General features: G+C 50.1%; 49 protein-coding genes. 38 read left to right on the top strand and 11 right to left on the bottom strand.

Annotation, left to right across the window (positions count from 1 at the left end; translation table 11 throughout):
• Positions 1-761 precede the first annotated feature (761 nt).
• Positions 762-1,373 carry a 4Fe-4S binding protein gene (locus KTH89_RS10995; RefSeq protein WP_238721706.1) on the top strand — a complete coding sequence of 204 codons (612 nt, stop codon included), beginning with the start codon at positions 762-764 and terminating at the stop codon, positions 1,371-1,373.
• 530 nt (positions 1,374-1,903) lie between these two features.
• Here KTH89_RS10995 and KTH89_RS10990 read toward each other — a convergent pair.
• The 3 genes from KTH89_RS10990 to KTH89_RS10980 form a co-directional block, all read right to left on the bottom strand.
• Positions 1,904-3,124, bottom strand: coding sequence for an amidohydrolase family protein (locus tag KTH89_RS10990; RefSeq protein ID WP_158342377.1), 1,221 nt, complete (start codon positions 3,122-3,124; stop codon positions 1,904-1,906).
• Between the two features lie 35 nt (positions 3,125-3,159).
• Complete coding sequence (locus KTH89_RS10985) at positions 3,160-4,374, bottom strand: MFS transporter (protein ID WP_238721704.1); 1,215 nt, start codon at positions 4,372-4,374, stop codon at positions 3,160-3,162.
• Positions 4,375-4,739: 365 nt separating this feature from the next.
• Positions 4,740-6,263: a BCCT family transporter gene (locus KTH89_RS10980; protein ID WP_238721702.1), complete on the bottom strand. Its 1,524-nt coding sequence runs from the start codon at positions 6,261-6,263 to the stop codon at positions 4,740-4,742.
• Between the two features lie 180 nt (positions 6,264-6,443).
• Between KTH89_RS10980 and KTH89_RS10975 the strand changes: the two genes are divergently transcribed.
• From KTH89_RS10975 to KTH89_RS10965, 3 genes are all read left to right on the top strand, one after another.
• On the top strand, positions 6,444-7,052 hold the full coding sequence (locus KTH89_RS10975; protein ID WP_158342380.1) for a TetR/AcrR family transcriptional regulator: 609 nt from the start codon (positions 6,444-6,446) through the stop codon (positions 7,050-7,052).
• Positions 7,053-7,061: 9 nt separating this feature from the next.
• Complete coding sequence (locus KTH89_RS10970; RefSeq protein ID WP_238721700.1) at positions 7,062-8,165, top strand: aldo/keto reductase; 1,104 nt, start codon at positions 7,062-7,064, stop codon at positions 8,163-8,165.
• 321 nt (positions 8,166-8,486) lie between these two features.
• Positions 8,487-9,833, top strand: a complete 1,347-nt coding sequence (locus KTH89_RS10965) for an MATE family efflux transporter (protein WP_238721698.1) — start codon at positions 8,487-8,489, stop codon at positions 9,831-9,833.
• A 28-nt stretch (positions 9,834-9,861) separates the two neighbouring features.
• Here KTH89_RS10965 and KTH89_RS10960 read toward each other — a convergent pair whose 3' ends face one another.
• The gene (locus KTH89_RS10960; RefSeq protein WP_238721696.1) at positions 9,862-10,692 is read right to left on the bottom strand and encodes a prepilin-type N-terminal cleavage/methylation domain-containing protein; all 831 of its coding nucleotides are present in this window, start codon (positions 10,690-10,692) and stop codon (positions 9,862-9,864) included.
• Positions 10,693-11,020: 328 nt separating this feature from the next.
• On the opposite strand from KTH89_RS10960, the gene KTH89_RS10955 reads away from it, so the two are divergent.
• Positions 11,021-11,752 carry a YwaF family protein gene (locus tag KTH89_RS10955; protein WP_238721694.1) on the top strand — a complete coding sequence of 244 codons (732 nt, stop codon included), beginning with the start codon at positions 11,021-11,023 and terminating at the stop codon, positions 11,750-11,752.
• Between the two features lie 121 nt (positions 11,753-11,873).
• On the opposite strand, the gene KTH89_RS10950 is transcribed toward KTH89_RS10955, so the two are convergent.
• Positions 11,874-12,335: a type IV toxin-antitoxin system AbiEi family antitoxin domain-containing protein gene (locus tag KTH89_RS10950; protein WP_238721692.1), complete on the bottom strand. Its 462-nt coding sequence runs from the start codon at positions 12,333-12,335 to the stop codon at positions 11,874-11,876.
• Complete coding sequence (locus KTH89_RS24970) at positions 12,278-12,400, bottom strand: hypothetical protein (protein ID WP_317250699.1); 123 nt, start codon at positions 12,398-12,400, stop codon at positions 12,278-12,280. The genes KTH89_RS10950 and KTH89_RS24970 overlap by 58 nt, the downstream gene beginning before the upstream one ends.
• A gap of 481 nt (positions 12,401-12,881) precedes the next feature.
• Here KTH89_RS24970 and KTH89_RS10945 point away from each other — a divergent pair, with 481 nt between their 5' ends.
• The 23 genes from KTH89_RS10945 (at position 12,882) to KTH89_RS10835 (ending at position 42,127) form a co-directional block, all read left to right on the top strand.
• Positions 12,882-14,555: an ABC transporter substrate-binding protein gene (locus KTH89_RS10945; protein WP_238721690.1), complete on the top strand. Its 1,674-nt coding sequence runs from the start codon at positions 12,882-12,884 to the stop codon at positions 14,553-14,555.
• Positions 14,556-14,667: 112 nt separating this feature from the next.
• Positions 14,668-15,642 (top strand): ABC transporter permease, encoded by a 975-nt coding sequence (locus KTH89_RS10940; RefSeq protein ID WP_238721688.1) that lies wholly within the window; start codon positions 14,668-14,670, stop codon positions 15,640-15,642.
• Positions 15,639-16,532, top strand: a complete 894-nt coding sequence (locus KTH89_RS10935; RefSeq protein ID WP_238721686.1) for an ABC transporter permease — start codon at positions 15,639-15,641, stop codon at positions 16,530-16,532. The genes KTH89_RS10940 and KTH89_RS10935 overlap by 4 nt, the downstream gene beginning before the upstream one ends.
• 13 nt (positions 16,533-16,545) lie before the next feature.
• Positions 16,546-17,580, top strand: a complete 1,035-nt coding sequence (locus KTH89_RS10930) for an ABC transporter ATP-binding protein (RefSeq protein ID WP_158342387.1) — start codon at positions 16,546-16,548, stop codon at positions 17,578-17,580.
• Positions 17,581-17,592: 12 nt separating this feature from the next.
• On the top strand, positions 17,593-18,546 hold the full coding sequence (locus tag KTH89_RS10925) for an ABC transporter ATP-binding protein (RefSeq protein WP_158342388.1): 954 nt from the start codon (positions 17,593-17,595) through the stop codon (positions 18,544-18,546).
• 88 nt (positions 18,547-18,634) lie between these two features.
• Complete coding sequence (locus tag KTH89_RS10920) at positions 18,635-19,495, top strand: MBL fold metallo-hydrolase (protein ID WP_158342389.1); 861 nt, start codon at positions 18,635-18,637, stop codon at positions 19,493-19,495.
• An 83-nt stretch (positions 19,496-19,578) separates the two neighbouring features.
• The gene (locus KTH89_RS10915) at positions 19,579-20,439 is read left to right on the top strand and encodes an MBL fold metallo-hydrolase (protein WP_238721684.1); all 861 of its coding nucleotides are present in this window, start codon (positions 19,579-19,581) and stop codon (positions 20,437-20,439) included.
• A gap of 27 nt (positions 20,440-20,466) precedes the next feature.
• Complete coding sequence (locus KTH89_RS10910; RefSeq protein ID WP_158342391.1) at positions 20,467-21,123, top strand: hypothetical protein; 657 nt, start codon at positions 20,467-20,469, stop codon at positions 21,121-21,123.
• Positions 21,124-21,238: 115 nt separating this feature from the next.
• Positions 21,239-22,840, top strand: a complete 1,602-nt coding sequence (locus tag KTH89_RS10905) for a helix-turn-helix domain-containing protein (RefSeq protein ID WP_158342392.1) — start codon at positions 21,239-21,241, stop codon at positions 22,838-22,840.
• A gap of 10 nt (positions 22,841-22,850) precedes the next feature.
• Complete coding sequence (locus KTH89_RS10900; RefSeq protein WP_158342393.1) at positions 22,851-23,624, top strand: sensor histidine kinase; 774 nt, start codon at positions 22,851-22,853, stop codon at positions 23,622-23,624.
• 35 nt (positions 23,625-23,659) lie between these two features.
• Positions 23,660-25,120 (top strand): ATP-binding cassette domain-containing protein, encoded by a 1,461-nt coding sequence (locus KTH89_RS10895; RefSeq protein ID WP_238721682.1) that lies wholly within the window; start codon positions 23,660-23,662, stop codon positions 25,118-25,120.
• Entirely contained in the window at positions 25,117-26,163 is a 1,047-nt protein-coding gene (locus KTH89_RS10890) for an ABC transporter permease (RefSeq protein WP_158342395.1), read from the top strand. The genes KTH89_RS10895 and KTH89_RS10890 overlap by 4 nt, the downstream gene beginning before the upstream one ends.
• 259 nt (positions 26,164-26,422) lie before the next feature.
• Positions 26,423-27,670 carry a HipA domain-containing protein gene (locus KTH89_RS10885; protein WP_158342396.1) on the top strand — a complete coding sequence of 416 codons (1,248 nt, stop codon included), beginning with the start codon at positions 26,423-26,425 and terminating at the stop codon, positions 27,668-27,670.
• A gap of 342 nt (positions 27,671-28,012) precedes the next feature.
• Positions 28,013-29,629, top strand: a complete 1,617-nt coding sequence (locus KTH89_RS10880) for a response regulator (protein WP_238721680.1) — start codon at positions 28,013-28,015, stop codon at positions 29,627-29,629.
• A complete protein-coding gene (locus KTH89_RS10875; RefSeq protein WP_158342398.1) occupies positions 29,626-31,371 on the top strand; it encodes a cache domain-containing sensor histidine kinase in 1,746 nt (581 codons plus the stop codon). The genes KTH89_RS10880 and KTH89_RS10875 overlap by 4 nt, the downstream gene beginning before the upstream one ends.
• Positions 31,372-31,492: 121 nt before the next feature.
• Positions 31,493-32,902, top strand: coding sequence for an ABC transporter substrate-binding protein (locus KTH89_RS10870; protein ID WP_238721678.1), 1,410 nt, complete (start codon positions 31,493-31,495; stop codon positions 32,900-32,902).
• Positions 32,903-32,986: 84 nt separating this feature from the next.
• Complete coding sequence (locus KTH89_RS10865; protein ID WP_158342400.1) at positions 32,987-33,874, top strand: carbohydrate ABC transporter permease; 888 nt, start codon at positions 32,987-32,989, stop codon at positions 33,872-33,874.
• Entirely contained in the window at positions 33,867-34,709 is an 843-nt protein-coding gene (locus KTH89_RS10860) for a carbohydrate ABC transporter permease (RefSeq protein WP_158342401.1), read from the top strand. Before KTH89_RS10865 ends, KTH89_RS10860 begins: the two co-directional genes overlap by 8 nt.
• Before the next feature lie 17 nt (positions 34,710-34,726).
• On the top strand, positions 34,727-37,621 hold the full coding sequence (locus KTH89_RS10855) for a glycosyl hydrolase family 95 catalytic domain-containing protein (protein WP_238721675.1): 2,895 nt from the start codon (positions 34,727-34,729) through the stop codon (positions 37,619-37,621).
• An 83-nt stretch (positions 37,622-37,704) separates the two neighbouring features.
• The gene (locus KTH89_RS10850) at positions 37,705-39,297 is read left to right on the top strand and encodes a GH39 family glycosyl hydrolase (RefSeq protein ID WP_158342403.1); all 1,593 of its coding nucleotides are present in this window, start codon (positions 37,705-37,707) and stop codon (positions 39,295-39,297) included.
• Between the two features lie 487 nt (positions 39,298-39,784).
• On the top strand, positions 39,785-40,369 hold the full coding sequence (locus tag KTH89_RS10845; protein WP_158342404.1) for a helix-turn-helix domain-containing protein: 585 nt from the start codon (positions 39,785-39,787) through the stop codon (positions 40,367-40,369).
• A 196-nt stretch (positions 40,370-40,565) separates the two neighbouring features.
• A complete protein-coding gene (locus tag KTH89_RS10840; RefSeq protein ID WP_238721673.1) occupies positions 40,566-41,714 on the top strand; it encodes an aldo/keto reductase in 1,149 nt (382 codons plus the stop codon).
• A gap of 35 nt (positions 41,715-41,749) precedes the next feature.
• Positions 41,750-42,127, top strand: a complete 378-nt coding sequence (locus KTH89_RS10835) for a MerR family transcriptional regulator (protein ID WP_158342406.1) — start codon at positions 41,750-41,752, stop codon at positions 42,125-42,127.
• Positions 42,128-42,314: 187 nt separating this feature from the next.
• Here the strand turns inward: KTH89_RS10835 and KTH89_RS10830 are convergent, their stop codons facing one another.
• From KTH89_RS10830 to KTH89_RS10810, 5 genes are all read right to left on the bottom strand, one after another.
• A complete protein-coding gene (locus KTH89_RS10830; protein ID WP_158342407.1) occupies positions 42,315-43,067 on the bottom strand; it encodes an SDR family NAD(P)-dependent oxidoreductase in 753 nt (250 codons plus the stop codon).
• A gap of 247 nt (positions 43,068-43,314) precedes the next feature.
• On the bottom strand, positions 43,315-44,322 hold the full coding sequence (locus tag KTH89_RS10825; protein ID WP_158342408.1) for an electron transfer flavoprotein subunit alpha/FixB family protein: 1,008 nt from the start codon (positions 44,320-44,322) through the stop codon (positions 43,315-43,317).
• Complete coding sequence (locus KTH89_RS10820; protein ID WP_158342409.1) at positions 44,319-45,122, bottom strand: electron transfer flavoprotein subunit beta/FixA family protein; 804 nt, start codon at positions 45,120-45,122, stop codon at positions 44,319-44,321. Before KTH89_RS10820 ends, KTH89_RS10825 begins: the two co-directional genes overlap by 4 nt.
• Before the next feature lie 145 nt (positions 45,123-45,267).
• On the bottom strand, positions 45,268-45,546 hold the full coding sequence (locus tag KTH89_RS10815; RefSeq protein ID WP_238721671.1) for a ferredoxin family protein: 279 nt from the start codon (positions 45,544-45,546) through the stop codon (positions 45,268-45,270).
• A gap of 35 nt (positions 45,547-45,581) precedes the next feature.
• Positions 45,582-46,841: an FAD-dependent oxidoreductase gene (locus KTH89_RS10810; protein ID WP_238721669.1), complete on the bottom strand. Its 1,260-nt coding sequence runs from the start codon at positions 46,839-46,841 to the stop codon at positions 45,582-45,584.
• Between the two features lie 416 nt (positions 46,842-47,257).
• On the opposite strand from KTH89_RS10810, the gene fixA reads away from it, so the two are divergent.
• The 10 genes from fixA to KTH89_RS10760 all read left to right on the top strand — a co-directional run bounded on the left by fixA (position 47,258) and on the right by KTH89_RS10760 (position 57,269).
• Positions 47,258-48,028, top strand: a complete 771-nt coding sequence (fixA, locus tag KTH89_RS10805) for a putative electron transfer flavoprotein FixA (RefSeq protein WP_158342412.1) — start codon at positions 47,258-47,260, stop codon at positions 48,026-48,028.
• A gap of 12 nt (positions 48,029-48,040) precedes the next feature.
• Positions 48,041-48,970 (top strand): electron transfer flavoprotein subunit alpha/FixB family protein, encoded by a 930-nt coding sequence (locus KTH89_RS10800; protein ID WP_158342413.1) that lies wholly within the window; start codon positions 48,041-48,043, stop codon positions 48,968-48,970.
• 71 nt (positions 48,971-49,041) lie between these two features.
• Entirely contained in the window at positions 49,042-50,310 is a 1,269-nt protein-coding gene (locus tag KTH89_RS10795; protein WP_158342414.1) for an MFS transporter, read from the top strand.
• Positions 50,311-50,370: 60 nt separating this feature from the next.
• Positions 50,371-51,621 carry a CaiB/BaiF CoA transferase family protein gene (locus KTH89_RS10790; protein ID WP_158342415.1) on the top strand — a complete coding sequence of 417 codons (1,251 nt, stop codon included), beginning with the start codon at positions 50,371-50,373 and terminating at the stop codon, positions 51,619-51,621.
• 18 nt (positions 51,622-51,639) lie between these two features.
• A complete protein-coding gene (locus KTH89_RS10785; RefSeq protein ID WP_158342416.1) occupies positions 51,640-52,794 on the top strand; it encodes an acyl-CoA dehydrogenase family protein in 1,155 nt (384 codons plus the stop codon).
• Positions 52,795-52,844: 50 nt separating this feature from the next.
• A complete protein-coding gene (locus KTH89_RS10780; RefSeq protein ID WP_158342417.1) occupies positions 52,845-53,633 on the top strand; it encodes an enoyl-CoA hydratase/isomerase family protein in 789 nt (262 codons plus the stop codon).
• A gap of 57 nt (positions 53,634-53,690) precedes the next feature.
• Positions 53,691-55,211 carry an AMP-binding protein gene (locus tag KTH89_RS10775; RefSeq protein ID WP_158342418.1) on the top strand — a complete coding sequence of 507 codons (1,521 nt, stop codon included), beginning with the start codon at positions 53,691-53,693 and terminating at the stop codon, positions 55,209-55,211.
• Between the two features lie 26 nt (positions 55,212-55,237).
• Entirely contained in the window at positions 55,238-56,251 is a 1,014-nt protein-coding gene (locus tag KTH89_RS10770) for a ketopantoate reductase family protein (RefSeq protein WP_158342419.1), read from the top strand.
• 20 nt (positions 56,252-56,271) lie between these two features.
• On the top strand, positions 56,272-56,748 hold the full coding sequence (locus tag KTH89_RS10765; protein ID WP_158342420.1) for a MaoC/PaaZ C-terminal domain-containing protein: 477 nt from the start codon (positions 56,272-56,274) through the stop codon (positions 56,746-56,748).
• An 11-nt stretch (positions 56,749-56,759) separates the two neighbouring features.
• Positions 56,760-57,269: a MaoC family dehydratase gene (locus tag KTH89_RS10760; protein ID WP_158342421.1), complete on the top strand. Its 510-nt coding sequence runs from the start codon at positions 56,760-56,762 to the stop codon at positions 57,267-57,269.
• Positions 57,270-57,671 lie beyond the last annotated feature (402 nt).

The raw sequence follows: 57,671 nt of genomic DNA, 5'->3' as shown, positions 1-57,671 counted from the left end.
TATTAAGATCCTATGGAAATTAGAGCTTTTAGAATATGCTCATTCCATAGGGTCTTCCTGCTTTTTAGTGCTGCTTATATCACTCTGTCCGGATTGATCAGATTGGATTGGATATGACTTTGTTCCTTTCTTCATTCGAGAAATAACAGTCCGGTCCGGCATCGGTGATAACTTATTTGCCCGGGTAAAAGCGGCGGAGCTGTTCCACAGACAGATCCGGATACATGGAAATATCCTACAATCAAAATTCACTTTATTCACTTTGTTCACTTGACATGAGTGAATATTCAGCGCATAACAAGAACAATTATGAAAGATGAGGTGAATGTCATGCCCTATGAAACAGAACGAATGTCAGCTTCTAACGTTTCTTGCCGTAGGGCCCTTCTGCGATGACACCCTGTTCGTTAACCTAAAGTATTCTTGTGGATGTCAGCTGCTCAACGCCATAATCACGCAGCCTGAACATCTGAGGGTTACGGTTATCGAGCAACACATTCGGGCACAGGGAGTCGAGCATCTCAACGATAACGACGCTTCTTCATAGGATAGTTAAAGCAGTTAACAAAAGGCTGGAAGGGTATCGGAGAATCAAAGAATATGGAATTTGCTTTTATCGCAAAGAATGCAGTGTCATGTTAAATAAGAAAGATCCCAATAGTATCCGCCAGCCCCCCTAAGTTACAAAAAAGTGCATACTGGCGTCCCCACGTCATCCGGTTTATTATAAAAGAAAAAGGAACAGGGAGGAAATGTGGATAATGAACGCTAAGGCAAAAAAATATGTGGATATGTTCCGAAAAGTAAAGATAGCATCTGCCGCCACGGTAGACGAAGGAGGGCATCCCCAAACCCGGATCATCAATGTCATGATTGCCACGGATGACGGAATGTACATCGTTACTTCCAAGGGAAAGCCCTTTTATAAACAGCTGGTAAAGCGGGGAGAGGTGGCGCTGTCCGCCATGTGCCCGGACTGCCAGTCCCTTAAGTTCCTGGGAAAATGCAGGATCGTGGGAAAAGAATGGGTAGACCGTGTATTTGAGGAAAATCCCGGTATGAACGAGGTATATCCGGGTAAGAGCAGGTACATTCTGGACGCGTTCCACATCTATGAGGGACATGGGGAATGGTTTGATCTCCTGAATTATCCCATCTCCCGGGAGAGTTTTGCCTATGGAGGAGAAGAGGTTGAGCGCAATGGCTTCCGGATCAGTGATAAATGTACAGGCTGTGGAATTTGCGCCCGGGTGTGTCCGCAGAAAGCGGTCCGGGAGGGCAGTACATATGTTATCGAGGAAGAACACTGCCTCCAGTGCGGACTTTGCGCAGAGAAGTGTCCGGCGGACGCGGTCGTAAGGCTGCATCCCTGACAGCTGGTACTTCCTCGGGTTTGGGTATGCCCGCTGCTTAAGGCAGGAATGCGTATCGGTGTCCCGGGATGCTCCGGACAGCCGGATTCATTTGTGTCTCCCGGGGAGCGCGGAGGGCTTGCGCTGGCACCCGCTAAGTGGAATCGAAAAGCCGGGTTCAGGAACCGAGCCTCTGAACCAGGAACACGTGATGTGTTCCCGGTTCAGAGGCTCTTGACCGTCGGACGTGAAGTCCGCCGGGCATCCTGAACCCGGCTTTCCGGTTCCACTAAGCGGGAGCTCAGCCGCCCTATGCGGTCCCCAGGAGACACAAATGAATCCGGCTGTCCGGAGCATCCCGGGACACCGATACGCATTCCTGCCTTAAGCAGCGGGCATACCCAAACCCGAGGAAGTACCTGACAGCTTAGCTAAGACAGGCGGCAGGAATCTGATTTCCTGCCGCCTGTCTTCTTAAAGTCTAAAGTTAATGATTTCGGTTACGTTCAAAGTTATTCCCTAAATGTTAAGGAATTTATTTGTACCGGAACTTATTTGTACTGTACGCCTGCGCGGAATACATGCTTCGCGCCGCCGCCATACATGATGCTCAGATCCTCAGCGGGATTTCCGTCAACCAGAATTACATCGGCGCACTTGCCAACCTTGATGCTGCCGGTGACATCATCGATCCGGCAAAGCTTAGCGCTGTTGATCGTTGCCTGCTTGAGAAGTTCCACATTGTCCCAGCCGTATACTTCTTTACGGATGCGGAATTCCGCGCCCGGCTCACGCAGGTAAGAGTTAATGCCGACATCGGTGCCCCATCCGATCAGGACATCGCCGCGCTCATACGCATGGCCGAGATGTTCTTTGATCTTACCGATCAGGCCGGATACCTTCGCTATGACACGTTTGCCATAATCGGAATTGGGATCGGTATGTTCGATCAAATCAACGGTAATGGAAAGGGTCGGTACGATACCGCAGTTCGGTTTGGAAGCCAGGATGTCAAGCGCCCGGTCATCAATGAAACTGGCGTGCTCAATGGTCTCAACGCCAAGCCGGACCGCCTGATAGATCGCATCCGTGCCATGGCAGTGGATCGCGCAATAGGATTCTTTTTGTTTTGCAACACTGGCTGCAGCGATAATCTCATCATCTTCAAATAACGGAAGTCCGGGATTGCTGCCCGCGCCCATCATAGAGCCGCTTCCGTATAATTTAATAAAATCAACGCCATGGGCAAAGTTTGTACGGCAGTATTTACGCATCTCAAGGGGACCGTCCACATTATACGGCATCATGTAGCCGAAATCCTGTTCCGGGAGGCTGCCTGCTTCTGTAGGGCACATGGTAATGCCGCTGCACAGAATTCTGGGGCCTACGAACATTCCGGCATTGATCGCGTCACGGGTAGCCACAACCGAATAGGCCTTATCCTCGCCGCAATCACGCAAGGTCGTATAACCGAGACCAAGTAATGTCTGCGCGTAATTCAAGGATTCAAACGCGCGGGTACAGTCACTGACAAAGCACCCCTCCGCGATGATATCACGGATCGATGTCAAATGAATATGCGCGTCGATCAATCCGGGCATAGCGGTCATTCCATTCGCGTCTATTTCTTCCTCGACACCTTCAAAAGCTGTGCCGCAGGGAGCAATCTCTGCAATTACACCATCTTTAAACAGAAGGTCGCCGGTCGATAAATCAGTTCCTTCCGTCAATTCTTTGATAAAGTTACAATTACGGATAGCTACAACACTCATATTTTTTTCCTCCTTAAAAATAGGGTTGTTAAAAGTTACGCAGTCTCAGCTTCCGCTGCCGCCTCTTTTTTAGCCATGCGGTACATGATGAAACCGGCTGCGGAGGCAAGAACCATCGCGCCAACCATGATTAAGAATACGTATATGTAACCGTCATTCCCTTTTCGGTCAAGCAGTCCGCCGATAACTCTGGGCAGCCACAAATCGGAGCTGTAACCAATAACGCAGGCCAGACCGATAATGGTCCCTATCAAGTGCATCGGAGTACGCTTAAGGCCGTAATATACGGTGGATTCCGAGCTGTTGTTCAAACGGAAAGCGAAAATAATCAGCAGGGCTGTGATCACGGCGGGTACGACCCACGCGTCGCTCTTAGGCAGGACAAAAACGAGAACCGCGGTAAAAACTGCCATACCTGCGGTAGCCACCCATACCAGTTTAGGTGTGGAACCGCCCAGGGCCTTATCACGCAAGGTACCGCCGAGAGGAGCGGCAACGACCTTAACACCATAACGGGTAATGACTCCGAAAGCGGAGGCCAGCGCTACAGGCAGCACATAAACACTATTCAGATACGGGCTTAAATAGGTTAAACAGCTGGAAGCCATATAGGAACCCATTACCATACAGGCGGCGAGCCAGGTGATGGGCTCTTTGAAACAATCAATGATCGACTTCAGTGTGAATTTTTCATTCTTTGCCTTTACAGCCTGAGGATTAAGGGCCGCGTATTTCTTATAATCATAAAAGAAAATCAAGCCGATACCGGTAAGGAAATAAACAGAAGACAGGACAACAATGACTACGCTGAAACCGGCTTTTGTACCGATGCTGTTGCCAAGAATCGCCGTCAAACCAAGCGTGAGGACCGTAGTCATAATTCCGTCGATGGTATTTGACGTACCGAACAAACGTCCCTGCTCCTCGTTGGTTCCCAACATAGCGATACACTTCGTATAAGAACTCCAGTGCATACTAATGGGAAATGCCAATATAGCGAAGATGACCGCCGCTACATTGTAACTTGGAAATGTTAATAACGAAAAACCGCACAATCCCGTAACAATACAGGAAGCGGACAGCAATACTTTCGGATTGATCAGGTCGCTTAGTAACCCGCCGAAGAAAAGCAGAGGAGTGCCGATCAAAGCATACGCCGCCAGCAGACCACCCATTTGTTCATTGGTATAACCAAAGGCAGATTGGAAAGGCACATAGAAAATGACACATAAATACAAGATGTTATACATGCCGCAACTTGCCGCCATGAAACTTAATGGCAAAAGTTTACCTTTTAATGCAGATTTGTTTCCCATTTTGAATCACCCCTTCATAATTTGTTTATCATTGCAGCTCAGATCTGTTCCTCCTGCACAGCGGCTGCGGATCATCGCATTCGAGTTATATTAAATGCGATTCATTAAATTAGATTTATAATAATTAAAAAATACTCGTTTTTTGTGTTTTTGTCAACTATTTTAGGATATTCAAGCAAAATAATGTAAAAATATACAAAAAACTGCCCCAAATGTACGGCACAGGCTCCAGGCAGCAGCCATATCGTACTTTTGGGACAGTCCCTTACGGAAATATTGTTTCAAGTGTCATTTCAAAATTATTTGAACGAGTCGGGTTTCTTATGTTCCAGTTCATATGTTTTAAACTGTTTTTTCACGGCGATAATGGCGATAACCGCGACTGCGATCAAGGGCGCGCCTACAACCAGCGACGCCGTCTGGATAACCTGAAGTCCTCCCACCACTGAAAGTCCAAAGGCCATCAGCATCAAAATCAGAGACCAGAGTACGCGGTGCCAGCGGGCCGGTTCCTCCGTGCTGGGCAGATTTTTGGTGCAGACGGACGCCAACATCATACTGGTGGAGTCGATGGTGGTGGCAAGGAAAAGGAACAATAGCACCACATACACAATCATCATGATATTGGCCATCGGGAGCGTTTCCAAAATGGCAACGATGGCTTTTTCCCGGCCTCCCTCCGCTAAGATACCCACAAGGTCAACTTTTCCGCTGCGCTGTAAAAACAGCGAGTAACCGCCAAAAAGCGCAAACGCGGACATACAGCCGACGCCGCCCCAAATGGCTTCACCGAAGACGACCTGACGGATGGTGCGTCCCCGGGAAATCCGCGCGGTAAATAAGGCCATTACCGGAATAAAAGTGAGCATCCAGGCCCAATAGAACACGGTCCAGTTTTGAGGGAACCCGCTTTGCGTAATGGGATCAGTACCCAGGAGCAGCATCCCCAGATTATCGAACATCAAACCGATGGAATTCAGTTCCAGATTCAAAATATCCAGAACCGGACTAACCAGCAAAATGACTGCTATAAACGCAAATAGCGTGTACATGTTAAAAGAGCTCAGCTTTTTAATACCTTTATCCATACCCATAAAGGTGGCGGAACCAAATACGACAAACCATGCCAGCAGGATACCTGCCGTGAGCCAGATATTAAGCTTGATTCCGGTCAGCTGGCAGATGATGGTCGCCACAATGGGTACCCCAAGCCCCAGGGAAGTTGCGTTGCCGCCCACCATACCGACGACCACAATGGTATCGACCAGTTTGCCGAGAAATCCGTTGGTATGCTTCCCAAATACCGGTTCACAGGATGTGCTGAGCCGCAGGGAAGGTTTCTTTTTGATAAACAGGGTCCAGGCCACCGCGATCGTCGCCGGGACATAACAGGCCCACCCCATAGGCCCCCACAGGAATTGACTGTACATATGGGCGAATTCATAGGCTTTGTCGCTCATGGCTTCCACGTGAAAAGGAGGTGCCGAAAGAAAATATAAAGGTTCCACAAAAGACTGTACGATCAGGCCGACACCGAGACCGGCAGTAAACATCATAGCGGCCCAGCTGGCTTCGGAATATTCCTTTTTTTCATCCCCCAGACGGATTCTGCCGAACCGGGAAGTACCGATCCATACGGCGGTGATACTGCAGACAACAAAAATCAGAAGGTATAACCAGCCAAATTGATAAGTCAGAAAAGTAAAAATTAAATTGACTGCCGACGCGGTAGCTTCCGGAATGATAATCATGCAGAGAATGGCTGCGATCAAAATCAAAACCGATGGAATAAATACTGCTTTGTACAAACTGTTATGTTTCATGTAATCGTTTTATCCCCCTTAGTGTGATGAACTAAATTTAATGAATCAAATTTAGTAATTATGTTTATGATGCACTAATTTTGAAAAAATTTCAATAACCAACTGTTGATTTATTGAAAGAAACAGTAGATAATATGCAATATAGTAAATCAAATTCAATGAATGTCAGGAGGATAAACTGTGAAACGCAAGGAACAGGCTGCTATCGCGAAAGAAAAGCTGCTTACCGCCGCGCAGAAGCTGATATCGGAAAAGGGGTATGATCATATATCCATCTCCGATATCACCAAAGCCAGCGGCATGTCGGCCGGAAATTTCTATCACTATTTCAAATCTAAAGAGGACCTGATTATAGCGGTAGAGCGGGATCTATATGACCGGAATCTTGAAAATGTACGCAAGATGCATGGGAAGGGCATACTGGATATGCTGACTTTCTATTTCTGTAATAGTACGGACTACACAGTGAACGTTTATGGCGTTAATTTTGCCCGCCAGTGGTTCATATATCACTTAAGCAACCCCACGACGCTGCATGACCCCTCAAACAAAGTGAATATCACGATTAAAGAGGTAAAGGAATGTCTGGAAAGCTGTCAGAAAAACGGGGAATTGCGAAGCGACGTGTGTCTGGACACACTGGCGGAAGATATTGTCTTATCCACTTGGGGCGCCCAGTTTTATGGGATATTGACCAACGGTGAGTTTGATCTTCTGGCGTGGAATGAACGCTATTGTAAGACGGTTCTGAAACAAATTCTGGAACCATACTACGCAGATAAGAAGTGAGGTTAACTTATGTATTATAAAAATGTTTGCGGCAGACAGATTTCCGCGCTTGGGTTTGGCCTGCTCCGTCTTCCGGCTTTGGAGGGAAACCCCGACTCCGTTGACCGTGAGCAGTCTCAAATGCTGATTGATCTGGCGATCCAAAACGGCGTAAACTATTTTGACACCGCGTATACATATCTGAACGGGGAGTCGGAGCGCGCGGCCGGCGACATTTTATCCGCATACCCACGGGAAAGCTACAACCTGGCCAGCAAGTTCTATGTGACGCGGGGACTGCCTATAGATGAAATGTTCGAGGAACAGCTTCGGCGCTGTAAAACGGAATATTTTGATTTTTATCTGCTGCACGGCGTACAGGAACAGTATCTAAGCGCCTATATGAGTCCGGAAAAGGATTATATCGGATATTTAAAGAAGCAGCAGAAGGCCGGCCGGATCCGCCATATTGGATTTTCTTCCCATATGGGCCCGGAAGCCTTAGAGCAGTTTTTGGATTGGTACGATGGGTTTGACATGGCCCTTATTCAGATGAATTATGTGGACTGGACCATGCTGCAGGCCAAGAAACAATATGAGATACTGACGGACCACGGGATTCCTGTCTGGGTCATGGAACCAATGAAGGGAGGCCGTTTGTCCACATTAGACAAGGAGTCCGCCTCCATTCTGAAAGAAGCCGTTCCCGGGCAGTCGGTCTCTTCCTGGGGGTTCCGTTTTCTGCAGGACCTGCCCAATGTGCACACGGTTTTAAGCGGTATGTCCACCCTGGAACAGGTGCAGGATAATCTGAAAACCTTTGAATACTGCAACCCGCTCAGCCAGGAAGAAAAGGCCGTGTTGGAAAAAGCAAAACAGGTATTTCTGTCCCATCTGGGGGTTCCGTGTTCTTCCTGCCGTTATTGCTGCGATACCTGTCCGGCCGGGCTTGATATCCCGCTGCTGATACGGGAGTATAACGAAAGGAATACAAGCGGAGAGACCTGGCGTGTGGGCGCGTTTCCCGATGCGAAAACTGCAGATGACTGCATACAGTGCGGGGTCTGTTCAGGCCGGTGCCCTCAGAAAATAGATATCCCTGCTGTGATGCGCGAACTGAAGGGCGTGAACTGAAAGAGGGAATTTTAAAATTGCGAATTGAAAAGCGCAAATTGAAAGGTGCGAATTGAAAGGTGCGAATTGAAAAACGTGAACTGAAATCCGGAACGGAAATCAAAACTGAAAAGAACTGAAAAGAACTGAAATGAAAGAACTAAAATCACCTGAAATTAAAAAGGTATTGACCCTCCACCAGCTGGAGGGTTTATTGTTTTTCATAGAATATGCAGCCATAGAATAATTTTGCCTTAGAAAAGTGCTGCTATAGAAAAATACGGTTATAAAAAAATTGCCTTAGAAGGTATAAAAGATTCAGCAAGGAGGGCACAGGAGAGAATGAAAAATGAGAATCTGTTGACGGAGGGGAACGTATTCCGGGTACTGCTGTCGTTTTCCGTACCATTTTTGATTGCAAACGTAATCCAGGCGCTGTATGGGGCTGTGGATCTGATGGTGATCGGCTGGTACTGTCCGCCGGAGAGTGTGGCTGCGGTGTCGACGGGCACGCAGGTAACGCAGATTATTACCAGTATGGTGTCAGGCCTGACGCTGGGCGGAACCATTCTGGTGGGAAAATATACCGGGATGAGGGATGAAAAAAGGACGGAGCGCACCATCGGGACTACGCTGTCGGTATTCGCCATCGTAGCGCTGGTTCTGACCCTGGTGATGCTGCTGCTTCGGGTACCGGTTCTGGAGGCCCTGAAAACGCCGGACGCTTCCTTTGATATGGCAAAACAGTATGTGACTATCTGTTTTTGCGGTATTTTCTTCATCTGCGGATATAATGCCATCAGCGCGATTCTGAGGGGATATGGGGACTCGAAACGGCCGATGTATTTCGCGGCCCTGTCCTGCGTGCTTAATATCATCGGGGATGTGGTGTTTGTTAAATATATGGGGATGGGGGTGGCGGGGACGGCTCTTGCCACGGTAGGCTCTCAGGCGGTCAGTATGGTCTGTTCGATCATTTACCTGAACCGCAGGAAGTTTATCTTTACCTTCCGGCTGAAGAACTTTAAGATCTATCCGGAACTGGCCAGGGAACTGGCTGTCGTGGGAATTCCCATCTCTTTTCAGGAATGTATGGTGAGGCTGTCGTTTCTGTACCTGACTTCGGTCACCAACCGGCTGGGGGTGAGCGCGGCGGCAGCAGTGGGCATCGCCAGTAAATATGACGTGTTCGCCATGCTTCCGGCCACCTCTCTGGCCAGCGCCCTGGCGGCGATCACAGCCCAGAATTACGGGGCCGGAAAATTAAAGCGGGCCGGACAGTCGCTGGCAGCGGGGATCGGCTTCGCGTTCCTGGCTTCTTCGCTCTTTTTCCTGTGGGCGCAGATATCCCCTCAGACCATGATCGGGGTCTTTAACTCGGACCCGGCAATCATTGAGGCGGGCATTCCTTTTTTCCGATCCTGCAGTTATGATTATCTGGCGGTTTCCTTTGTATTCTGCCTGAACGGGTATATGAACGGAAGATCAAAGACCGTGTTTACGATGGTCAGCTGTTGTTTTGGAGCGCTGGCCCTTAGGATGCCGCTGATCTGGCTGGCTTATACTTACTGCCCCGAGAACCTGGCGGTGATCGGCGCGATCGCGCCGGCGGTGTCGGGATTCATGGCGGCGTATACCATGGTGTTTGTTCTGAGACAGATTCAGAAAGATAAAAGGAGCCGGTTTTAGCGGCTCCTGGTAATCATTAATTCGATAATCATTCATTCATCTGATTAAAAACGTTATAGATAGCGTCATAATCTTTCTTATCCGTATCGGTCTGTTTGATATCTGTGTATTCCGACCAGTTTGAATCGCCGCGTCCGAGAATATTGTAAGTGACGGCGGTCCCGGTGGAAGAATCGCTGGCTGAGATGGAGGTCGTCCCGATGGTAACATAGCCCGCCGTATAGGTCTGGCGAAGAGAGTTGTAACGCAGGACTTTTACTTTATCCCCCGGTGCTTTGGCGGAAATGTCTTCGGTTGTCCAGTAGAACAGGTATCCGGTGCTGTATGCCTGCAAAGACCAGGTGCCCACATTTTGAAGCCCGGGATCAAAGCCCAGGTTTTTCAGCGCCGCCAGTACACTTTCATACGCTTTTCCTGTCTGGGAGGAAGAGTCGATATTTTTATTGCCCTTGATGTAAGACTGGATCAATGCATCCAGCTCCGGATTGTTGGCCATGGCATAAGCCAGGGCTCCGGACATATTAAAGTTATAGTTAACGTCATGCTTTTTACATGTGACCATGATGTCGCCGTCAGAAGCCCGGGTTACCTCGTAGACCCCGCCCTGGGCACATTTGTAATCGGACTTTTGGGCAAGCTCCTGCAGACCGGTCACATCCAGTTTTCCGCCCAGCTTATCATCGATCTCCACCAAAATAAGTTCTCGGCGGAGGCTGGCTTTATTGGCCTCGCAGGCCCGTTTGGCCGCCTTATCAATATATCCGGTCAGTGTCGGCACCAGCAATGCGATCAGGATTACGATAATCACCAGCACGACAATCATTTCGGTTAATGTGAAGCCGTCATTTTTTCTTTTCACGATCGTTGATTCCTTTATTTTTATTCATTTTATTACATACGAAACACCGGCGTGAAGTAAGGTACCGGTTTTTTCTGTGCGCAGGGCGCTGCCTGGTATCCGGAATACCGGAAGCCTTACGCTGATATTTAAATTATAATTCAGAATTGTACAAATTACCACGAAAAAATTGCTAATTGAGACAGAAACTACCGGAAAATTCATGTATTTGGCACGCCCGCCGTGGTAAAATAAAGATTATGGAAGCGGACTGTGTTTCATATGATGTTAGAAAGTGAGTATGTAACGATCGGTCAAAAAAAAGAAGATCGGGGAGGAGGCGGCTGCTTTGTATTTTTGGACACCATTGTCAAAGATGCCGGGGGATGTAAAAGGTGTTCCGATATTCAGCGCCACGCATCTGACCTGGCTTGCGATAGCCCTGCTTGGATGCTTGCTCGCGGTCTGGCTTTTCAGAAAGCAAAACGGCGGTCGCCGGGGAAAGATACTGCGGCTGCTGGCCTGGATTCTGGTTTTGGGCTGTATCTTTCGGATAGGGTTTCGCATCGCCTGCGGCGTGTTTTCTCCCCGTTGGGATCTGCCGCTGCATCTGTGCGATGTCATGATGTTTGTGGAGTTTTATGCCGTTTACAGCAAAAAAGAGTTCCCCCGGGAGCTTGTGTTCGCACTTGGCATGCCGGGTGCTTTGGCTGCGCTGATAACTCCGGGAGAGATTTATTATCCGTTCTGGAATATTTATTATCTGCTGTTTATTATGCTGCATGTTCTGCTGTTTTTGATCCCGGTATTGATGCTTGCCGACGGGTTTGTCCCGCGGGTCAGAAGGCTTCCGGGCTGTTTTGCCTTTCTGGCCGTGCTGGCGGCCGTGGATGCGGTGGTCAATCGGCAGTTAAAGAGTAACTATCTGTTTATCAGCGAGGCGGCGGAAGGGTCGATTCTGGATGTGATTCAGGAAATGTTCGGAGCCTGGTATCTGCCGGCCGCGGTAGGCATGGTATTGCTGATCTGGGGGATGTTGTATGGCGGGGTGTATTTGTGGCGGAGATGGGGGCGCAAGTAGAGGATTTTATTGCCGGCGTCCGGGGACAGGCACCTTGCGCCATTCGAATTCCGCCGTTTGGCTGTGCTGACGCAAGGAGCCAGTCCCCTCTCTGTCGGTACATAGCTTATTGTTTTTGAACTCATAACAGTACCTCCAGATATTTTTTCAATTCGTTTGCAACCTTAAATTGTTTTGCATATACAGATAAGAGATTTAAGTCCTTTTTATCATATACAGCATAATTCTTAATGGCACTAATGACTGTTTCATCATCGCAGCGATTACGGCACCTTAAGAAATCACAAATTGTTCTTTCCACATTATAGCATCTGACGATGTTTCCCAAGGGAGTGCTTTTTTCAATAATTCCAATATTATGCAGCTCTGGTTTTACATAAAAGCAGATGCATTCGCCTTTTAAAGAGTTTGGCAAAGCTGTATTACTTGGAACGGTCACTGTGTGTATAAAATGTGTTCTTTCTGATAATCCATTTAAAAACAGAGCAGTCTCATGTGAAAACACAATTTTGTCAGAACGAAGCATCATAGTATACATATCATCATGCACGGTATCCGGCAGGATATAACACCATGTCTGCATCGTTCCAAAAGACCTTCTTTTTCATAATTCGTTAGCAGCTGTTTCGAATATCCTAGCGAAAGCACTTGAGATGTGGTTATTATATGTTGTTATTCTTTTTAATTTCATTATAAATTGTCTGATTGATATTCATTGCTTACCTTCGCTGTTATCTTTAAATGGTATTTTACTATATTTTGGTAAATATTGATTGATGGTATTTGAATTCCCGTACAGTGTGGGTGGGGATTTCATTACGCTGGATTCGGGATTGTTCCGTTCATCACTTAAAAAAGTAAGAAAAGACACTTATTCTTAAATTTAATGCCTGTTACAGCGAAATGAGAAATGCTATCATTTTAAACAGAAAAGGACGAACAAAATGTAAAAAAATATTTAAAATGTCAAATGAAATAACAGGTGTGTTCCGGCCGGCGGCATTTGTTGTATTGATTATTGCGTTTTTGAAGAAGTGGTTCGTCATATTTCACAAAATATCCAAAGACATATAATGGGCGTCCTATTCAAGTGATAACAGAAAATGATGATCAAAAGGAGAAGGAATCTATGAAACGAATACTGGCCCTTATTCTAGTGGGAATTATGTTATTAACCCTGACTGCCTGCGGCAGGCAGGAGAAACCGGCTGATAATACAGCACAGCCTGCGGGCAACGCGGTCGCAGAGCAGGACAAAGGCGCAGCGGCTTCTGCACCCTCCGGGACGGAGACTGGTACAGCGGGAGCGGCTGTGGCAGAACATGTCAATCTGGCCCTGTCCTCAGACCCGGGCAGCCTGGCTCCCTGGGAACCCTCATCGGATGGAAGAAAAATGTATGCGGAAGTCTATGAAACCCTGTTTAACTATACCTCATTCGGCGGGGATTTCGTAGGTATTATCGGGAAGAGCTATGAACAACTGGATGATTTTACATACCGGGTTTACCTCTATGATTACGTGAAGGATTCCGGCGGCAGCTCCATCACCTCCGAAGATGTGGTGTGGAGCTACGAACAGTGTATCGCGGGAGGCGGCTATAATAACCGTGTCAAAGATATCGTGGACGTGGAAGCGGTGGATGACTACACACTAGATTTTACCTACGCGCAGGTTCTGGATTATGCATCCTTCTGCGAATCTATGATGATCTATATCGTAGATAAAGAGACCTATGGGAGCATCGGCGAAGAGGAGTACGCGCCGCATCCGGTCGCAACAGGACCTTATCTGGTGGATGAGTATACGACGGGTTCTTACTACAACCTGACTAAAAATGAGAACTACTGGCAGACAGAGGATAAGAGAAGCGTTATTCAGCAGCAGAACTGTAATTCCATTACTTATAAAGTGATTAATGAGACCGCACAGTTAGCGATCGCGCTGGAGACCGGCGAGGTGGACATGGTCGCGGGTATCGACTCAGATAATATCGGATATTTCTATGATACCGGCAGCCAGGCGGCACTTGATGGATGGTTCGTACAGTCCGAGCTGAGTGTTCCCTGTTATTCCCTGGTACTCAACTGCAGTGATAAGAGTGTGTTAAAAGAGCATAACCTACGGCTGGCAGTCCTGTATGCCATCGATAACGAAGCGCTTCTGGCTACAGCGGTCAATGGCGAGGGAAAAGTGGAATATACGGACGGCGGACAACAGTATTCCGGGTTTCAGCAGGCAATGGCGGATGCGGCGGCTGAAAACTGCTACGGCTGTGATCTGTCCAAATCCGCAGAATATTTGAAAGCAGCCGGATATGAATCCGGTGAGCTGAAAATATCCCTGATGTGTGCGAATTTCACCCAGAATGTGGCAGTGATTCTTCAGAGTCAGCTACTGGCGGCAGGAATCAACGCGGAAATCAAAGCCTACGAACCGGCGCTGTATGAGACCTATTGCACACAGGACGACCAGTGGGATATGGTTCTGGCCTTTAAAGGGAAGAGCTCCGGCCTGTTGACTGATTACTGGGCGCATTTCCTGGCCACCAACAGTTACGGCCAGGCCAACATGATCCATGATGAGAAGCTGGCATCCCTCTATGCAAACAGCCTGAGCCAGGATGCGACGGACGAGGATATTCTGGCCTGCCACAACTATTTTACGGAAATGGGATATTTCTACGGCCTGTTCAACAATCAGGAATATATCGTGGGCAAAGAGGGTGTCACCAATTTTGTGACTTCCGGGCAGTACGGCATTATACCGGGCGCGTGCACTTATTCATCGGTATTTAATCAATAAATAACAGCTGGAGTTTGAAAGAATAGAGCAGCGGCCGTACGATCACGACTGAAGGCAGAGGCAGCCATAGCCGGTGATCGGCGGCCGTTTGCTGTAAATGAGGTAAGATGCCATGATAAAATATGTGATAAAAAGGCTTCTGTGGATGATACCGCTCATCTTAAGTGTAACGGTGGTGATCTTTACGCTGATGTATTTCGTACCGGGCGATCCGGCCAGGATCGTGGCCAGTACGGATGCGGATGAGGAGGATGTGGAACTGATCCGGGAGAAGCTGGGACTGGACCAGCCCTATATTGTCCGTCTGAAGGATTATGTGGAGGATGTATTTTTCCATTTTGATTTTGGAACGTCGATTACGAACGGTTCCTCGATTCAGAGTTCTCTGATGGAGAGATTTCCAAGGACTCTGCTGCTGACGGTGAACAGTCTGGTGCTGACGATACTGATCGGGATTCCGCTGGGGATTATCGCGGCAGTGAACCCGAATACGTGGAAAGACCGGATCGCGATGTTTTTCTCGCTGGTGGCCGTATCGATACCGCCGTTCTGGCTGGCCCTGATGCTGGTCATTGTATTTGCGCTGAATCTGGGGTGGCTGCCTATGATGGGAATCGGGAGCTTCAAATATTATATTTTGCCGACTATTGCAAATTCGGTGATCGGGATCGCTATGCAGGCGAGACAGACCCGCTCTTCTATGCTGGAATCTTTGAATTCCGACTATATTGTGACCTGCCGGGCGAAAGGACTCTCCAGAAAAGGGATTATTTTCCGCCACGCGCTGCCCAATGCCAGTATACCTATTATTACGGAGATGTTTTTTACTTTGAGCGGGGGGATCGCGGGATCACTGATTATTGAAAATGTATTCAGTATACCGGGGATCGGAGTGTATCTGGTAAATGCCCTGAATAGCCGCGATTATCCGGTGGTGCAGGGAACGGTTATTTTTATTGCGATCTGGGTATGCTTGCTGAATCTGATTACAGATTTGGGATACGCTTTCGTGGATCCGCGCATCAGGGCTGGTTTCACGGGCAGCTCTAAGAAGCGGAGCAGGAACAAAAAGGAGGTGGCTGTATGAGTGCAGGAACTGCTGCCCTGACTTTGCCCAATGCAAAGCGTAAGAAAAAGGTGGGAAGCTTTGCCATCTTCTGGCGGAGATTCCGCAGACAAAAGATGGCTATGATCTGCCTGGTCATTCTGCTGGTCATCCTGCTTGCCTGTATTATGGCACCGCTGATTGCTCCATACGGATATGAGGTGATGGATACCTCCGCGATTAAACAGGGGCCGTCCCTGAAGCATCTGTTTGGTACGGATGCTATGGGCAGAGATATATTTTCCCGCTGTCTGTACGGCGGACGGTACTCGATCGCTATTGGTCTGCTCTCCACCGCCATCGCGCTGGTGGCCGGTGTCATAATTGGCGCTGTCGCTGCTTATTTCGGCGGGGTAGTGGATATGGTGATCACACGGGTCCTGGACCTGTTTTCCTCACTGCCCAGTATCCTCCTGTCACTGACGATCTCAGCGGTCCTGGGCGCAGGATTTACCAATCTGCTGATCGCGCTGGCTGTCAGTTCCATCGTGATATATGCCCGGGAGATCCGCGCGAAGATGCTGTCTATCCGGGAGATGGAGTATGTGGAGGCGGCGAAGGCTACGAACTGCAGTGTATTCCGGATTATGTTCTGCCACATTGTGCCGAACGCTATGACACCGGTGATCGTGGCGGCGACCATGGGAATCGCTTCCCAGATTCTGAACGCGGCGACGCTGGCCTATATCGGTCTCGGTGTACAGCCGCCCAGCCCTGAATGGGGAGCCATGCTGGCTGACGCCAAGACTTATATCCGACAATTCCCTTATATGCTGGTGGGGCCTGGGATGCTGATCGTTATCTGTGTGCTCTGCTTTAATATCATCGGTGACGGTATCCGGGATGCCATGGATCCGAAGCTGAAAAATTAACAGGAGGCCGGAGATGGAAGAATTAAAGCGATCAGAACAGCTAAACGTGAAAGATAATGTAAATACGAAAGTTAAATTAAAGGATCAGGATGCATTTTTAAAAATTAATCACCTAGTAGTGGAATATACGTCGGAAGGGGAAGTGATCCATGCGGTAAATGACGTATCCCTGTCCCTTCGGCGGGGGAAGACGCTGGGCCTGGTGGGAGAGACCGGGGCGGGAAAGACCACTATCGCCAAGGCAGTCATGCGGATTCTGCCGGAACGCTCTTCCAGGATACCCGGCGGAGAGATTGAGTTCAATGGGAGGGATATCTTATCCCTGAGTGAAAAGCAGATGCAAAAGATACGGGGAGAGCAGGTGTCCATGATTTTCCAGGATCCTATGACGGCTTTGGACCCAGTGAAAACCATGGGACAGCAGATCGCCGAGGTGGTGCGGCTGCACAACGATGTCAGTAAAAAAGAGGCGGCCGTCCGGGCGGAAGAAATGCTGGAATTAGTGGGGATTCCCGCCAGCCGTGCCGGGGAGTACCCGCATCAGTTTTCGGGAGGGATGAAACAGCGCGTTGTGATCGCGATCGCACTGGCCTGCCGTCCCAAGCTGTTGCTGGCCGACGAACCTACCACAGCCCTGGACGTGACCATCCAGGCGCAGGTCCTGCGCATGATCAATGATTTAAAGAGGAAGCTGAACACCTCTATGATTCTGATTACTCATGATCTGGGAGTGGTGGCGCAGAACTGTGATGACGTTTCGGTGATCTACGCCGGTGAGATCGTAGAAAGTGGTACGAAGGAGGATATCTTCGATCATCCCTCCCATCCGTATACGATCGGCCTGTTCGATGCACTTCCAAAGCTGGACAGCGGCGCCAGCCGCTTAAAACCCATTGTCGGACTGCCTCCGAACCCTACGGACCTGCCGACGGGCTGCCGGTTCCATCCCAGATGTCCTCTGGCCACAGAAGCCTGCGGGCAGGGAAAGGTTCCGATGAAGGAACTCACATCCGGGCATTTCTGCCGCTGTAACAAGAGAAAAGAATAGGAGGGAAGTCATATGTCAGCATTGCTGGAAACACAGAATTTAAAAAAGTATTTTAAAACTTCCCGGGGACTGCTGCATGCGGTGGATGATGTTACCTTTACGATACAAAAGGGTAAGACCATGGGAATCGTAGGGGAATCCGGCTGTGGAAAATCTACACTTGGACGGACGCTGATTCACCTGCTGGAGAGCACTGGGGGGCGCATCCGGTTTGAGGGGAGGGATATCACATCCGTCAGCCGCAGAGAATTAAAAAAGCTCCGGGAAGAGATGCAGATCATTTTCCAGGATCCGTTCTCATCCCTGAATCCCCGTTATACGGTGGAGAAAGCCATACAGGAGGCGCTTAGGCTGACCGGCCGATACAGCCCGTCCCAGATCCCGAAGGAAACCGACCGGTTAATGGAATTGGTGGGTATCGATCAGCGCTTGCGGACATCCTACCCCCATGAGTTGGACGGAGGACGGCGGCAGCGGGTCGTGATCGCACGGGCGCTGGCACCGAATCCCAAATTCATCGTATGTGACGAGCCGGTGAGCGCCCTGGATGTGTCCATACAGGCCCAGGTGCTGAACCTGCTGCAGGATCTGCAGGAGAACATGGGACTTACCTATCTGTTCATCACCCACGATCTGTCGGTGGTGAAGCATATTTCCGACGATATCTGCGTCATGTATCTGGGCCAGATGGTCGAGACCAGCCCCTCCGATGAGCTGTTCACCATGCCGCTGCACCCTTATACGAAAGCGTTGCTGTCCGCGATACCCACTATTGATATTCACACTCCGATGGAAAATATACCGTTGGAAGGCGAGCTGACTTCCCCGGTAGATCCCCAACCCGGCTGCAGGTTCGCGGCACGCTGCAAATACGTGTGTGAAGCCTGCGGCAAACCTCAGCAGTTGGAAGAATTAAGGCCCGGCCATTTTGTCAGCTGCTGCAGGGCCAAAGAACTAAACATGTGATTAGGGACATGTCCAAATCAGTTTGGGACATGTCCAATCTGAAATGGACATGTCCCAAAACGTTAAATTGTGAAAGAAGGGTAAAGTTATGAACGAGTTTGATTTCCTATCCCATGAGCAGCTCCGTGAACATCTGTATGTTGTACATGAAAGCTTTGAAAAGGGAAGCTGCTTCAATATATTTGTTGTGACAGGTGATGACAAGACCGCAGTGTTTGACGCGGGTTTTGGCGTAACGGGCGGGCTGCGACGTTACATCGAGACATGCATTACCGATAAAACCCCGATGGTCTGCTATACCACCCATGGAGACCTGGACCACATCGGCGGGGCAGCTTTATTTGATGAAGTCTATATGAATGAGCGTGAACTGCCGAAATTAGAATGGAATCTGAATGTAGAGCGGAGGTTCAGCGACCTGAAAATGTTCAGTCATAATAATCAGGAACTGATTGAATTCTGCCGGAAGCATTATGTCTGCAATGAACATCTGAAGACCAAAAACATAGAGGACGGCGACGAGATCGATCTGGGAAATATAAAGCTGGAGGCAATAAAACTCCCTGGCCATACCCCCGGTTCACTTGCCTATTACAACAGAACCGAAAACTACGCCATCATGGGAGATGCCATACTGCGGACCAGCAGTTGGCAGAGATGCCGTGACTTACAGGAATGCCTGGACTGCTACACCAGATTCATCGAAATGGTGCCGGAGGATATCATATTATACAGCAATCATGGCTATGAGACTCAGACGATCCGCGATTGTCTTGAATTAAAGCAGGCATTTGAGGAAATCCTGGCCGGAGACACGCAGGAGGATGAGCCTTTCCAACTGATCTTCGAATACATAGATCCCGAAGAATTGGAATATGATGTACGCCAACACAAGTGTGGTTCCTATAACGTTCCCTACGATTCCAAAGTTCTGCCTCAAAATCCCTGAAATTTTGCAAAAGCCTTACCTTTTAACGATCAAAACCATAACTTATTTCGAGAAAGAACCCAGAAAGGATGTCACATGATACTATGATAAATGATTTTACTTTCCTATCCCATGAAAAACTGAGGGACCGCCTATACCTGATCCGTGAATGTTACTTAAACCCGGAAAACATTTTTAACATTTACGTTGTCCCAGGAGCCGACAAGACGGGCATATTTGATACCGGCCTGGGAGTAACGTCCGGCCTGAGAAGCTACATAGAACGGAACATAACCGCCGGCCCCAAACCCATGCACGCATATATGACGCATGTGGACCTGGATCACTCCGGAGGCGCCATACTCTTCGACGAAGCCTGCATGAACGAACGGGAACTGCCCAAACTAGCCTGGAACCTGAATGTAAAGAGACGTCTAAGTGACCTGGGCGTATTCTGTAAAAACAACCGGGAAGTCTTACAATACTGTGAAGAACACTATCTGCACAACGAAGGCATAGCTTTCCAAAACATCGATGACGGGGATCTGATCGATCTTGGAGGAGTAAAATTCGAAGTTATCAAACTTCCGGGCCACACCCCAGGCTCTCTGGTCTACTATAACAGGGCTGAAAATTACGTACTGGGCGGTGACGCGATCCAGCTGCATAACACCTGCCAGCGCTGCCGGGATCTGAAAGAAAGCGTATTCTACTATGAAAGATTCATCAAGCGGATGCCGGAAGATGTAATCATCTACACCGGCCATGAGCGGTCTCACCTGACCCTCGCAGCAGCCCGCGACATCCGAAATGGAATGCAGGAAATCCTAGCAGGCCGTACTGAGGAAGACACCCCTTCAGGAATGCCATTCCCCTGCATCGATCCGGAAGAGCTAGATTATGACGTAAAAGAACACAAATGCGGCCAGGTAAGCGTCATATACGATGCCAATACTTTAAAATAAAATAATACCGGACAGGAGAAAAGCAAATTGAAAATGTTCTATGAATTGCCAATGGCAAACCTAAGCGACGAAGAAATGTTTGAAAAAATGAGAATCCGGGAGCTGGTAGAATACGACCGCTACTGCTGTGATTATAGCCACAAACAGGAAGAAAGACAACTTTGGCATGAGGACGGCCAACTGTTCACCACCTGGTTCAAGGGTCCGGTAAGCGAATACCTGGGGAATCCTACCATCATGCCCAAACCCTGGCCTCAGGGTGAACCTCATGAAATGCACGGCCACCGGATCAACAACACAGTAGTCTGGCTAAAGGGCACCCGTGCCATTGCCGAAGTCCTCTGCTTCCTGAACTTCCGCTCCAAACTGGGTGTAGAATGGATGGACTCCCAGTGCTGGTGCCGTATGCATTACCGTGTGGAAAAACGCGCGGGCCGGTGGGGTATACTCTACTTTGAAGGAATCTACGAAAAAGACCGCATGGATCCGGTATTCACAGACAGCACATTCCAAATCCCTAGAACAGAACTTACCAAATACCGCCCCATTAACTGGAACATGGCAATCAGACGCGATGCCTTTATGGGCGGCCTGAAAAATGCCGACCAGTGGGCGGGGGCTGACCACCCGGAGACATTGAAACGTCTCTATGATGAAAGCTCCCGCTGGCTGGCTGAAGAATAGGAATAAAAGTAACAGCAGCATAAAGAAAAATACAGCAGCGCAGTAAAACAGTAGCGTTTGAAGTTTGCACCCAGTCATGATATGATCGAAGAAGTAGATATAAGGGGGATGAACTATGTGCGGCACTATGACGACGAAGCTTAAGGTGGTAATCGCAGACGATGAGCAGCTCATCTGCAGTATGCTTGCCAAACTGATCAACTGGGATGAGCTGGGTCTCATGCTGGCCGGCCATGCCTGCGATGGCGGGGAGCTGCTGTCCATAATAGAGTCAGGACAGCCGGATATCGTAATCACGGACATCTGCATGCCGCTGATGGACGGCCTGGACGTGATCCGGGTGGCGAAGCAGCGTGGATACCCCTGCCGGTTTGTGGTGATCAGCGGATACCGTCAGTTTGATTATGCCTATAACGCGTTAAAATATGATGTGGCCGACTACCTCTTAAAGCCGATCGATGCAATAGAATTAAACAGCGCGCTGAAAAAAATATCCGAAGACCTTCGGGCAAACGGCGCGTCCTCCCAGGATGATACCGGGATGCTCCGCAGCTTTTTCATGAAAAAAGCGTTCTATGATACGGAAACTTCCGATTTATCCATGGAAAGCCTGAACGGCACTTACGGCCTGAACTTTCGGCCGGGTCTGTTCCGTTTCTTACTTGTAAAAATCGACTATACAGATGATATCAAGATAATCTATGAAAATCTGTCCTCCCTGCAAAAGAAGGTGGAAGAGACAATAGACAGAATCTTCGGACCTTTGTGCCACGATATTCTGTACGACCGGAAAACGGACCGGGTGGAAGTCCTGCTGAACTACGAGGAGGAAAAAGACAGGGAAATCCGGCAGAATATGCCGGCCCTCCTGCTACAGGCGAAAAATGTGACCGACCTCTTCTTGGGGCTGTACGTAACCGTGGGTATCGGGAATGAATATCCGGATCTGGCCGGAGCCATATGTTCCCGGGACGAAGCGCAGAAAGCAGTCTGGGCCCGCATGGTGCTGGGGTTTCAGAAGGTGATCTTTTTCGGCGAGACGAAGAACTCCTCCCAGTCTCTGTATGAGGATAAGATGAAAAAGCTGGCTGCTAAGATCCGGCAGTCTTTCGAGACGCTGAATGTTACGGAGTTCCGCCGCTGTACCGAGGAATTCTTCACATTGCCAAAACATATTCTGGGAGGAGCTATCGCCTATGAGGCTTTGAAAGATCTGAAAAATGCATTCTTCGATATTAATGAAAAATTGATCGATGCGTTTGCGGATGTGAATACCATGGCCAAGGAGACGACCTATGTGCTGATGATGGCTTATACGATGGATAAATACGCTGCGGCGTTTCAGGAGAAATTTTCGGGCATTATGGAGGATATCATGGAGCATACCCATACCCAGAATGCCCGGCCTATCCGGCAGGCCGTCACTTATATTGAAGAACATTATAAGGAGCATATTAGCCTGGAAATCGTGGCAAATGAAGTGACGTTAAGCCCGGTCTATTTTTCGGGGATGTTCAAGCGGGAAGTAGGGCAGAACTTCTCAGAATATGTCACGGACTATCGGATCAAGAAGGCAAAAGACCTGTTAAAGCGAAGTAATCTGAGCATATTGGAGATCTCAGACGCCGTTGGTTTTAAGGATCCGAAATATTTCAGCAAGATTTTTAAAAAAGCGGCCGGAATAACGCCGGCGGAGTACCGGAAAATCTACGGTTGAGGTGTTGCGTATGAAAAAATGGAGGATTCTTACCGAAGAACGTTTGGAGCATATTATCCAAGAACGGTTAACGCAGGCTTCCAGAGAGGCCGCCAGAAATTATGAGCGTGATATTTTGATGAAGCAGGCCAGTATTCAGACCCTTCAAAATCAGATTAATCCGCATTTTCTTTATAATGCCCTGGAGTGCATTCGGGGGCAGGCACTGATTGACGGTTCCGGGGACATTGCGGCCATCACTCAGGCCCTGTCACATTTTTTCCGTTACAGTATTAGCGGAAAGAGCGATCTGGTTACATTAAAGGATGAACTGGAAAATGTGAACAGTTATATTTCCATCCAGAAGTTCCGTTTCCGGGACCGCTTCCGTTACCAGATGATGATGGATGATGAGGATGAGCTCCTGCTGGACGCGGTGCTGCCAAAGCTTACGTTGCAGCCGGTGGTGGAGAACGCTATCATTCATGGATTCTCGCAGATGACCGCAGGCGGGGAATTGAAAATAAGGATCCTGAAGATAGACCGGCATGTCAGCGTGGTGGTATCGGATAATGGACGGGGTATGGACGCGGAAACACTGGAGAGGTTCACGGACAGTATTCGCGTGGATGATCTTCCGGCGGGGGAACGGGAACGGCGGACAGGCATCGGAATGCAGAACGTGGACCGAAGGATCAAGCTATATTTCGGAGAGGAATACGGACTGGGAATCAACAGCTGCCCAGGTATGGGAACCGATGTGGAGCTGTTTTTTCCTTTTTGCCTGTCGGTACAGAATCTATGAGAAGAGAATTGTTCCGTGCAAGGGGAATCGTATATATGTTGGACGGCAGACCGGTGCTGGATGGCTTGAACCTGAATGTGTTCCAAGGTGAGAGCTTGGGCATTTTCAGTGTCTCAAAGTCGGTCCGGAACGCGCTGGTACAGGTATTGGTGAATCGGGTTTCTCCGGTTTCCGGTATACTTTTTCTGAAGGGTGTTCCGCTTACCCGCAGTACGGAGGAGACAGAATCCATGTCTGTGATCCGGATACTGCCCAGAAGTTCCCTGGTCCAGGCGCGCACGGTATGGGAAAATATTCTGGTTATCCGCAGGCGGCGTCATTTTTCCTTTCTGATGAATCCGTTAATCATGAGAAAGCAGGCTCAGAGCCTGCTGGATGAATATGGGCTGCAGATCGATGCAGGATGTCTAGCGGGTGGGCTCACGCCGGCCCAGCACTATATGGTGGAGATCCTAAAGGCCTATGTGATGGGGGCGCAGATCATATTGATCGATGAGTTCCCGTTTAATTTTACTGCGGATGAGTATCGGAAGATCCGCCAGTTGATGAAGCAGATCCAGAACAATGGAATCTCTTTCCTGGTCATCAGCAGCCACATGGAGGCTATCAAGGCTACCACGGAACGGATCGCGTTTCTGACCCGGGGGAAAGTGCTCCGCATATTTTGCAATATCCCGGAGCAGCAGGAGGGGATCAACCGGATGGTCAGTGTGCTTCTGCCATCCACACCGGTGGAGAAGAGCCCGGCGGAGACCATGGAAAAAGAGATGTCCTGCCGAGTGAGTTTTGATACCTATACGGGAAAGCGCCTGGAGGTCGACCTGTATCGGGGAGATGTTACGGTAGTAATCGATCTATCCAGAACGTCCTTAAAAGCGCTGAGCGGGGACGGGGAGGTGGCCAACGGTTCTGTTTTCATGAATTTCGACAGAAACGTCTGTGATACCGGCAGCGCCGGTGATGTCATTCGCACCCGCCCGCATCCGCAGATACCGGCGCGCCGGCATCCACATGTCCTGGCCATGAGCTTTGGTGACCATGACCAGATGGCGGCAGGTCTCGCGCCGGTGGACAATCTGTGTATGGGCGTATATCGGCGCTTCTCTACACTGGGAGTGGTGAAACCGCGCCGGATGCGCAGTGTGAAACAGGAATTTTCCGAGTGGTATGAAAATGAATGGATTATGGAGCAACCGGACAGCACGGAACTGTCCAGACGTGCCAAAGCTGCGATTGCCATGTACAGGATGCTGCTACAGCGCCCCGATGTTCTGATCGGACGGATCGTCAGCACCAACAGGGATGTCTATACCTATCAGATCGTCCGGAAAGGGCTGCGGGATCTGGCAGCCGGCGGGACGTCGGTATGCCTGCTTCTGTCCGGGACGGAGCTGCTTCAGGATTTCGCGGACCGCTATATTATTATTACAGAAAATGGAGTTCATTATAATGTTCCCTATGAACAAACGGTCAATATGGACGGAGGGGTGTCATGAACGGCAGAGAAGGACATATAAAGATTTTATCAGGTAAGATTTTGCATAATCTCTATATATTCGGCTTATATGGCCTTGTCATGCTGATGTTTACCATACTGTCACCGGATTTCCTGGAGGTATACAGTCTCGGGAAAATCATCTGGCGTAATACGTATGTAGTGATCATGACCATCGGGCTTTCTTTTGTGATGGCAGGCGGATGGATCGATTTTTCAGCAGGATACCAGATTTCCCTGGTTTCGGTGCTGGCCGGGCGGCTGCTTGGCGCAGGAGTACATCCGGTCATTGTTATCCTTCTTAGTCTTTTTGCGGGACTTTTCTGCGGGCTACTGAATGGTTTTCTGACTGCGGTACTGGGGCTGGCGCCATTCGCTGCGACCTTTGCCACACAGGTGATTTTCAAAGGGATTTCCTATACCATATCATCCGGCAGCGTGTTCTCGAATCTGCCTGCTTCCTTCCGCGTGCTGACACAGACGAAGATACTGGGGATTCACACCGACATCTGGATCGCGGCCGTGTGCCTTATGGTTGCTGCATTTGTCTTTGCATTCACATATCTGGGCCGCTATATTAAAGCGATTGGGGAAAATGAGGAGGCGGTGTGGCAGTCGAATGTGAATGTGGCGTTGATAAAAATGGTCTGTTTTCTTATCAGCAGCTTTTTCTGCGCGCTGGCTGCGCTGATCATGATATCACAATATGGGAGAGCCACGTCCTATAATGGGGCCGGTATGGAAATTTTTGGCATTACTGCGGTATATTTAAGCGGAGCTGTGAACTCGGAAGCGTCAAAGACCGGCAGCGGCTATCACGCGTGGCGGCTGGTGATGGGGGTGCTGATTCTGGAAACCATCGAGACCGGGATGAAGTTGATGGGGTGGAACCAGTTTATCCAGTATATCGTAATGGGCGGGATTCTGGCCTGGGCTTTTATGAGATCCGGGTATTTTAGCAGAAATGTACGCAGGCAGTATGACGCGGGACATTCGCTGCTAGGGAAAGGCAGGAGAAAAGGAAAAAATTTTTATAAATTTTAGAGGTCCAGATTTTCCAGTATTGCAGATCCCCGGAGTAACTTTAACCGAGCCGCTTCTATTAGAATTTCTGATATTTACCTTTGCCCGTTGGATGGTGTGTCCGACGGGCATTTTAGGGAAATAAATGTAGCGGGAAGGAATGTAAGTTGAACAAAAGGATATCTTCCCTACAAATAAACCGCCAATATACCACAGCGCAAAACGCTTGTTTAAGCATCTGCATTTTGGTAGAATAATAACAGTAGATGGGAGTTGGAAAATGGTGGAAACTATTCAAACATATATATTAATGCATAGAGAAATTCCTGTAGCGGAAATCCGCCTGGACAGCGCCGCCGGCTCTGTTTCCGCTGTTGGGGAGGTATGGAATCCAGCCCATATTCCGGTGGGTATCCCTGTAAAAAGGGGGAGGATTGACCGCGCCGCGCTGAATGAATGGTGGAGGGGGCGGGCAATTCCCGCAAGCCGCGCCGGTCTGCGCCAGGCGCTGGAGGAACTGCACATCAGCTCCCCGCAGATGTTGTTGGAAAAATGTCTGGGCCTTTCCCTGTCGGATCAGTATTGGATCTGTCCAGCCGACAGAAAGGTTTCCTGGCATGAAGTAAACTTTTTTGAGAATCCTTTTTCAGAGGACGTGGGCAATATCCTCTTTGGGAATCCTTCCGGCGGCGGGGCGGTCAGCCTGATGTCGCCGGACAACACCTCGGATGGCTGGCTGAAGAAGAAATGGACGATTATTGACGGGAAACGCTGCCTGCTCAAAGGAGGTAGCGGCGCGACCCAGCAGGAACCGTACAACGAGGCGCTTGCAAGCAGAATCATGGAACGGCTGCACATCCCCCATGTCCCTTACACGCTGACTGTGCAGGAGGATTACCCTTACAGTGTGTGCGAGGATTTTATTACGCCGGACTCGGAGCTGGTAACGGCTTGGTATATTATGCAGACACAGCCAAAGCCCAACCATATTTCCGTGTACCAGCATTACCGGAACTGCTGTGAATCGCTTGGTATTCCCGGCGTCAGGGACAGCCTTGACCGTATGCTTGTTTTGGATTACCTGATTGTCAATGAGGACAGGCACCAGAACAATTTCGGGGCTGTCCGCAACGCCAGGACGTTAGAATGGATAGGGTGTGCGCCGATTTATGATAGCGGAACGTCCCTTTGGTTTGATAAGCCGCCGGCGATGATCAGCGCCGGGGCGAAGGCGCCCAGTAAGCCGTTTAAGACCACCCATGACGAGCAGATTAAACTGGTGTCTTCGTTTGAATGGCTTGACCTCACCGGGCTAGCAGGAATTGAGGAGGAACTGAGGGAACTGGTAAAAGGGTCCCTCTTTATCGACACAGCCCGGGCAGACGCCCTCTGTGCCGCCTTGCGGGGTCGTGTGGAGCGGCTCTCACAGGTGGTGGACAGTCGCCGGAGCTTCTATCCTGTGGATGATCGTATAGATGATGTGACGGAGGATGTGGCATATAGCGGGGAGACAGAGGAACGTTTTTGATACTAATAATACAGGGGAAAGTGTGTATACGGTGTCTGACATGAAAGAAGCATTCCGGAAAATGACTGTCAGGCGAGGAAATATTTTGCCGCCGGAAGTGATTTTTATCACTTCCGAGCGGTATTTTTGCGTATTACAGGAGGTTAGAAAAGTGGGGACGCAATATTGAGGATTTTGTATATTGGTTCGTGGGTGCCGGCGACTTGAATTTCTGATTTGGTTTTGGGATTTTGCCGGCGGAGTTTATCAGGCAAAATATGACATATCTTGACAGGGGTTTTTCCATGGCGTAGTCTTAGTTTAAGGATGCGTTTGCAATGGAAAGAGGAGAGGGGCAGGAGTATGCTTGATATCGTTGTAGTAGATGATGATATGATCGTTCGAAAGGGGATCATAAAATCCATTGATTGGGAAAAAATCGGATGTGAGATCGTCGGGGAAGCCTCTAACGGCAAAACCGGACTGGAGGTTATACGGGAAAAACACCCCCAGATCGCGGTTATCGATATCAAGATGCCGGTGATGGACGGCCTGGAGCTGGCCAGGATCTTAAGCGAGACCATGCCGGAGGTCCGGATCCTCATCTTAACCGGATACAGCGAGTTTGATTATGCCAGAGAAGCGCTGCGGCTGGGAGTGAAGAATTATTTGCTGAAACCGGTGAAGGCGGAAGAGATGATGGAAAATATCCTGGAGGTGAAGGAAAAGATTCAGGAGGAACAGGAAATCTTCCGGCAGATCGAGGAAAAGAACAAAATTATGGACGGTAGCATGGATATCATACGGACTTATTTTCTGCAGCAGGTTCTTGAGGGACAGATTCCCATAGATGATGAATTCTTTCTCAGGGCAGGAGAACTGAAACTGGACTTTAAAGGCCCGGCCTATCAGGTGATTGTGGTGGATATCGACGACTATTCGGCTATCGTCCCGTCCAACAGCAACGAGCAGCTGAAAAAAATGCATGAGAAGATAGGAGACCTGTTTGACCGGATCTTTTGGAATACATACAAAGCCAAGTCATTTTTTACCCACGATAACTATCTTTGCGGCATAGTAAACCGGGATATAACCGGGGGCCGGAACATTGTAGAAGACTGCCGCACGTTGCAGAAGAAAACGAAAGTCATGCTGAACACCTCCGTTACGGTTTCGATCGGAGACGTCCGGGAGAAGCTTGAACACGTCCCGGATTTCTTTACCAAAGCTATGACCGCCTTAAAGATGAAGAGCGGCCAGGGTCAGGGGACGATCATCGAATTTTCTGAAATCGAAGCCCCGGGGGAAAATATGAATATTGACCTGAAGGCGGAGGAACAGATGCTGCTGGACGGGATCAAAGGGCTGGATACAGATAAGACAGGGGAAGTGATTGATCAGATCTTTCAAAAGGTGCGGGAGCACAACGCCAACTATGAGCAATTGAAAAATCTGGCGGTCCGGCAGGTCATCGTGGCGCTGCTTTCCGTGGAAAATATGGGCGTGGATTTTCAGGACATCCTGGGTAAGAACGCCAGTATTCTGGACGAACTGAATCAGTGCCGTGTGATGAATGACATCCGGATCTGGCTGAAGGGCTTCATGGAAAAGCTGATTCAGCAGTTAAAATCCATGAACACCTATTCTTACAGCAGCGTGGTGGCCACAGCGATTCAATATGTGGCCGACCATTATCAGTCGGAGATCCGCGTGGAGCAGCTGGCGGACCTGGTCTATGTCACGCCCAATTATTTCAGCCGTGTTTTCTATCAGGAAACCGGAGTGCATTTCGCAGATTATCTGAACCAGTACCGGATCGGCAGGGCAAAGCTTCTGTTCAGGGAGAAGCATTTGAAAACCTATGAGATCGCCGAGCTGTGCGGTTATCAGAATTATAAATATTTCAGTTTCATTTTCAAGAAATATGAAAAATGTTCTCCACGCCAGTTCAGAGAAAATATGGAGCGTAACCTGCTATGAAACAGAAGAAACACAAAAAGAGAATGTTCAGCCTCAGCTATAAAGTGTTCTTAACCGCCGTAGCCATCTCGATTCTGCCTATGCTGATCGTGGGGACCATGCTGTTTACCCAGTCCGCCAATATCGTCAAGAAAAATGAGAGTGCGGCCAAGCTGAATACGTTGGCGCATATCGGCACGAATGTGGAGACAATCCTTCAATACGTGGATGATCTGTCTGTGCTTCTGATTCAGGACGATATTGTAAGGGATTGGCTGAAAACGGGGGAAGAACCGGACGATATCATGGATCTGAAGCGGATCGCGCTGCAGAAGAGACTGTCTTTTTGCGTGGGAAATAAGGACTACATCTCCGGAATATCCATTGAAAATCTGTGGGGAGAAACGGTATTCGTAGGAACGAACCGGGAAACACCCATGAAGGAGCAGATGAAAAAAGACGCGGATCAGCTAAAAGGACGGCTCACCTGGGTAACGGATATCGAACAATGGGACGGGCTGAACCAGAGCGAGAAGACCATTTCCATGGTCAGGTCCGTCAACGATATGAATTCCGGGAAAAAGCTGGCTACCATGCGGATCGAGATCCTGGTGCAGGAGCTGTCAAAATCCTTCGCGGACCAGATCGCCGATGAAAATAATGTCACGTACATGATCGATAAAGAGGGCGATATCATCGCATCGGAAGACATGAACATACTGGGAAGCAGGGCGCCCCGGGAGATCCTGGAGGAGATGAGCCGGGAGAGCGTCAGGACGGAGAAGACCGTGGGAGGACAGCCCTGCATGGTAACCTTGTATCAGGTTAATGACAGCCCATGGACGCTGGTCAACGTGGTTCCGGTCAAATATGTATTGAGCGACAGCGTGGTACTGAAGCGGATTCTTGCCGGCAGCCTTCTGATCAGCGTGATCCTGTGCGTCGGCTGCGCCTATCTGTTTTCCAGGATCTGTACGAAGCCCCTGGTGGAACTGACGGGCCGTCTGAAGGTCATGGACATGAAGCATATCGAGATGACGCCTTCGAACGATGAGGTGGGGGTTCTGGTAGATACCTACAACAATATGTCGGGCTACATCGATCAGCTGGCGGATGAGCTTGCACGGAAGAAAATAGAATTAAAAGAAGCGGAATTCGCCGCGCTTCAGGCTCAGATCAATCCCCATTCCCTATACAATAACCTGGATACGGCCTATTGGCTGAGCAGGCTTGAGGACGCGCCGAAGACCGGAGAGATCATCCTGGCGATGAGCAGGCTTTACCGATTAAGCCTGGGGAATGTCAACGAAATCGTGACCGTCGGGGAAGAACTGGAATATCTGGACAATTATCTGGTCATCCAGAAGATCCGGCTGGAAGATACGGTTCATTTCCAATTCGAAGTAGACGAGGAGGCCGTTGCGTGCCGGACGCTCCGGTTTATCCTGCAGCCGATTGTGGAAAATTCGATTCTGCACGGGATGATCCCAAAAGATGCGGAAGGGACGATCCGGATCCGTATCTACAGGGAAAATCAGGAACTGATTATAAAGGTAAGCGACGACGGCGTGGGGACGGACTGCGCCCGGTTAAATGAAATCCTTCTGGAAAAGGAGGATGATTCTGCAGGAAAATCCTGTTTTGCCATAAGAAACGTAAATAACCGGATTCAGCTCAGATTCGGGGAACGCTATGGGCTTTACTATGAGACGGATGAGAGGGGATGGACCACCGCCATAATCCAACAGCCTGAATTTCTGTAAAAGAGAACAGAAATTCAGGAGTTTTTATTGTTTTTTTGGTGTGAAGAAAAAGGAGATTTCCCTATAATTGAGACTATCAAAGAAACACGAGAACAAGTAAGAAATGGTGGAGGGAAAAGAAATGAAGAGAAAAGTGATTGCAGTTTTACTAACTCTGGTCATGGCGGTATCGATGACGGCCTGCGGCAGCGGATCAGGCACGCAGGAAGCGGCGCCCGCACCGTCTGCCCAGGATAATAAACAGGACGCGGATGGCGCGCAGGATGCGGCGGCGGAAACCAAGGAACCCGCAGAAAACCAGGCCGGTACCGGGAAGGACTGCTCCCTGTCCGTGATGGTAACCTGGAGTGATGACAATGATATTTCCGCCAAAACCGGGAATGAAATGCTTCAGAAGCTCCAGGAAACATATCCGGATCTGGAACTGAATGTGGAAGTGGTCGCCCATGATCTATACGAGGATAAGCTTAAGACGTTAATGGCCACCAACTCCCTGCCGGATGTGTTCCAGACGCTGCCGGGACTGATGCCTTCCATGTATGATAATGAGCAGATTCTGGATCTGGCGCCGGAAGTGGCCGCAGACGCGCAGTGGAGCGGCCGGATGGTGGAAGGGGCCTTCAATGATTATACCTTTGACGGTAAGATCCTGGGTGTTCCCCAGTCGATGATCGTATCCAGTATGATCGTCTATAACAAGGCCATATTCGAGGAATGCGGACTGAAGGAATTCCCAAAAACCGTAGAAGAATTAGAAAATGCGGTGACTCAGATAAAGAATAAAGGCTACATCCCTGTGGCCTGCGGCAATAAACAGGGTTACATGGTATCCAGCCAGGTTATGCCAAGCGTGCTGTTCCGGTATGTGGATCTGGACTGGTATGAAAGCCTGAAAGACGGAAAAGGTGCGAAATTCACCGACGACTGCATGGTACAGGCGATTACGGAGATGAAGAAATTAGCGGATATGGGTATGTTTAACGAGGATGTGAACAGTCAGGAAGAACTGCTTGCCAACTCCTATTATTACAGCGGTAAGGCGGCAATGCTGATGGGCGGATTCTGGATTTCCGGAAACGTGGTCAACAATGCTTCGGAAGATGTGCTCGCCAACTCTGAGGTAGCTATGTTCCCCGGAACCGCGGAGAAACCGGAAAACGCCAAATACATGTCCGGCGGACAGGGTTGGGGCGTGTCGGTGAGCAGCGCGTTAGAAGGAGAAGAGAAAGCGATCGCCCTGGATTTTGTAAAGAGTCTGTCGGATCCGGAGGTGCAGGCCCAGATCGCGGCGGGAGGTTCCATACCCTGTGCAGAGACGGCGGAATATGACAGTTCCGGACAGAGCGAGCTGGTGCAGCGGATGTTTGCCATGTTCGAAAATTACGAAGTAGTGCCGAATCCGGAGATACAATTTAACGCGACTTATGTATCCGCGGCGGAAGACGGCTATCAGGAACTGCTGATCGGCACATTAACGCCGGAACAGCTGGCGGAAAAGCTTCAGGCTGCCTATGAGGAAGGACAGCAGTAGAAGAAACGAAGTGAACCGAATATGCTATCGGGAGCAGGTGGTGAAAATCTGCCTGCTCTCTTTTTGCCCAAAAGGAGGAAAGAAATGCGAAAGAATCCGTTACAGCCGAAGGGGTGGAAGATCGGAACCGTACTGCTGCTGCCGGTGGGAGTATATATATTTATGGTGATTATCCCCATCTTTTTTGCGGCGTATTACAGTCTGTTTAAATGGTCCGGGGGGAAGAGCATGACGTTTCTCGGTATGCAGAATTATCTGGATATTCTCAGAGATGACACGTTCTGGCTTTCCTTCCGTAATACCGCGGTGTTTACCCTGCTCATGGTGGTGGGCCAGGTGGGGATCGCTTTTGTGTTTACCCTGTTCTTTACGATGAAGTGGATGAAATGGACGGAGTTTCACAGGAGAGTGATGTTTATCACGAATATCATCTCGGCGGTGGTGATCGGCCTGCTGTGGCAGATCATCTACAGTAACCAGGCGGGGATTCTGAATGAGTTCCTGCGCGCCATCGGCCGGGAGGACTGGATCCGGCCCTGGCTGGACGATCCGAAGATCGTACTGTTCAGCGTGGCGGTTCCGGTGATCTGGCAATTCGTGGGATACTATCTCGTGATCATGACCAGCGCCATCGCTTCGGTTCCGAAGGATATCCTGGAGATGGCGGAGGTAGACGGCGCCAGCGGCTGGAAGAGAAGCATCTATATCACGATCCCCATGATCTACGATACCCTTAAAGTATGTATCATGATCTGTATCGCCGGTTCCTTTAAGACCTTCGATCATATCTCCGTTATGACGGGCGGCGGGCCGGGGAATTCTTCCATGGTATTGTCCCTGTATAATTACGACGTCAGTTTTTCCATGATGAAGATGGGATACGGCTGCGCGCTGGCGGTTATGATCCTGGTGATCTCGCTGCTGCTGACGCTCGGAAGCAGGCTGCTGTTAGGAGGAAAACGCTATGAATAAAGTGATGAAGGCGGGAAATACCTGTTTCCATTTTCTCGTAAACCTGATGGTCATGCTGTTTTCCCTGAGCTGCATCCTGCCGATTCTCTGGATGATCAATTCTTCTCTGCGGGATAATAAGGATTTTATGCAAAGCGTCATTGGCCTGGCGGCAAAGCCGGCGTTTCACAATTATGTGGAGGCATTGCAGACCGGAGACTTGTGGCACTGTTTTCTGAATTCCGGTTATTTGAGTATTCTTACGGTGATCTTAACGATTGTGTTTTCCTTTACGGTAGGATTTATGGTTTCCCGCTACCGCTTTTTCGGTTCCCGTCTGATATACCTTCTGTTTATCTCGGGTATGGTGATACCGATTCTATCGCTGATGGTGCCTGTGTTTATTGAATTTAAAAAGCTGAACCTGTTAAACCATTGGTTTACGCTGCTGTTTCCCTATGTGTCTTTTGCCATGCCGCTGTCGGTGCTGCTGATGGAAAATTTTATTAAGACCATCCCCCGGGAGCTGGACGAGGCCGCGTATATGGAAGGCTGTAATTTTTTCCAGATGATGTGGAAGGTTATATTCCCTCTGTGCAAGCCGATCGTATCCGTTGTGGTTATTACTTCTTTTATCAGCGCGTGGAACGAGTATCCATTTTCCCTGATTCTGATCGGGGATGAAAAGCTAAGAACCATATCTATAGGAATCCGGTTCTTCGGGCAGGCCCATTCCTTTAATTATACCTTATATTTCGCGGCGCTGGTGATCAGTATCGCGCCGATCTTAATTCTTTACGCTATTTTTAGTAAGCATATTATGCAGGGTATGACGATGGGAGCCGTAAAGGGATGAGGAGGGAGCAACTTAAGATGTCGGGAAGCGTACACTGGCTATATGGCAGGAACGGAATGCATGGTTTTGATTCCGGCAGTTACCCGGTGATCGGAAAAGGGCAGGCGGGTCTGGATGCGTGGAGGGACGCGCTGGCGGCCGGCAACGGATGGACCGGATTGCTGGAAAGCTTTGATCCGCAGGAAGATGTCATTATCTATCAGAATACAGAGCTGGTGCTGGACACGAACCAGATCTACAGGGTGCCGGATTATTCGAAGATATTAGAACAGGAACGAAAGAACGCCGTACTGCGCAGCCAGGTCGGAATCTGGGCAAAAGAAGCGGCCAGGGAGAACCGGAGGGATTATGGGGTGAAGGATATGGTATCCGCGGATGAACGGCCATATCATCCCTCCGCCCAGCTTCGTATCCGCCGTTTAGGTCCTTGTACACAGACCGCCTATAACAGGTACGTGAATTATCAGACCGGAGAGATCGGCGGACAGTGGAAAGATGAGAATGGTCTGGAATGGAATACCCGCTCCTTTGCTTCCAGAGAGAACCGGCTGGTGATAACAGAACTTCTTGCCCCGGATTCCTGTATGGGGGCTTCTGAAGCGGATAAACTGGATCTTACGATCGGGCTGGATCACATTCTGGAGATGTCGGTTGAGCAGGAGGCGATGGCCGACTATGGCATCCCGGCGGCACCTGTTACCGCGGAAGGGGCAGAGGCCGGCGAAGAGATATGGCTGTGGCAGACCGGTAAATACCAGGAGTTTCCGATCGGAGGGGTCCGCACAAACCCGCCCTCCGAATATCATGACGGGGGCTGGGCCACTGCGGTTCGTATCTACACCGATGGGGAAATATATGTGGATAAGTTTGTAAGGGACATCCAGGTATGTGGAAAATTCACGCCGGACAGACAGGATGCGGTGGTCGGAGGATATGAATCACCGGTACTGCGGGTCAAAGGCGCGGGAATAGTTATATTGGCGGCCGGAATGGGGCGCTGCGCCCACGGGTTAAAAGACGGGAAGAGTGTGAAAGAAGTTCTGTTAGAAGAGTTAAAAGGACAGATCCGGGATAATACCCGTCCTTATGAAAAAAACAGGATATTTTCTTACGAGGATGCGCTCCTTAAGCACAGGAGCCTTCATGAGCCGGCATTCTCAAGAGTGAGTCTAAAGCTCTGCCATACGCGGGAGGAGAAAGCGGACCGGCGTCTGACCAACGAGGCGCTGATGGAAAAGCAGCGGCAGTCTCCCCGGATTAATAAAGCATATGCGGAGAGGCTGTTTGAGCATGGGCGGTTTGCCCTTCTGTGCTCCAGCGGTTACCATGCGCCCCGCATGTGCGGAATGTGGACGGGAAGCTGGATGCCTCTGTTCCACGGAGGATTTATCACCAACGCGAACCTGAATCTGCAGGTATCTTCCATGAATACCGGAAACCTTCCGGAGGCGTCTTGGGGTTACATTTATTTTCTGCTGCGTCAGCTTCCGGACTGGCAGTTAAATGCGGCCCGCATCTATGGTATGGTGAGCGCATTGCAGGCGCCCGTACATACCGCGGGTGACGGAAACGGCCAGGCCTATCACTCGCTGCCTGGTTATCCCCATGCCTACTGTAATGCGATTACGGACTGGATGATCATCCCTGTTTTTGAAACCTACCAGTGTTTTGGAAACAGAAAGATTCCATACGGTGAAAATCTGTCTATGAACCGGCTTGCCGGTATATGCGGATATTCAGAGGCTGACCAAAAGAGAATCCTGCGGGATGGTTTTGATTTGCAGGAGGACATTTTGGTCCCCCTCATCCGGGGATTGATGAACTTCTGGACCCAGTATGCGGATGACAGATATTATCTGGATGAGCAGGGTAAGATTCATCTGGACGACGGGACGAGGATCGGGGAGAGGGGGAACCATTACCTGCTCACTCCCGGATATTCGGCGGAAAACGCGCCCGGCGGCCTGGATTATAACGGGGTGTTGTCACTGGCAGCCAACACTGCCATGGATATCGCGGCTATGCAAGACTCCCTGTATATGGCGGAACAGATCAGCCGGCGGTCCCTGCGGCTGCCTTGGTGCTCTAAGTGGGATAAGCTGAGGGAAAGAATCCCGGAATATCTCTACACAGACGATGGAGCGGTAAAGGAATGGGCGCTGTCCGGATTCCTGGAAAATGACGACCACCGGCATATAAGCCACGCATACGGGGCGTGGCCCGCCCATGAGGCACAGAAGGACAGAAGATTAAGGGCTGGCATATACAAAGCGATACAAAACAGGACCAGACAAAACCGGTCGGACGACGCTATGGCCCATGGCCATCTGCATAAAGCGATGGCGGCTGCCAGGGTGAAATCCGCCCGGGATCTGGAGAAGGAGCTCTATGTGCTGACGGCAGGCGAGTATCAGTACACGTCTTTGATGACCTCCCACGACAGGGGACGGGGAAGCGCTTATTGCACCGATGCCGCTATAACCTATCCCGGGATTATCCTGGAGGCTCTGGTCTATTCCGGAGAGGAAGAGGTGGAGGTGCTGCCCGCGCTGCCGGATTCGTGGACGAAGGGGCAGTTGTGCGGGGTGAGAACCAGATGCCGCGCGGAAGTGGTATGCCTGTGCTGGGACCGTACGGTATCGGGAAAAAATAAGCCGGCGGTGTCACTGACGCTTATGCCGGAAGAGAGCAGAACTATATATCTGAGGTCGGGTCTTCCATGGGATTCCTGTACGGTTGATGGAAAACGGTACCTTGCGCCGGAGTGTATGAAGGCGGATCTTGTCCGGGATTCGGACATGGAGGATACAGATCCGGTTACAGCCGTGTCAGGCCCGGATAGAGAATCCGGTATCCGGCTGATGTTAATAAAAGGAAAGGAAATGAAAATCGGATTTTATACGGCCGGGTAAACCGGAAGAAGGGAGAGCATAAAGGCCGGATAAAAGGTTCTCCCATATCAATAGGGGCGGGATACCCGCGAATGGAGGTAAGTATGAAAGAGATTATAATAAATACGGATAAAAACAAGCCGGGCATCGGTAAGGTAAAGCACTATTGGAGCAACTGCGTCGGGGCGGGCAGGGCCTGTGAAGGACTCAGGGCGGACTGGAGGCGGCAGCTGCGGGAAGCGCGGGAGGCCTGCGGCTTCCGGTACATCCGGTTTCATGGCCTGCTCAGTGATGACATGGGAGTCTGCATACGGGAAAATGGCAGTCTGCGCTTTCACTGGCAGTATATTGACAGCTTGTTTGACTTCCTGCTAAGCATCGGCATGCGGCCTTTTGTGGAATTCGGATTCATGCCGTCTGCGCTGGCGTCGGGAGAGACCACTATGTTCTGGTGGAAAGGCAACGTAACGCCGCCGTCCGATTATGACGCCTGGGGTGAGCTGATTACCGCTCTTGTACTGCACTGGAAAGAGCGGTATGGGCTGGAGGAAATTCGGAAATGGTACTATGAGATCTGGAACGAACCGGATCTGTCCGTTTTCTGGGACGGGTCCAGATCGGAATATTTCCGGCTGTACGAGTCCGCGGTGAGGGCGGTCAAGGCCATCGACCCGAAGTTGAGGGTAGGCGGCCCGGCAACCAGCAATTTTGTGCCGGATGACAGATTCGCCGGAGAGCGGGAGGATCAGTCAAAACATAAAACCCATCTGGTGGAAGATCTGGAGTCATTGGAATGGAAGGGCGTATGGATTCAAGAATTCCTGGAATTCGCGGCGGACAGGAATCTGCCCGTGGACTTTGTATCCACGCATCCGTATCCCACAGATTTCGCGCTGGGAGGACAGAAAAGCCCGGATGGCGGGATGGCAGGCCGCACCCGGTATGTCAGAGCGCTGAGGGATGATATCGGCTGGCTGAAAGAAACCATTGCCAAAAGCCCTTTCCCGGATGTGGAGATTCACCTGACAGAATGGAGCAGCAGCCCCTGTTCGAGGGATTACAGCCATGATTTCCTGCCCGAAGCCTCTTATATCATCCGGTCGAATATCGAAAATATCGGACGGGTGGATTCTCTGTCCTACTGGGTGTTTACGGACATTTTCGAGGAAGAAGGCCCAGGCCCTCAGGATTTTCACGGGGGATTCGGCCTGATGAACCTTCAGGGAATCCGCAAACCCTCTTTCCATGCGTACCGCATGCTGCATGAGCTGGGAGATGAGATCGTGGATCAGGGAGAAGGATATCTCATAACCCGGAGAGCGGATCAGAAACTGCGCATATTAATATGGAATTATGATATGCGAAAGGATCGCCCGGTACCCATGTCCATGTACCCGGATTACCATACGGCGGAAGCCTTCCGGGATTCGGGGGAAGAGGCTTATATGAATCTGGAAATCAGCCATCTGGCGTCTGGGCAGGCTTTTGGCGTAGAGGTTCTGGACAAAGAACACGGATGCGCGGCTGCGGCCTGGGGAAAACTGGGATACCCGGCGAATATGAATCAGGAACAGATGAAGGTGATTAAGGCCGCTTCTGAAACCCGGAATTATGTCGTTCAGGCGCAAGAGAATGGTTCTTTAAAGCTGAATGTCAAATTGGGAGCATATGCGGTTCTGGCCGTCAGGGAATTATAAGATTCAGCGTTTAGAATCTATAGATCTCCTATTATACAAAGGGAGGAATCCGATTGTGTTTCCACAATTTTTTTATGATTGTAAAAGTAGACTCCTTTTTTGTTTTTTTCAATACTGTCAATTTAGTTTTTTGCTAAATTTTCTGCCCATATGATTGTTTAATATATATCTAATGTATATCATATGGGCAATGTCATTAAGTTAAGCTAAAAGGAGAATTAAAATACCTATGACAGATATTTTAATTCTCTTTTTTAATATATGGACATATAAAAAAACTTGACAATTGAGTAAAAAAATGCAGGCTTCGCACCTCGAAATATAAATTTTAAGGAGGTACCCGATGTGTAACCTGCAACAGTAATTACTCCATACAGTGCCTACACGTATCCGTCCTATTACATAGTATTTTTGCGTATGACTCTACGGAGCGTTTATTGCAATCAAATTTTGAATTACATATAATTGACAGGTAGGAGGTACAAAAATGAATAATATAAAAATCGGCAAATTGATTTATAACTTAAGAAAAGAAAAAAACTTAACGCAAGTCCAGTTAGCGGAACGAATGAATATAAGTGATAAAACCGTTAGTAAATGGGAAAGGGGTTTCGGGTGCCCGGAGGTATCATTGCTGCCCGAATTATCAACTATACTTGATGTGGATTTGGAGAACTTACTATCCGGAGAATTGGACAGAAACGAAATCTTAGGAGGCAGCATGAAAAATTTACAGTTTTATATTTGTCCTGCTTGTGGAAATATGGTTACCGCTATCACAGATACAAATATGTCCTGCTGCGGCAAAAAAATGAAAGCGCTGAAGCCGCAGAAGGCGAATGAGAATGAAAAGCTGACGGTGGAAACGGTCGAAAATGATTTTTATATCACTTCTGATCATCCAATGGAACGCGGACACTATATCGCATTCATCGCGTTGCTGACAGGCGACAGTATTCTGCTTAAAAAGCAATATCCGGAATGGGACTTACAAGTACGTATTCCTGTTCTCGCACACGGAAGACTGCTTTGGTACTGTAATAAACACGGTTTATTTTATATGGAGATATAATAGGTAACAGATGAAATATCGTCAAACACGAATTTAAAGGGTGAAACAAGAATTAACTATTACATTTTAGGAACAGGTTAAAATAAAAACTTGACTTAGAGCCAGCTCCAGGTGATATTGTTTATATTAAGAAAGAAAAATATACCAACCGGCAAAAAGATAAAAACAATACCACGATTCGGAGGGGATGGACTCTATGAATTACAGAAATCTGGGCAGTACGGGGCTTTCGGTCAGTGAAATAGGTCTGGGCTGCGAAGGCTTCGCGGGGCAGAACGGTGCGATGACGAAGACCCTAATAGACGCCGCCGAGGAACACGGAATCAACTACATTGACCTATACATACCGGACCCCGCTATCAGGGTTCTGATAGGAAAAGCCCTGCGGGGGAGAAGAGAAAAATTTCTGATACAGGCCCATCTGTGTACGGTTTGGAAAGACGGCCAGTACAAAAGGACCCGCAGGATCGAAGAGGTCAGGGAATCCTTCGAAGATCTGCTGGACAAGCTCGGAACAGACTACATCGATGTGGGAATGATTCACTATGTGGATTCACTGGAAGACTGGCGGGAAGTATCAGAAGGGCCGCTTATGCAGTACGCCATGGAATTAAAGGCCTCCGGCAGAATCCGCCACATCGGTTTGAGCAGCCATAATCCGAAGGCCGCTATGGCTGCCGTGGAGAGCGGACGGATCGAAGTCCTGATGTTCAGCGTGAACCCCTGCTATGATCTGCAGCCGGCGGGAGAGGAATGCGAGGCGCTCTGGGACGAAAAAAATTATGAAAAACCGCTGATCAATATGGATCAGGACCGGGAGGCGCTATACGAGACATGCAGCCGTCTCGGAGTGGGCATCACCGTGATGAAAGCCTTCGGCGGGGGAGATCTGCTGGATGGGTCCTTGTCACCTGCAGGGATGGCTTTAACACCCTGCCAGTGCCTGCACTATGCCCTGACACGGCCTGCCGTGGCCACGGTACTTACAGGGGCGCGCACCATAGAAGAACTGCTGGAGTGCACCGCCTATGAAACAGCGTCGGGAGATGAGCGGGATTATGCGTCCGCATTCGCCGCATTTCCCAAAATCAGCTGGCAGGGCCATTGTATGTACTGCGGCCACTGCGCGCCCTGCCCTCAGGGAATCGACGTAGCGTCTGTCACGAAGTTTCTGAATCTGGCCAAAGCACAGCAGCAGGTTCCCGAGACCGTGCGTGAACACTATGCGGTACTGCCTAAAAAGGCAGCGGCATGTGTGGAATGCGGCGCATGCGAAACGAGATGTCCGTTCGGTGTGGAAATCATTCAGAATATGAGGCAGGCCCGGGCGCTATTCGGCCGGTAAAAATGCGGGGTTCATTGCGGTAGGAGGTAAAAGCCATGACGATAGCTGAAGTGAGCAGGAAATATGAGATATCCGCCGATACGCTGCGTTACTATGAACGCATCGGCCTGATCCCGCCGGTTAACCGGACCGCAGGCGGCATCCGGAACTATACGGAAGCGGACTGCAGCTGGGTCGGATTTGCCAAATGCATGAGAGGCGCCGGTATCCAGGTGGAAGCCCTGATTGATTATGTAGCCTTGTTCCAAGAGGGGGAGAATTCAAGAGATGCCAGAAAACAGATTCTGATCGAGCAGCGGGATCAGCTGCAGAGCAGAATCCAGGAACTCCAGGAAACCCTGAGCCGTCTAAACGCGAAAATCGAAGGCTATGAAAACGGCCTGGCTCAGGTAGAAGAGAAGTTAAATAAGTAACATGAGACAGGTAAATAAATTGTAACTGCAAAAGGGCTGCGATAAAACGGTCTAAATGCGATGAGGGCTTGCGTCTCCACGTTTCTGAGACGCTAAGCCCTCTTTGCATTTAGGCTGTTTTTAACAGGCCCTTTCGATTAGCAACCCTTGTCTGATTTTGATAGTGGCAGCCTATACGGCTCTGCCGTCAGCGGTCTTGTTTGGCCTCCCGGTTCCAGGAAGCCAGGCCTCCATCTACGCTCAAAAGCTGTCCGTTTACATAGGAAGCCTTCTCAGAAGCCAGATATACCACCGCGTCGGCGATCTCTTCCGGTTTGCCCAGACGACCCATGGGATTATTGGCTTTAAAGGTTTCCACTACTTCCGGCGGGTTGCCGGTGAAGAACATCTCGGTCAGAGTGGCGCTGGGGCAGATTCCGTTTACCCGGATGCCCAGGTGTCCGTAATCCATGGCCATATTCTTGGTCAGGCTGACCACGGCGGCTTTTGCCATGGAGTAAGCGGTCATATTGTAAGCGCCGCCCAGTCCCGCCAGGGAAGCGATATTAACGATATTTCCCGCTCCCCGCTCCATCATCTCGGGCAGGAACGCCTTACACAGCAGGAATACTCCGCGCACGTCCACGTTAAATACTTTATCAAAGTCTTCGATGCTTGTATTATGTACCGCTCCGCCGATGAAGATCGCCGCGTTATTGACCAGGACGTCACAGCTGCCCAACGTCTTCTTCGCATATTCCGCCAAAGCTTTGGAACCATCTTCGGTGGCACTGTCCCCGTTCAGATAGAAGAGACGGTCGGATTTCAATTCCTCCATTAATCTTTCTGCGGGCTCTGCGTGGCGCGAGGTAAAGAGTACGCGATCGCCTTCGGCCAGAAACGCTTTGACCGTTGCCTTGCCGATGCCCTGGCTTCCTCCGGTTACTACTACATTTCTCATGATCTTTCTCCTTTCCGGTTGCTGCTATTTTCTGTAAAATCCTATCTATCATTTTACCACAGCTGAGGCCGGGGTAAAAGAATTTCAAGCATTTATTCGAAATCTTTGAACCGGCAAACGCGATCCCGGATTCTGGCGCCAAAAGAAAAACCCTCCACCCAATAAAGCAAAAAGGGCGGAGGGTTTCGGGGAGTGCGGGCAGCACTCTCTATATAGGATCTAACAATAGGAGGGTGAAGGCAATTTATTATTTTTTCAACTCCAGGACTTTTTTGGTCAGCGCAGGTACGACCTCAAAGAGATCTCCCACGATGCCGATGTCCGCGGCGTTAAAAATCGGTGCTTCCGGGTCCTTGTTGATGGCGATAATAAATTCGGAAGAATTCATTCCGGCCAGATGCTGAATGGCTCCGGAGATACCACAGGCGATGTATAGCTTCGGAGAAATGGTCTTGCCTGTCTGGCCGACCTGCTGCACATGGGGAATCCAGCCGGCGTCTACGGCGGCGCGGGATGCGCCTACCGCCCCGCCAAGGGCGTTGGCCAGTTCTTCGATCACTTTAAAGTTCTCCGGTTTTCCCAAACCTCTTCCGCCGGATACCACGATCTCGGCGTCTTCCAGCTGGAGGCCGCCTACCTGCTCTACTTTAATGAAATCCAGCAGTTTGGTAACGATGGTTTCCTCAGGCACATGAATATCTTCCACATTCACATGGCCTTTTCTGCCGATCTCAGGGATTCCCTTCTTAAATGCCCCGGGACGGATGGTTCCCATCTGGGGTCTGGTGCCGGCGCACAGGATGGTTGCCATCAGGTTGCCGCCGAAGGCCGGACGGGTATAAGCGACATTTCCCGACTCCTGATCGATATCAAGCCCGGTACAGTCAGCTGTCAGTCCGGTATGTACACGCACTGCGGTTCTGGAACCCAAGTCACGGCCGTTGTGGGTGGCTCCGATTAAAATGGCGGAAGGTTTATGTCTTTGGATCAGTTCCGTTAAAGCATGAGAATAAGTCTCAGTATTGAAGTGCCGGTACTGTTCCCCGGATACGACGTAGATCTCGTCCGCGCCATATTCTCCGGCGGCCTGAACGGCCTTGTCCGGGTTTTCACAGATTACCACGGCGCCTACTTTTTCCTGAAGCTTATCGGCCAGCTGTTTGGCCTGCCCCAGCAGTTCCATGCCTACGTTCTTCGGTTCATCTTCAAAGGTTTCCATAAATACCCATACATTTTTATATTCCGGAAAGCTCATACCAATTCTCCTTTCAGGATTTTCTTTTCCGTCAGGAAACCGGCCAGGGCTTCCACGGCTTCATTGCAGGTTAATCCTTCTAATTTTTTGCCTGATTTCTTAATCGTAGGCGTATAAGTTTTCTTAACCCGGGTAGGAGAACCTTTCAGGCCGATCTTTTCCCGGTCAATGCCGGGCATGTCATCCACATGGATTTCCGAGATGTCTATTTTGTTGGCGCGCATCTTGCTCTTCATGGTAGCGCTCCGGGGTTCGTTGATGTCTTTGCCCACGGTACACAGAGCGGGCAGCTTGGTGGAGAGTACCATCACGCCGTCATCGGTTTCCCGGTGCACGGTTACGGTATCCTCCTCCACTTCGATCTTAACGGCGTAGGTGAGCTGCGGGATTCCCAGATGTTCGCTCATGCTGGCGCCGGTCTGCCCGGTATCCCCGTCCATAGCCTGCATTCCGCAGATAATCAGATCATAATCACCGATGTGCCGGATGGAAGACGCCAGGATATAACTGGTTGCATAGGTGTCGGACCCGCCGAACGCCCGGTCGGTGATGAGAAACGCCCGGTCTGCGCCCAGGGAGAGACACTCTTTTAAGGCTTCTTTTGCAGCAGGCGGCCCCATACTGATGACGGTCACGGTCCCTCCGTGCTGTTCTTTTAACTGGACTGCCGCTTCCAGCGCATTTTTATCATAAGGATTCACAATGCTCGGTACGCCGGCGCGGATCAGTGTATTTGTCTCCGGATCAATCTTAATCTCAGAGGTATCCGGGATTTGTTTCATACATACGATGATATTCATATTCTGATAAATCTCCTTTCCTTAGTCGTTCTTTTTTTCAGGACATACAGGTATACCCGAAGGGTGTTTCTTTCGTCGTCCTTTTTTTCAGGACATACAGGTATACCCGAAGGGTGTTTCCTTAGTCGTTCTTTTTTTCAGGACATCAGCCCATCCGGTACTCGATCCCTCTTGTCCCGATCGGATATTCCCAATCCTTTACAATCTTCCCTTTGCTCAACACCCGGCAGGTGCCGCATTCCAGGCAGCCCAGATGGTCAAACAGCAGATGGTTTTCATCATCCAGCTTATACAGCCCGGCGGGACATGCCTTGATGACTTTTTGGATTTCCTCCATATCCGTGGACTCTTTATCTACCTCAATATGGCTGTTGATCTCATCCGTATGAAATTTATCCACACCCAACTTATCTTCTATGGTCATTTTCTATCTCTCCTTTTCGTTATTCTCCATCGGGATCAGCTGTTGTAATTCTCCAGCCCTTCGATCAGATCAGGCACGATTTTCTTGGAAATATCTTTCGCGCCGCTTCCGTCCACTACAAACAGATCCGCAAATAGCCGGTCCGCTTTTGCCGGGCAGTCCTGGTAAAGGCGCCGGTCCTCCATGACCTTCTCGTATCCGTCATAGAATTTCAAGTCTTTCATTACGAAACTGTCCTCAAGGGCCTGCTGATAGGACGCTAATGTGTCGGCTGAGAAATCCCCCTTTTCCTTTGCGGCAGCGGCTGTTTGAGCGGCCAGCCTGCCGGATTCGATCGCCAGATCCATTCCCCGGATCATGAATCCCAGGTTGATGACAAGGGAAGCGGCGTCGCCGGCTAACAATACTCCGTCCCTATACAGGGTGGGTACCATGGAGTAACCGCCCTCAGGAACCAGATGAGCCGAATATTCCACCAATTTTCCGCCTTCTATCAGGGGCTTTACGGCCGGATGATTTTTCAGGCGGTCCACCAGCTGGGGTATCGTGGTCTCCTTGCCGTCGATGTCTTCTATGGTAGTCAGGACACCAAGAGATACCGTGTCCTTATTTGTATATAGGAAACCATCTCCGATCCGCCCGTCGGTACAGTCGCCCTGGAAGATCCAGGCCAGTCCTTCTCCCGGGTTTAACTGAAAGCGTTGTTCGATGGTAGCGGCATCCAACTGAATAATTTCTTTGGCTCCCACGGCTGATTGGGAAGGAAGCAGTTCCTTTTTCATGCCGATTTTCTGGGCCAGCAGGGAATTGACTCCGTCAGCTAAGATGACCAGATCCGATTCCATCTCTTCGTCGCCGGCGATCACGCCGCAGACTCTTCCGTCGCGGACGATCAGGTCGTCAACGCGGATTCCATATATGTACATAGCTCCTTCTTCTTCCGCTTTTTCCGCCAGCCAGCGGTCAAAGCCAGCTCTTAATACGGAATAAGATTCACAGCCGGGTGTTCCTGTTTTGGCGCCGGCATATTCCAGCGTGACGGCACTGTCTTTTGTGAGCAGAGAAAACCGCTCCTTGCTGATTCTTCGCTCCACCGGAGCTTCCTTTGCAAATTCAGGAATAATTTTTTCAAGGCTGTGGCCATATAAACGGCCGCCGGTCATATTTTTTGATCCGCTGTAGTTGCCCCGTTCAATTACGAGAACCTCCATGCCTTCCTGCGCAAGGATATATGCCGCTGTCGAACCCGCCAAGCCGCCCCCTACGATAATCACGTCAAACTTATCTTCGCCCATGTGTGCACCTCTTTCTTCAAGATTTTAATATATTAAAAAGCAAATACAATGCCAACTGATCCAAAATAATCGGTTTTTCTGAGAAGTTTCTTTATTATTATTCTATTTTTTAATTCCGGCTCCGTGATTTTTTAAGTTGCGGTTGAACCTTAGAAAGAAGTCAACCTGTTTCAAATTGCACGGTGAAAGTTCACACATGATATTAAAATAAAGCCGAATAAGGTTTTCGAATGTATTAAAGTGTATTATGATGTATCAGAGTGTATCAAATTGTTATTTAATGTACAAATTGACCGCTAATTAAAAATTTCACAAAGCCGCTTAAAATGGTGGATTTATACTTGGCATCATATTTGCGTAATTAATATCTCAGAAATGGTAGAAAGGCCAAAAGCAGAAAGGAGATTTATGGATTTATGGACGTAATCACTTGCTACAAATTATCCCCTGACAATCAGGACATGCAGATTAATCCGGATTACACAGTATCCTTTGACAGGGCGGAATGGATTATCGGCGATTTTGATCTGGTGGCCATCGAGGCGGGCGCTCAGATTGCCGCTATGGCAGAAGCCTCCCACAAGGGGCTTTGTGTGGGGCCCACAGCCCTTTCCAATAAGAAAGCCAGAAAGAATGCGTTATCCAGGGGACTGGACAGCCTGACTGTAGTTATGGATGACTCCCTGTGGAATGCCGACACGAATCTGACGGCCTCCATACTCGCCGCCGCGGTGCGAAAGGACCAGGAGTGCAGGATCGTTATATGCGGGGAAGGCTCCGCGGATTTTTATTACCGGCAGACCGGAATGCAGCTTGGAGAGCTGCTGGGATGGCCGGCTATCAACGGCATCAGTAAAGTGCTGGAGATCGGGGAAGCTTCCGTTACCGCCCTTCGCACCACGGAGGACAGTGTCCAGAAAATCGTAATCCCGCTTCCTGCTGTTCTGAGCGTTACCGCGGATTACGCGCCGTCCCGGATACCCACGATGAAAGATATCCTTTCCGCAGGGAAAAAGCCGGTGGAAGAAGTTGCGCTTGAAGATCTGGGCAGCTTTGAATCGAAGGTTCAGATCGACAGTATCCTGGCTCCCAAATCCCGGGACCGTAAGGGTATTATCATCGACGCGGCTGTGGATGAAGCAGTTGACCTATTCGTGGAACATCTGGCTAAAGAAGGCTTAGTATAGGAGGGAGCAGGTATGGCAAAGAAAGTTTGGGTGTTTTCAGATAAGCCGGCTTTAATGCAGGATATTACCGCAGGGGTGAAAGAATGCGGGGAAGTCAGCGTCATAGCGGTGGGCGGCCGGGAGCTGACAGACGCCGCCGCAAAGGCCGGAGCGGACACCGTCTACTATCTGGGTGACACATCCGAAAGAATGGCGGAGAGTTATACGGACACCATCGCAAAATTAGTGGAAGACGAAAAACCGGAGGTAGTGCTGTTCGGCGCTACGCTGACCGGCCGGGCGATCGCGGGAAGGCTGGCTGCCCGTTTTGGAACCAGCGTGCTGGCGGATGCGAAAGAGCTGGATTTAAGCGGCGATATTACAAAAGGCGTCAGTATGGTATACGGTGGCGGAGCGAACTTAAAGCAGAGCGCGAAAGGGGGACTTACCCTGGTCATCCTGGGCTTCGGCGTACTGGAAAAACCGGAGGAGATAAAAGCGGGCGCCGGAAAAGTGGTGGAAGTTCCCTATGTGGAACCGGCCTGGAACATTACACTCTGCGAAGAACAGCAGCGGGAGTCCGCAAGTGTGAATCTGGCGGCGGCGAAGAAGATTGTCAGTATCGGGCTTGGAGTCGCCGGCAAAGATGATATACCCATGGTGAAGGAGCTGGCGGACGCTCTGGATGCGGAGCTTGGATGCAGCCGTCCGATAGCGGAAGGGCTGGAATGGCTGCCTAAGGAGTGTTACATAGGTATTTCCGGCGTCTTCGTCAAATCAGATCTGTATCTGGCGGTTGGGATCTCGGGACAGGTACAGCATATGGTAGGCCTCAAAGACGCAAAGATCCTGGCGGCGATCAACAAAGATGCCAACGCGCCCATCATGAGACAGTGCGATTACGGTATCGTGGGCGATCTGTATGAGATCGTACCGGCGCTGGCGAAAAGGTTAAGCCGGTAGACAAAAAAGGCGGGGCAGGTAAAGCAGGATCCATAAAAATAGGGTCCACAAAATTATGAGGAGGTATTGATATGGCGCAGCAAAAGAAAAGGATTCATTACGCGTGGTTTGTATTAATTGCGATTATTATCATGATGGGATTTTTACGCGGCGGGGTGAACAGCGGTATGGGCCTGTTCCTGTCGCCGATCAGCCAGGACCTGGGATTCGGTATCGGTTCCCTGTCCATCATGTACAGTGTATCCGCGTTGGTAGGGGCGGTTTGGAATCCGATTGCGGGGAAACTGCTTCAAAAGTATAGTATTCGTATGATCACAGGTATTTCCGTATGCGTACACGCCCTGTGCTTCGCGGCTATGGGGCTGATGCATCAGCTGTGGGGCTGGTACAGCTTCGTAGGCCTGATGGCTCTAGGCGCGGCGTTCACCACACAGCTGGTAGGGCCTGTATTGATTAACAAATGGTTTAAAGAGAAGAACGGTACCGCAATGGGTATTATGATGGCGGCGGTGGGCCTTTTTGGCGCGATCCTGCAGCCGACAACCGCGGCGGTTATCTCCAAGTTCGGCTGGTCCGCGGGTTATATCTGCCTGGGACTTGTATCCTTCGTAGTGGTGCTCCCGGTCGTTCTCCTGTTAATACGTGATAATCCGGAAGACAAAGGATTAAAAGCTTACGGTGCGGAAGAAGCGGAAAAGAAACAGGAGGCTTCCGGCAGGCAGGCGGTCGATCCCAGCATGATCCCTGGCATTACGTCCTCCAGAGCGTTGAAGACCCCCGCGTTTTATTGTGTTTTCCTGTTTATGTTCTTTATCTGCGGCATCGCTTCCTTTGCGTCCCATGTGCCCACGCTGGCTGTGGATTCCCAGTTCACCACGCAGGTAGGCGGTAACGGCATGAGCTTCTGGATGATCGGTACTTTTGTAGGATCTCTGCTGTTTGGTATGCTGGCTGATAAACTGGGAGCAAAGAAATCCGCGCTTTTGGCTATGTGTTTCGGATTTGTGGCTGTCCTGATCCTGATCTTCTTCCGCCAGCATCTGGCCGGATATTACGGAGCGCTGGTATTCTACGGTTTCCTGGCTTCTACGATGGGAACCTTGGGGCCGTTGATTGTCTCCTCGATCTTTGGATATAAGGACTTCGGCACGATCTTTGGCTTTATGGTAACCGCGATCAATGTGGCCAGTATGGTGCTGGTACCGGTGTACGGCTTTGTGTATGACGCAACGAAAACCTATCAGTATGTGCTGTACATGATCCTGGGATTCCTGGTGGCCTGTGTACTGTGTCTGCTGATCGCGTTTAAGAATGGAGAGAAACTGAAATCAGAATTCTAAAAACCAATCATTAAGGGCCCAGACCCTTTGATAAAAACAAATTCTAAGGAGGTAAAAAAGATGTTGGATCTGCTAATAGGAATGAAGGTTATCGAAATTGCCGGGTTCATGGCCGCGCCTACGGCCGGACGTATTTTGGGAGAATGGGGAGCAGACGTAATCAAAGTAGAACCGCCCCAGGGTGATTCCACCCGCGGCGTGGGGATCTCCCGTCATATTCTGAACGGGGACCAGGCCGGATTTGACTGCTTCAATGCCTGCAAGAAATATGTAGCTCTGGATACCCGTAAACCGGAAGGAATGGAAATCCTCAAGAAGATGTTAAAAGACGCGGATGTTTTTATCTCTCATCTGAAAATAAAAGACGCCATCAAACTGGGACTGGATTATGAGACGTTAAAAGAAAAGTATCCGAAGCTGATCTGCGCATCCACCAGCGGGTACGGACTTGGCGGTGCCTGGTCGACACGCGGCGGATTCGACGGGGTTTCCTATGCGGCGCGCTGCGGATATGTAAAAGACTGTCCGGTTGAGGGCGATACCCCGATGGTTCCGTATTTTGGCTTTGGCGATATTCCGACAGGCACCTACCTGGCAATGGCGATTCTGGCCGCTTACATCCGCCAGCAGCGCACAGGACAGGGAGAGAAGATCAATGTAGCTCTCATGCACGCCGGAATGTGGAGCGCCAACGTACCGATCGTTTCTTCCCTCTATGGAGATCAGTATCCGACCGATCCGAACACCGTGCATCCTCTGGCGAAACCTTATCTGTGTAAAGACGGAAAATGGATCGGGCTGATGGGTCTGGACTGGCAGAAGACCTGGCCGGTATTTGTAAAAGCGGTAGGACTTCCGGAGGAATACATAACCAACTGGGTAGCCTACGAGGACGCCCTGGCACATGCGCAGGAGATCACGCCGATCCTGAAGGATATGTTCCTGAAAGAAGACCGGCAGTATTGGGTTGACAAATTGATCGATACCCCGATGCCTTTCGATATCTGCCAGGATTTCAAAGACCTTCAGGGGGATCAGCAGGCATGGGATGCCGGATTCTTCCAGGGGATCGATTATCCCAGCGGCATGCACGTCGGTATCGTAAAAGCGCCGGCGGTCTTCAAGGAAGCGGGCACGGCAGAATTTAATTCCGCGGGTCCGGTAGGAGAGAGCACCCGCGATGTCTTAAAGGGGCTGGGTTACAGTGACGCCGATGTTGACCGGATGCGCGAAGAAAGACTGATTCTCGAGGGCGACCAGTGGGATCCTCAGATCTATAATATGGAAAGATTCATGAAGAGACAAAAATAATAAGGGGGAAATGATATCATGGTAGATTTTACATTGACAGATGAACAGGAGCTCTTAATGGAAGGCATTAAAGAATGCCTGGAACGAGAACTTCCCGACGGCGGCGAGAGCTGCTACAAGACGGGAGAATTTCCCTGGAAAGCATGGCAGGCGCTGGCGGATAACGGCTTTGTGGGCCTTGGACTCCCGGAAGAAGTGGGCGGGACCCCCTGCGACATGCTGACGCTCGCGATGGCGAACCTGACCATTTCCCGCTACGGCGGCCCTGTGGCCTGCTTCTACTCGATGGGAATTCCGACTATGTATGACCTCTGCGAATTCGGAACGCAGGAACAGATCGATAAATATGTAAAAGATTATGTGCAGGGCGGACCTCCGCTGGCATTAGGCATCTCCGAACCAGGAACCGGATCGGATGTGGCGGGTATGCAGACCAGTTATGTCTGGGATGGCGACACTGCTGTGATCAACGGCGGAAAGCACTATACCACCTGCGGGGCTGAGGCAAAAGCGATCATCGTTATGGCGCGGGATCCCCAGGTGGAGAATCTGCATCAGGCCGGCACCATGTTCATCGTGGACGTGGACACTCCCGGAGTCCGTATCAACAAACTGCCCAAGATGGGACATACGGATCAGCCCACCAGCATCTGTGAAGTGTTCTTAAGCGATGTGCGGGTTGACAGAAGTACGATCCTGGGCGTGGAACACAATGGGTTTATGCAGACCATGGCTAATTTCGCCAGAGAGCGTATCGCCAATGTTTCCGGCGTGATCGCCACAGCCATCAACGCGTTTGAGGACGCTGCCGCCTACGCCAACCAGCGTGTCCAGTTCGGTCAGCCGATCGGCCGGTTCCAGCTGATCCAGGAGAAGATCGTCAACATGGCGATTAAGATTGATAATATGATGAATATGCTCTACAAGCTGGCCTGGAAGATAGACACGAACCAGAACATCCGGATTGATACCGGACTTGCCAAACTGTATTGCTCCAGAACCGTCTGCGAAGTACTGGATGATGCGATCCAGGTACTGGCCGGAATCGGAATTGTGGGAGAACACCGTGTGGCCCGCTACTATATTGATACCCGTGCCTGCCGTATCGCCGGCGGAACGGATGAGGTTATGATCTTTAACACCGCACCCCAGATTCTGAAGCGCTACAGATAAAAATAACGCAGTTTGACCGGGATCTTCGAAACATAGAAAGGGATTAAATTATGAGTGAGAACCATGCAGTATTGACCAGAGTGGAAGATAATGTGCTGATCATTTCCCTGAACCGCCCCGAAATCATGAATGCGTTAGACAGCGATCTGGTAGAAGGATTCGTCGCCGCCCTGAAAAGGGCGGGCGATGATCCTGAGATCGGAGCGGTCGTGCTGACGGCGGAAGGAAGGGGATTTTGCGCAGGCGGTTACATGAAACCTGTGGAGATGGAAATTACTCCGGCCCTGGTGCGGGATGGAATCGTAAGCTATGCCCGCGACATCATCCTGCCGATGTATCAGCTGGAAAAGCCTGTAATCGGCGCTATCAACGGAGCGGCTGCCGGCGGCGGCTGTAACCTGGCGCTGGCCTGTGATATTATATTCGCTTCTGAGAAAGCCAGTTTCATCCAATCATTTGTGAACGTGGGGCTGATTCCTGATTTCGCCGGCCTTTATTTCCTGCCTCATATCATCGGCGCGCAAAAAGCGAAGGATATGATGTTCACCGGACGTAAAGTAAGAGCCGCGGAAGCGGAACAGATGGGCTTGATCTTCAAGGCGCTTCCGGCGGAAGAGTATCTGGACGCGGCCATCCAATACGCAAAACAGCTGGCGAAAGGCCCACGTTATGCGATCGGTTTGACAAAACGTCTGGTAAATGCCAGTATGGATTATGATTTGTTCAAGGTACTGGAAGTTGAAAACCTGGCGCAGCCGGTGCTGTCGTTTATGCCTGACCATGAGGAAGGCAAGGCTGCGTTTAACGAGAAAAGGCCGCCCAGATTTAATCAGCATTAACCAAATCAGGGGGAAAGGCATCTGACAGAGGATATATCCTTACAAGGGGCGGGAATTATGGTGACAAATAACAAATTAAATCCTCCGGTACTTTTACCAAAGCAGATTAGAAACATGGCGCGGGAACGCAAAGACCAGACCGCTGTTGTGGAAATTGCAGCAGACGGAAGCGAGCGGGTATTCTCATGGCGTCAGTTATATGAAGCCATGGAGAAAGTCGCGGCTGAAATGGATAAAGGCGGAATAAGGAAGGGGTCACAGGTTATCATCGGCCTTCCCAATACAATCGAACATATCGTTTCCAGTTTGGCGGCCTGGCATTTGGGAGCCTGCTGTATTCCCATATCATGCAGCCTGAAGGAATTCGAGCGGGACAGGGTATTGGGCCTGGTAACACCCAAGCTGATTGTGGCGGACTGGACTTTGCCTGGGGAGCATCCATGGCAGCTTACCAACGTAGACATCCGGAAATTGTATGAAAGTGATGCCGCGGTAGAGGATGACGGTGTTCCATTTGTAACCGCGTCACCCGGCCGGGCTATGGCGACCGGCGGAACTACCGGGAAACCCAAACTCGTAGTACAGAATGTTACCATGGCTTACAATGATCTGGGCCTTCAGGGCTGGAGCGCCATGTCCGGGCAGGAAGCCAATCTGCGTCAGCTGGTACCGGGATCTATCTATCATACGCTTTATAATTCTTCTTTATATATTGGTTTATTTATGGGTCATACCATCTACTTAATGATGAAGTTTAACCCGGATCTCGCGCTGGAACTGATCGGCAAATATCAGATTCAATGCGGAGGGTTTGTGCCGACGATGCTGGACCGCATGATGCTGGCGCCGAATTTTCATACCGTGGATCTGAGCAGCCTGACTGCCATTTTCCATGCCGGCGGCGCATGCGCCCCCATTATCAAAAAGACCTGGATAGAACGGATCGGGGCGGAAAAAATCTATGAATTCTACGCGATGACGGAAATGATTGGGAGCACAACGATAAGAGGAGACGAATGGCTGCTGCACGAGGGGAGTGTTGGAAAGCCGGTTGGATGCTCCATACGTATCTGTTCCGAGAGCGGAGAAGAGGTACCCGCAGGTGAGGTGGGCGAGATTTTCAGCAGGCCGGATATGGGACTGGTGACCTACTACATAGGCCGGGCGGCGATCCGGTCAGGCGCGGAAGGATATTACAGCGTAGGGGATCTGGGTTATCTGGATGAGGACGGATATCTCTATATTGTGGACCGGCGCAGCGATATGATCGTAACCGGCGGGAAAAACGTGTATTGCGAAGAGGTGGAGAGCGTGATGCGTGGCTTCCCTAAGATCCGGGATATCGTAGTGATCGGCCTTCCGGATGAAAAATGGGGAAGGAAAGTACACGCGCTGATGGAGGTGGAAGGTAATCCGGAGGAGTTTCCGTTTGGGGAACTGGCTGCGTATTGCCATGCCAAAATCAGCAGCCACAAGATTCCCAAATCCTATGAAATCGTACCGGAGATTCCAAGGGATGAAATGGGTAAGATCAAGCGCTGGAAGCTTGCGGAAGAACGCAATGGCGGGACAAAATAAAAACGTGAAAGGGAGATAACATACATATGCGTACAGCAATATTAGGGGCCGGTTCCCTTGGAACCGTATTAGGCGCATTTATAGCAAAGGCGGGAAGACAGGTAGATCTGGTCAGCAGAAACGCCGCCCACTTAAACGCCATGAAAGAAAGAGGAGCCGTGATCAAAGGAACGGTGGACCTGGTGGTTCCGGTCAATACCGTTTTAACTTCTGAGATGGAGGGAAAATACGATCTGGTATTCTATATGGCAAAACAGACAGCCAATGAGGTAGCGCTAAAACAGCTGCTTCCGCACCTTTCCGATGACGGCATCGTCGTAACCATGCAAAACGGCCTGCCTGAACCTGAGGTTGAAGAATATATCGGGAAAGGACGCGTGGCAGGCTGCCCGGTAGGCTGGGCCGCTGTGATGACAGAGCCCGGCGTGTCGACGCTCACATCGAACCTGGATCAGATGTCCTTTGATATCGGCTGGCCGGACGGCCATGTGGATAAAAAACTGGAGGAGATCAAAGAAATCCTGGAGTGCCTGTGCACGACCAACATCATCACCGATCTGATGGAAGTGCGCTGGGCGAAGCTGTTGACCAATGCCACGTTCAGCGGAATGTCGGCGGCTCTGGGGGCAACCTTTGGGGAGACGGTTTCCACGGAAGAGAACCTGTATGTAACGCAGCATGTGGCAAACGAGTGCATTAAGGTGTGCCACGCCAGCGGATTTCAGATCGGCAAGATCCAGGGAAGCTCCATGGAAGCCATGTACGGATTCAAAGATGAAGCGGACCGCGAACGGGTACGTCCTATGTATGAGGCTATGAAGCCTGTTCCCATCGTGGCCAGTATGCTGACCGATTTAAGAAACGGCAAAAAGACGGAGATCAACGCGATCAACGGCGTAGTATGCAAATATGGCCGTCAAAGCAACGTAGCGACACCGTTCAACGACAAAGTCGTAGAGATCGTAACCGGCTGTGAGGAAGGCAAATACAAACCCTGTGCAGAAAATATAAAACTTTTTGGCGATCTGATTAAATTATAGAAAAGAAAGGCGATACAGCTATGGCGAATAAGGTATTATATTTTGAAGATATAGAAGTAGGCTATAAATTTGAATCACCCGGCGGGCGGACCTTTACCAACGCGGAGGTTGTAAACTTCGCCCAGTTTACGGGAGATTACAACCTGGTTCACCTGGACCATGAATTTGCGAAGACCTCTCTGTATAAGGAAAACCTGGTACACGGCGCCTGTGTGCTGGCCGTAGTGGGCGGCATGTTCCGTCGTACCCAGTTCTGCGCCGACACAGATACCACCATGCTGGAAATGACGGGCATGAAACACGTCAAATACATGAACCCGGTCAAATTCAACGATACCATTCATTTGGAAGTGGAAGTCTTAGAAAAGATCGACGACGCAGAGGACACAGGAACCATAGTCTTAGGTTTCAACGGGGTCAACCAGCGCGGAGAGATTGCCCTTGACAATGTCCGGGAGTATAAATTTGCAAAACGCAACTATAAGGCAGGGGAATAGGAGGAGCTGTTATGAATGAATTTGAAGAAATGTTTAAGGATACCTGGTTCTTTGAGGATGTACCGCTAGGCTACTCGACAGCCTCCCCCTACGGCAGAACCATCCGCGAGGCCGATATCATCAACTACGCGGGAATCTCCGGTGAGTACGCTCCTATCTATATCGACGACGAGTACGCCAAACAGACCAGATACGGCCGCGTCGTCGCCCAGGACATGATGTTATTTACCTTCACCACTTCCATCGACACCAACAACGAGCTGACCGCGAAGATCAACAAAGCGATTCTGGTCTCCAAAGGAACCAAGAACTGGAAGATCTACGGAAAAGCCTACGTAGGCGACACGATCTACACCAAGTCAGAGATCGTAGACAAGATCGATAACAAGCCGACCCGGGGCGTCATCGTCACCCAGATGTCCATCCTAAACCAAAAAGGAGAAGTCCTCCAAAGCGGCGAATACCACCTAATCGTAGCCAAAAAATGCTATTTCGAAGAACAATTCGCAAAACAGGCTTAGAGCTTTGGTGGAGGGCTGAGGGCTGGAGCGGTGGGCCGGAGCAGTGGGCCGGAGCGGGCTGCCGCGAGGATGGCCTGTGGATGTGGGGGAGAAAGCGGCGCGGGGGTGAAAACCCTGGAGGCGGGCCTTAGAACGGCTGTTGACGCAGATGCGGACGAAGGACGGCGGGGCCGGGGCGGTTCTTTCCCTTGATCCGGGCAGGCCTGCCGCTTAAGGTTGGGGTATGCGGACGGTATCCGGGGACTCCCGGCGGCCGGGTTCTTTGGTGTCTCCCTGGGAGCGCAGAGGGCTTGCGCTGGTATCCGCTAAGTGAAATCGAAAAGCCGGGTTCAGGAACCGAGCCTATTCACCAGGAACACTTGAGGTGTTCCCGGTTCAGAGGCTCTTGCCCGTCGGACGTGA

This window comes from Diplocloster agilis, assembly GCF_019042275.1.
GTDB classification, from domain to species: Bacteria; Bacillota; Clostridia; order Lachnospirales; family Lachnospiraceae; genus Diplocloster; species Diplocloster agilis.
Note: the sequence above shows the minus strand (reverse complement) of the source record. Positions and strands in the feature narration are given on the sequence as shown.

What these genes read in the sequence shown, in the direction of transcription:
- KTH89_RS10995 (WP_238721706.1), top strand. Translation starts at nt 762, where the DNA reads ATGAACGCTAAGGCAAAAAAATATGTGGATATGTTCCGAAAAGTAAAG.
- KTH89_RS10990 (WP_158342377.1), bottom strand. Translation starts at nt 3,124, where the DNA reads ATGAGTGTTGTAGCTATCCGTAATTGTAACTTTATCAAAGAATTGACG.
- KTH89_RS10985 (WP_238721704.1), bottom strand. Translation starts at nt 4,374, where the DNA reads ATGTATAACATCTTGTATTTATGTGTCATTTTCTATGTGCCTTTCCAA.
- KTH89_RS10980 (WP_238721702.1), bottom strand. Translation starts at nt 6,263, where the DNA reads ATGAAACATAACAGTTTGTACAAAGCAGTATTTATTCCATCGGTTTTG.
- KTH89_RS10970 (WP_238721700.1), top strand. Translation starts at nt 7,062, where the DNA reads ATGTATTATAAAAATGTTTGCGGCAGACAGATTTCCGCGCTTGGGTTT.
- KTH89_RS10965 (WP_238721698.1), top strand. Translation starts at nt 8,487, where the DNA reads ATGAAAAATGAGAATCTGTTGACGGAGGGGAACGTATTCCGGGTACTG.
- KTH89_RS10950 (WP_238721692.1), bottom strand. Translation starts at nt 12,335, where the DNA reads ATGCAGACATGGTGTTATATCCTGCCGGATACCGTGCATGATGATATG.
- KTH89_RS10945 (WP_238721690.1), top strand. Translation starts at nt 12,882, where the DNA reads ATGAAACGAATACTGGCCCTTATTCTAGTGGGAATTATGTTATTAACC.
- KTH89_RS10940 (WP_238721688.1), top strand. Translation starts at nt 14,668, where the DNA reads ATGATAAAATATGTGATAAAAAGGCTTCTGTGGATGATACCGCTCATC.
- KTH89_RS10935 (WP_238721686.1), top strand. Translation starts at nt 15,639, where the DNA reads ATGAGTGCAGGAACTGCTGCCCTGACTTTGCCCAATGCAAAGCGTAAG.
- KTH89_RS10930 (WP_158342387.1), top strand. Translation starts at nt 16,546, where the DNA reads ATGGAAGAATTAAAGCGATCAGAACAGCTAAACGTGAAAGATAATGTA.
- KTH89_RS10925 (WP_158342388.1), top strand. Translation starts at nt 17,593, where the DNA reads ATGTCAGCATTGCTGGAAACACAGAATTTAAAAAAGTATTTTAAAACT.
- KTH89_RS10920 (WP_158342389.1), top strand. Translation starts at nt 18,635, where the DNA reads ATGAACGAGTTTGATTTCCTATCCCATGAGCAGCTCCGTGAACATCTG.
- KTH89_RS10915 (WP_238721684.1), top strand. Translation starts at nt 19,579, where the DNA reads ATGATAAATGATTTTACTTTCCTATCCCATGAAAAACTGAGGGACCGC.
- KTH89_RS10905 (WP_158342392.1), top strand. Translation starts at nt 21,239, where the DNA reads ATGTGCGGCACTATGACGACGAAGCTTAAGGTGGTAATCGCAGACGAT.
- KTH89_RS10900 (WP_158342393.1), top strand. Translation starts at nt 22,851, where the DNA reads ATGAAAAAATGGAGGATTCTTACCGAAGAACGTTTGGAGCATATTATC.
- KTH89_RS10895 (WP_238721682.1), top strand. Translation starts at nt 23,660, where the DNA reads ATGTTGGACGGCAGACCGGTGCTGGATGGCTTGAACCTGAATGTGTTC.
- KTH89_RS10890 (WP_158342395.1), top strand. Translation starts at nt 25,117, where the DNA reads ATGAACGGCAGAGAAGGACATATAAAGATTTTATCAGGTAAGATTTTG.
- KTH89_RS10885 (WP_158342396.1), top strand. Translation starts at nt 26,423, where the DNA reads ATGGTGGAAACTATTCAAACATATATATTAATGCATAGAGAAATTCCT.
- KTH89_RS10880 (WP_238721680.1), top strand. Translation starts at nt 28,013, where the DNA reads ATGCTTGATATCGTTGTAGTAGATGATGATATGATCGTTCGAAAGGGG.
- KTH89_RS10875 (WP_158342398.1), top strand. Translation starts at nt 29,626, where the DNA reads ATGAAACAGAAGAAACACAAAAAGAGAATGTTCAGCCTCAGCTATAAA.
- KTH89_RS10870 (WP_238721678.1), top strand. Translation starts at nt 31,493, where the DNA reads ATGAAGAGAAAAGTGATTGCAGTTTTACTAACTCTGGTCATGGCGGTA.
- KTH89_RS10865 (WP_158342400.1), top strand. Translation starts at nt 32,987, where the DNA reads ATGCGAAAGAATCCGTTACAGCCGAAGGGGTGGAAGATCGGAACCGTA.
- KTH89_RS10860 (WP_158342401.1), top strand. Translation starts at nt 33,867, where the DNA reads ATGAATAAAGTGATGAAGGCGGGAAATACCTGTTTCCATTTTCTCGTA.
- KTH89_RS10855 (WP_238721675.1), top strand. Translation starts at nt 34,727, where the DNA reads ATGTCGGGAAGCGTACACTGGCTATATGGCAGGAACGGAATGCATGGT.
- KTH89_RS10850 (WP_158342403.1), top strand. Translation starts at nt 37,705, where the DNA reads ATGAAAGAGATTATAATAAATACGGATAAAAACAAGCCGGGCATCGGT.
- KTH89_RS10845 (WP_158342404.1), top strand. Translation starts at nt 39,785, where the DNA reads ATGAATAATATAAAAATCGGCAAATTGATTTATAACTTAAGAAAAGAA.
- KTH89_RS10840 (WP_238721673.1), top strand. Translation starts at nt 40,566, where the DNA reads ATGAATTACAGAAATCTGGGCAGTACGGGGCTTTCGGTCAGTGAAATA.
- KTH89_RS10835 (WP_158342406.1), top strand. Translation starts at nt 41,750, where the DNA reads ATGACGATAGCTGAAGTGAGCAGGAAATATGAGATATCCGCCGATACG.
- KTH89_RS10830 (WP_158342407.1), bottom strand. Translation starts at nt 43,067, where the DNA reads ATGAGAAATGTAGTAGTAACCGGAGGAAGCCAGGGCATCGGCAAGGCA.
- KTH89_RS10825 (WP_158342408.1), bottom strand. Translation starts at nt 44,322, where the DNA reads ATGAGCTTTCCGGAATATAAAAATGTATGGGTATTTATGGAAACCTTT.
- KTH89_RS10820 (WP_158342409.1), bottom strand. Translation starts at nt 45,122, where the DNA reads ATGAATATCATCGTATGTATGAAACAAATCCCGGATACCTCTGAGATT.
- KTH89_RS10815 (WP_238721671.1), bottom strand. Translation starts at nt 45,546, where the DNA reads ATGACCATAGAAGATAAGTTGGGTGTGGATAAATTTCATACGGATGAG.
- KTH89_RS10810 (WP_238721669.1), bottom strand. Translation starts at nt 46,841, where the DNA reads ATGGGCGAAGATAAGTTTGACGTGATTATCGTAGGGGGCGGCTTGGCG.
- fixA (WP_158342412.1), top strand. Translation starts at nt 47,258, where the DNA reads ATGGACGTAATCACTTGCTACAAATTATCCCCTGACAATCAGGACATG.
- KTH89_RS10800 (WP_158342413.1), top strand. Translation starts at nt 48,041, where the DNA reads ATGGCAAAGAAAGTTTGGGTGTTTTCAGATAAGCCGGCTTTAATGCAG.
- KTH89_RS10795 (WP_158342414.1), top strand. Translation starts at nt 49,042, where the DNA reads ATGGCGCAGCAAAAGAAAAGGATTCATTACGCGTGGTTTGTATTAATT.
- KTH89_RS10790 (WP_158342415.1), top strand. Translation starts at nt 50,371, where the DNA reads ATGTTGGATCTGCTAATAGGAATGAAGGTTATCGAAATTGCCGGGTTC.
- KTH89_RS10785 (WP_158342416.1), top strand. Translation starts at nt 51,640, where the DNA reads ATGGTAGATTTTACATTGACAGATGAACAGGAGCTCTTAATGGAAGGC.
- KTH89_RS10780 (WP_158342417.1), top strand. Translation starts at nt 52,845, where the DNA reads ATGAGTGAGAACCATGCAGTATTGACCAGAGTGGAAGATAATGTGCTG.
- KTH89_RS10775 (WP_158342418.1), top strand. Translation starts at nt 53,691, where the DNA reads ATGGTGACAAATAACAAATTAAATCCTCCGGTACTTTTACCAAAGCAG.
- KTH89_RS10770 (WP_158342419.1), top strand. Translation starts at nt 55,238, where the DNA reads ATGCGTACAGCAATATTAGGGGCCGGTTCCCTTGGAACCGTATTAGGC.
- KTH89_RS10765 (WP_158342420.1), top strand. Translation starts at nt 56,272, where the DNA reads ATGGCGAATAAGGTATTATATTTTGAAGATATAGAAGTAGGCTATAAA.
- KTH89_RS10760 (WP_158342421.1), top strand. Translation starts at nt 56,760, where the DNA reads ATGAATGAATTTGAAGAAATGTTTAAGGATACCTGGTTCTTTGAGGAT.